The sequence below is a fragment of the Streptomyces sp. RK62 genome (genome assembly GCF_018070255.1).
Classification (GTDB): domain Bacteria; phylum Actinomycetota; class Actinomycetes; order Streptomycetales; family Streptomycetaceae; genus Streptomyces; species Streptomyces nigra.
Map to the genome: position 1 here is coordinate 56,870 of NZ_JAGPYD010000011.1, position 56,557 is coordinate 113,426.

Annotated in this window: 54 protein-coding genes and 1 tRNA gene (2 of these 55 cut by a window edge); 33 read left to right on the forward strand and 22 right to left on the reverse strand. The window is 72.1% G+C overall.

Annotation, left to right across the window (positions count from 1 at the left end; translation table 11 throughout):
• The 14 genes from KBY32_RS21825 to KBY32_RS21890 form a co-directional block, all read left to right on the forward strand.
• A protein-coding gene (locus KBY32_RS21825; RefSeq protein WP_210981279.1) for an MFS transporter crosses the window boundary here: on the forward strand, positions 1-784 show its 3' portion. The gene continues 482 nt to the left of window position 1, outside the view; 784 of the gene's 1,266 nt are visible here — the last part of the coding sequence; its start codon lies off the left edge, out of view; its stop codon occupies positions 782-784.
• Between the two features lie 170 nt (positions 785-954).
• Entirely contained in the window at positions 955-2,166 is a 1,212-nt protein-coding gene (locus tag KBY32_RS21830; RefSeq protein ID WP_210981280.1) for an ROK family transcriptional regulator, read from the forward strand.
• Positions 2,167-2,260: 94 nt separating this feature from the next.
• Entirely contained in the window at positions 2,261-3,589 is a 1,329-nt protein-coding gene (locus KBY32_RS21835) for an ABC transporter substrate-binding protein (protein WP_210981281.1), read from the forward strand.
• Between the two features lie 6 nt (positions 3,590-3,595).
• Positions 3,596-4,537, forward strand: a complete 942-nt coding sequence (locus KBY32_RS21840; RefSeq protein ID WP_210981282.1) for a carbohydrate ABC transporter permease — start codon at positions 3,596-3,598, stop codon at positions 4,535-4,537.
• Between the two features lie 2 nt (positions 4,538-4,539).
• Entirely contained in the window at positions 4,540-5,430 is an 891-nt protein-coding gene (locus KBY32_RS21845; RefSeq protein ID WP_210981283.1) for a carbohydrate ABC transporter permease, read from the forward strand.
• A gap of 7 nt (positions 5,431-5,437) precedes the next feature.
• Positions 5,438-6,703, forward strand: coding sequence for a 6-phospho-beta-glucosidase (locus KBY32_RS21850; RefSeq protein ID WP_210981284.1), 1,266 nt, complete (start codon positions 5,438-5,440; stop codon positions 6,701-6,703).
• Positions 6,694-7,665 (forward strand): N-acetylglucosamine kinase, encoded by a 972-nt coding sequence (locus tag KBY32_RS21855; RefSeq protein WP_115508612.1) that lies wholly within the window; start codon positions 6,694-6,696, stop codon positions 7,663-7,665. Before KBY32_RS21850 ends, KBY32_RS21855 begins: the two co-directional genes overlap by 10 nt.
• Positions 7,666-7,880: 215 nt before the next feature.
• Complete coding sequence (locus KBY32_RS21860; protein WP_210981285.1) at positions 7,881-9,353, forward strand: hypothetical protein; 1,473 nt, start codon at positions 7,881-7,883, stop codon at positions 9,351-9,353.
• A 14-nt stretch (positions 9,354-9,367) separates the two neighbouring features.
• A complete protein-coding gene (locus KBY32_RS21865) occupies positions 9,368-10,441 on the forward strand; it encodes a glutamate ABC transporter substrate-binding protein (protein ID WP_210981286.1) in 1,074 nt (357 codons plus the stop codon).
• A gap of 76 nt (positions 10,442-10,517) precedes the next feature.
• Complete coding sequence (locus KBY32_RS21870; RefSeq protein WP_055623911.1) at positions 10,518-11,828, forward strand: hypothetical protein; 1,311 nt, start codon at positions 10,518-10,520, stop codon at positions 11,826-11,828.
• A gap of 16 nt (positions 11,829-11,844) precedes the next feature.
• Positions 11,845-14,349 (forward strand): serine/threonine-protein kinase, encoded by a 2,505-nt coding sequence (locus KBY32_RS21875; protein ID WP_210981287.1) that lies wholly within the window; start codon positions 11,845-11,847, stop codon positions 14,347-14,349.
• Positions 14,350-15,708 carry a PP2C family serine/threonine-protein phosphatase gene (locus KBY32_RS21880; RefSeq protein ID WP_181890484.1) on the forward strand — a complete coding sequence of 453 codons (1,359 nt, stop codon included), beginning with the start codon at positions 14,350-14,352 and terminating at the stop codon, positions 15,706-15,708.
• Between the two features lie 96 nt (positions 15,709-15,804).
• On the forward strand, positions 15,805-17,145 hold the full coding sequence (locus KBY32_RS21885; protein ID WP_210981288.1) for a VWA domain-containing protein: 1,341 nt from the start codon (positions 15,805-15,807) through the stop codon (positions 17,143-17,145).
• Positions 17,146-17,239: 94 nt separating this feature from the next.
• Positions 17,240-18,697: an FHA domain-containing protein gene (locus tag KBY32_RS21890; RefSeq protein ID WP_210981289.1), complete on the forward strand. Its 1,458-nt coding sequence runs from the start codon at positions 17,240-17,242 to the stop codon at positions 18,695-18,697.
• Positions 18,698-18,792: 95 nt separating this feature from the next.
• On the opposite strand, the gene KBY32_RS21895 is transcribed toward KBY32_RS21890, so the two are convergent.
• Positions 18,793-19,782: a methyltransferase domain-containing protein gene (locus KBY32_RS21895; protein ID WP_210981290.1), complete on the reverse strand. Its 990-nt coding sequence runs from the start codon at positions 19,780-19,782 to the stop codon at positions 18,793-18,795.
• A 99-nt stretch (positions 19,783-19,881) separates the two neighbouring features.
• Between KBY32_RS21895 and KBY32_RS21900 the strand changes: the two genes are divergently transcribed.
• The gene (locus KBY32_RS21900) at positions 19,882-20,295 is read left to right on the forward strand and encodes a globin (protein ID WP_115508605.1); all 414 of its coding nucleotides are present in this window, start codon (positions 19,882-19,884) and stop codon (positions 20,293-20,295) included.
• A gap of 20 nt (positions 20,296-20,315) precedes the next feature.
• Here the strand turns inward: KBY32_RS21900 and KBY32_RS21905 are convergent, their stop codons facing one another.
• From KBY32_RS21905 to ettA, 3 genes are read right to left on the reverse strand one after another with little or no spacing between them, the layout of a single operon-like run.
• A complete protein-coding gene (locus tag KBY32_RS21905; RefSeq protein ID WP_210981291.1) occupies positions 20,316-21,008 on the reverse strand; it encodes a hypothetical protein in 693 nt (230 codons plus the stop codon).
• Positions 21,005-21,433 (reverse strand): thioesterase family protein, encoded by a 429-nt coding sequence (locus KBY32_RS21910; protein WP_055623919.1) that lies wholly within the window; start codon positions 21,431-21,433, stop codon positions 21,005-21,007. Before KBY32_RS21910 ends, KBY32_RS21905 begins: the two co-directional genes overlap by 4 nt.
• A 6-nt stretch (positions 21,434-21,439) precedes the next feature.
• Positions 21,440-23,104 carry an energy-dependent translational throttle protein EttA gene (gene ettA, locus KBY32_RS21915; RefSeq protein ID WP_079033791.1) on the reverse strand — a complete coding sequence of 555 codons (1,665 nt, stop codon included), beginning with the start codon at positions 23,102-23,104 and terminating at the stop codon, positions 21,440-21,442.
• 285 nt (positions 23,105-23,389) lie between these two features.
• Between ettA and KBY32_RS21920 the strand changes: the two genes are divergently transcribed.
• Entirely contained in the window at positions 23,390-24,148 is a 759-nt protein-coding gene (locus KBY32_RS21920) for a hypothetical protein (protein ID WP_210981292.1), read from the forward strand.
• An 817-nt stretch (positions 24,149-24,965) separates the two neighbouring features.
• Here KBY32_RS21920 and KBY32_RS21925 read toward each other — a convergent pair.
• Positions 24,966-25,352: a hypothetical protein gene (locus tag KBY32_RS21925; protein ID WP_210981293.1), complete on the reverse strand. Its 387-nt coding sequence runs from the start codon at positions 25,350-25,352 to the stop codon at positions 24,966-24,968.
• A 139-nt stretch (positions 25,353-25,491) separates the two neighbouring features.
• Here KBY32_RS21925 and KBY32_RS21930 point away from each other — a divergent pair, with 139 nt between their 5' ends.
• On the forward strand, positions 25,492-25,902 hold the full coding sequence (locus tag KBY32_RS21930; protein WP_210981294.1) for a DUF5959 family protein: 411 nt from the start codon (positions 25,492-25,494) through the stop codon (positions 25,900-25,902).
• Between the two features lie 61 nt (positions 25,903-25,963).
• Here the strand turns inward: KBY32_RS21930 and KBY32_RS21935 are convergent, their stop codons facing one another.
• From KBY32_RS21935 to KBY32_RS21950, 4 genes are all read right to left on the reverse strand, one after another.
• A complete protein-coding gene (locus KBY32_RS21935; RefSeq protein ID WP_210981295.1) occupies positions 25,964-27,382 on the reverse strand; it encodes a Cys-Gln thioester bond-forming surface protein in 1,419 nt (472 codons plus the stop codon).
• 274 nt (positions 27,383-27,656) lie between these two features.
• Positions 27,657-28,124: a single-stranded DNA-binding protein gene (locus tag KBY32_RS21940; protein WP_210981296.1), complete on the reverse strand. Its 468-nt coding sequence runs from the start codon at positions 28,122-28,124 to the stop codon at positions 27,657-27,659.
• 310 nt (positions 28,125-28,434) lie between these two features.
• A complete protein-coding gene (locus KBY32_RS21945) occupies positions 28,435-30,597 on the reverse strand; it encodes a YfjP family GTPase (RefSeq protein ID WP_210981297.1) in 2,163 nt (720 codons plus the stop codon).
• Positions 30,598-30,600: 3 nt separating this feature from the next.
• The gene (locus KBY32_RS21950) at positions 30,601-32,208 is read right to left on the reverse strand and encodes a dynamin family protein (RefSeq protein WP_210981298.1); all 1,608 of its coding nucleotides are present in this window, start codon (positions 32,206-32,208) and stop codon (positions 30,601-30,603) included.
• Positions 32,209-32,529: 321 nt separating this feature from the next.
• Here KBY32_RS21950 and KBY32_RS21955 point away from each other — a divergent pair.
• Positions 32,530-32,602: transfer RNA gene (locus KBY32_RS21955), tRNA-Arg, on the forward strand.
• A gap of 182 nt (positions 32,603-32,784) precedes the next feature.
• Here the strand turns inward: KBY32_RS21955 and KBY32_RS21960 are convergent.
• From KBY32_RS21960 to KBY32_RS21975, 4 genes are all read right to left on the reverse strand, one after another.
• Positions 32,785-33,249 carry a hypothetical protein gene (locus KBY32_RS21960; protein WP_247689822.1) on the reverse strand — a complete coding sequence of 155 codons (465 nt, stop codon included), beginning with the start codon at positions 33,247-33,249 and terminating at the stop codon, positions 32,785-32,787.
• Positions 33,250-33,686: 437 nt separating this feature from the next.
• Positions 33,687-34,676 (reverse strand): HNH endonuclease, encoded by a 990-nt coding sequence (locus tag KBY32_RS35485; RefSeq protein ID WP_247689823.1) that lies wholly within the window; start codon positions 34,674-34,676, stop codon positions 33,687-33,689.
• A gap of 278 nt (positions 34,677-34,954) precedes the next feature.
• Positions 34,955-35,533: a hypothetical protein gene (locus KBY32_RS21970; protein WP_210981299.1), complete on the reverse strand. Its 579-nt coding sequence runs from the start codon at positions 35,531-35,533 to the stop codon at positions 34,955-34,957.
• A gap of 386 nt (positions 35,534-35,919) precedes the next feature.
• A complete protein-coding gene (locus KBY32_RS21975; protein ID WP_210981300.1) occupies positions 35,920-36,615 on the reverse strand; it encodes a hypothetical protein in 696 nt (231 codons plus the stop codon).
• A gap of 322 nt (positions 36,616-36,937) precedes the next feature.
• Here KBY32_RS21975 and KBY32_RS21980 point away from each other — a divergent pair, with 322 nt between their 5' ends.
• Both KBY32_RS21980 and KBY32_RS21985 read left to right on the forward strand, forming a co-directional pair.
• Positions 36,938-37,303, forward strand: a complete 366-nt coding sequence (locus KBY32_RS21980; protein ID WP_210981301.1) for a hypothetical protein — start codon at positions 36,938-36,940, stop codon at positions 37,301-37,303.
• A gap of 13 nt (positions 37,304-37,316) precedes the next feature.
• Positions 37,317-37,529 (forward strand): hypothetical protein, encoded by a 213-nt coding sequence (locus tag KBY32_RS21985; RefSeq protein WP_210981302.1) that lies wholly within the window; start codon positions 37,317-37,319, stop codon positions 37,527-37,529.
• 149 nt (positions 37,530-37,678) lie between these two features.
• On the opposite strand, the gene KBY32_RS21990 is transcribed toward KBY32_RS21985, so the two are convergent.
• Positions 37,679-38,461, reverse strand: a complete 783-nt coding sequence (locus KBY32_RS21990; RefSeq protein WP_210981303.1) for an SDR family NAD(P)-dependent oxidoreductase — start codon at positions 38,459-38,461, stop codon at positions 37,679-37,681.
• Positions 38,458-39,336 carry an NAD(P)-dependent oxidoreductase gene (locus KBY32_RS21995; protein ID WP_210981304.1) on the reverse strand — a complete coding sequence of 293 codons (879 nt, stop codon included), beginning with the start codon at positions 39,334-39,336 and terminating at the stop codon, positions 38,458-38,460. Before KBY32_RS21995 ends, KBY32_RS21990 begins: the two co-directional genes overlap by 4 nt.
• A gap of 93 nt (positions 39,337-39,429) precedes the next feature.
• Here KBY32_RS21995 and KBY32_RS22000 point away from each other — a divergent pair, with 93 nt between their 5' ends.
• Positions 39,430-40,389 carry a D-2-hydroxyacid dehydrogenase family protein gene (locus KBY32_RS22000; protein ID WP_210981305.1) on the forward strand — a complete coding sequence of 320 codons (960 nt, stop codon included), beginning with the start codon at positions 39,430-39,432 and terminating at the stop codon, positions 40,387-40,389.
• Here the strand turns inward: KBY32_RS22000 and KBY32_RS22005 are convergent.
• From KBY32_RS22005 to KBY32_RS22025, 5 genes are all read right to left on the reverse strand, one after another.
• Positions 40,353-40,943 carry a DUF2087 domain-containing protein gene (locus tag KBY32_RS22005; RefSeq protein WP_210981306.1) on the reverse strand — a complete coding sequence of 197 codons (591 nt, stop codon included), beginning with the start codon at positions 40,941-40,943 and terminating at the stop codon, positions 40,353-40,355. The genes KBY32_RS22000 and KBY32_RS22005 overlap by 37 nt on opposite strands.
• Positions 40,944-41,004: 61 nt before the next feature.
• On the reverse strand, positions 41,005-41,865 hold the full coding sequence (locus tag KBY32_RS22010) for a tyrosinase family protein (protein ID WP_210981307.1): 861 nt from the start codon (positions 41,863-41,865) through the stop codon (positions 41,005-41,007).
• The gene (locus KBY32_RS22015; RefSeq protein WP_210981308.1) at positions 41,849-42,337 is read right to left on the reverse strand and encodes a tyrosinase family oxidase copper chaperone; all 489 of its coding nucleotides are present in this window, start codon (positions 42,335-42,337) and stop codon (positions 41,849-41,851) included. Before KBY32_RS22015 ends, KBY32_RS22010 begins: the two co-directional genes overlap by 17 nt.
• 108 nt (positions 42,338-42,445) lie before the next feature.
• Entirely contained in the window at positions 42,446-43,036 is a 591-nt protein-coding gene (locus tag KBY32_RS22020; protein WP_055623932.1) for a vitamin K epoxide reductase family protein, read from the reverse strand.
• 101 nt (positions 43,037-43,137) lie between these two features.
• Positions 43,138-43,896, reverse strand: coding sequence for a beta-glucanase (locus KBY32_RS22025; RefSeq protein WP_247689824.1), 759 nt, complete (start codon positions 43,894-43,896; stop codon positions 43,138-43,140).
• A 203-nt stretch (positions 43,897-44,099) separates the two neighbouring features.
• Here KBY32_RS22025 and KBY32_RS22030 point away from each other — a divergent pair, with 203 nt between their 5' ends.
• The 4 genes from KBY32_RS22030 (at position 44,100) to KBY32_RS22045 (ending at position 46,048) form a co-directional block, all read left to right on the forward strand.
• Positions 44,100-44,489: a hypothetical protein gene (locus KBY32_RS22030; protein WP_234350919.1), complete on the forward strand. Its 390-nt coding sequence runs from the start codon at positions 44,100-44,102 to the stop codon at positions 44,487-44,489.
• Between the two features lie 442 nt (positions 44,490-44,931).
• On the forward strand, positions 44,932-45,285 hold the full coding sequence (locus KBY32_RS22035) for a hypothetical protein (protein WP_055623934.1): 354 nt from the start codon (positions 44,932-44,934) through the stop codon (positions 45,283-45,285).
• Positions 45,286-45,346: 61 nt separating this feature from the next.
• Entirely contained in the window at positions 45,347-45,667 is a 321-nt protein-coding gene (locus KBY32_RS22040) for a hypothetical protein (RefSeq protein WP_055623935.1), read from the forward strand.
• 60 nt (positions 45,668-45,727) lie between these two features.
• Complete coding sequence (locus KBY32_RS22045; RefSeq protein ID WP_055623936.1) at positions 45,728-46,048, forward strand: hypothetical protein; 321 nt, start codon at positions 45,728-45,730, stop codon at positions 46,046-46,048.
• A gap of 156 nt (positions 46,049-46,204) precedes the next feature.
• On the opposite strand, the gene KBY32_RS22050 is transcribed toward KBY32_RS22045, so the two are convergent.
• Both KBY32_RS22050 and KBY32_RS22055 read right to left on the reverse strand, forming a co-directional pair.
• Positions 46,205-46,486, reverse strand: coding sequence for a hypothetical protein (locus KBY32_RS22050; RefSeq protein WP_055623955.1), 282 nt, complete (start codon positions 46,484-46,486; stop codon positions 46,205-46,207).
• A gap of 163 nt (positions 46,487-46,649) precedes the next feature.
• Positions 46,650-47,300 (reverse strand): hypothetical protein, encoded by a 651-nt coding sequence (locus KBY32_RS22055; RefSeq protein WP_210981309.1) that lies wholly within the window; start codon positions 47,298-47,300, stop codon positions 46,650-46,652.
• A gap of 370 nt (positions 47,301-47,670) precedes the next feature.
• Between KBY32_RS22055 and KBY32_RS22060 the strand changes: the two genes are divergently transcribed.
• The 8 genes in view from KBY32_RS22060 to KBY32_RS22095 are tightly spaced (at most 20 nt apart) and all read left to right on the forward strand, a layout consistent with a single transcriptional unit that may run on beyond the window.
• Positions 47,671-48,810: a glycosyltransferase gene (locus tag KBY32_RS22060; protein ID WP_210981310.1), complete on the forward strand. Its 1,140-nt coding sequence runs from the start codon at positions 47,671-47,673 to the stop codon at positions 48,808-48,810.
• Complete coding sequence (locus KBY32_RS22065) at positions 48,807-50,264, forward strand: exopolysaccharide biosynthesis polyprenyl glycosylphosphotransferase (RefSeq protein ID WP_210981311.1); 1,458 nt, start codon at positions 48,807-48,809, stop codon at positions 50,262-50,264. The genes KBY32_RS22060 and KBY32_RS22065 overlap by 4 nt, the downstream gene beginning before the upstream one ends.
• A gap of 7 nt (positions 50,265-50,271) precedes the next feature.
• Complete coding sequence (locus KBY32_RS22070) at positions 50,272-51,606, forward strand: O-antigen ligase (RefSeq protein ID WP_210981312.1); 1,335 nt, start codon at positions 50,272-50,274, stop codon at positions 51,604-51,606.
• Positions 51,607-51,626: 20 nt separating this feature from the next.
• Entirely contained in the window at positions 51,627-53,585 is a 1,959-nt protein-coding gene (murJ, locus tag KBY32_RS22075) for a murein biosynthesis integral membrane protein MurJ (protein ID WP_374224982.1), read from the forward strand.
• On the forward strand, positions 53,575-54,366 hold the full coding sequence (locus KBY32_RS22080) for a polysaccharide deacetylase family protein (RefSeq protein WP_210981313.1): 792 nt from the start codon (positions 53,575-53,577) through the stop codon (positions 54,364-54,366). Before murJ ends, KBY32_RS22080 begins: the two co-directional genes overlap by 11 nt.
• Complete coding sequence (locus KBY32_RS22085; RefSeq protein WP_210981314.1) at positions 54,363-55,505, forward strand: glycosyltransferase; 1,143 nt, start codon at positions 54,363-54,365, stop codon at positions 55,503-55,505. The genes KBY32_RS22080 and KBY32_RS22085 overlap by 4 nt, the downstream gene beginning before the upstream one ends.
• Positions 55,502-56,185, forward strand: coding sequence for a lipopolysaccharide biosynthesis protein (locus KBY32_RS22090; RefSeq protein ID WP_115508576.1), 684 nt, complete (start codon positions 55,502-55,504; stop codon positions 56,183-56,185). Before KBY32_RS22085 ends, KBY32_RS22090 begins: the two co-directional genes overlap by 4 nt.
• Positions 56,182-56,557, forward strand: partial view of a GNAT family N-acetyltransferase gene (locus KBY32_RS22095; RefSeq protein WP_210981315.1) — the 5' end (the start) only. Its footprint extends 734 nt past the window's final position; only the first 376 of its 1,110 coding nucleotides appear in the window; it begins with the start codon at positions 56,182-56,184; its stop codon lies beyond the right edge, outside the window. The genes KBY32_RS22090 and KBY32_RS22095 overlap by 4 nt, the downstream gene beginning before the upstream one ends.

A 56,557-nucleotide genomic window follows, 5' to 3' on the forward strand; every position in this document is an offset into this window, starting at 1 on the left:
GATCGGCGTGTTCGGGCCGGTGGCGACGGTCCTGGCGGACGCGGCGAGCTATCTGCTGTCGGCGCTGGGGCTGCGGGCCGTGGGCGGCACGGAGAAGCCCCCGGAGCGCCCCGAAGCCGGGCGAGGGCCACGGCGGGGCGGCCTGCGGGCCGGCTGGCGGTTCATCCTCGGTGACGCGGTGCTGCGGCCGCTGTTCTTCAACACGGTCCTGGTGAACGCCCTGATCATGGTGTCGTCGCCGCTGCTGGCGGTGCTGATGCTGGGCCGGCTGGGCTTCACGCCCTGGCAGTACGGGCTCGCGTTCGCCCTGCCGTGCCTGGGCGGCCTGCTGGGCTCCCGGCTCGCGCGGCGGCTGGTCGCCCGGCACGGGCACCGCCGGGTCCTGCTGGCCGCCGGCACACTGCGCGCCTGCTGGTCGATCGGCCTGGCCTTCGTGGGGCCGGGCACGGCCGGACTGGTCCTCGTCATGGCCGTGGAGTTCGGCCTGATCACCTGTTCCGCGGTGTTCACCCCGGTTCTCGCCACCCAGCGCCTGGAGCGGACCCCGCAGGACCGGGTGACCCGCACCCTGACGGCGTGGTCGATCACGAGCAAGACGGTGACGGCCGCCATGACCGCGCTGTGGGGCGTGCTGGCGATGGCGACGGGCCCGCGGGCCGCCATCGCGGTCGCCGGTGTGCTGCTGCTGGCGACACCGCTGCTGCTGCCCTGGCGCGAGCGCGCGCGGGAGCCGCACCCCGACGCTCCGGCCCTCGACGCGCCGCAGCCGGACCTGCCCAGGTGACGAGCGGGTTTCGCCGGGCGGAATCCCTTGACGCCGTCTTCCTCCCGGGCTTAGCTTCCTCCGCAGAAGACAGGAAACCTTCCTAACAGTCCTCGCGAGGGCGTCCCGGGATGGACTTCGCCCGGAGATCACTGGGAAGCTGGGCAGCCGAGAGGCAGGTGTCGAACCCCATGGCAGGAACCGCCGGTACGCCGGGCACCCCGCGCGTCCTGCGCGCCATGAACGACCGCGCCGCCCTGGACCTCCTCCTGGAGCACGGGCCGCTGTCGCGCACCCGGATCGGCAAGCTGACCGGCCTGTCCAAGCCGACCGCCTCCCAGCTGCTGGCCCGCCTGGAGGCCGCCGGCCTCGTCCTGGCCACCGGCACCACGGAGGGCAGGCCCGGCCCCAACGCCCAGCTCTACGAGGTCGACCCGAGGGCCGGGTACGCCGCGGGCCTCGACGTCACCCCGGAGCGCATCGTCGCCGCCGTGGCCGACATCACCGGCCGCACCGTCGGGTCGTACGCCCTGCCCACCCCCGGCAGGCGTCCGGCCCAGCCGGTCGTACGGCAGGTCACCGACGCCCTCGACGGGGCGGTGAAGGCCGCGGGCCTGACCCGGTCCGACGTCCACCGGCTCGTCATCGGCACGCCCGGCGCCTTCGACCCCAACACGGGCCGGCTGCGCTACGCCTCCCACCTGCCCGGCTGGCACTCCCCCGAGCTGCTCGGCGAGCTCGCGGCGGCGCTGCCGATGCCGGTCGAGTACGAGAACGACGTCAACCTCGCGGCGGTGGCCGAGCAGCGGCTCGGCGCGGCACGCGGCCACGAGGACTTCGTCCTGCTGTGGAGCGAGGGCGGTCTCGGCGCCGCCCTGGTCCTCGGCGGCCGGCTGCACCGCGGCTGGACCGGCGGCGCGGGCGAGGTCGGCTTCCTGCCGGTGCCGGGCACCCCCCTCGTCCGCCAGGTGACCAAGGCCAACAGCGGCGGCTACCAGGAGCTGGCCGGATCCCAGGCCGTCCCCCGCCTCGCCCGTGAACTCGGCGTCCCGGACATCCCGTCGGGGCCGTACGCGGAGGTGGCCGCCACCCTCGTCGAGCGGGCCACCGCCCACGACGACGGCCCCCACCGGCAGCTGCTGGAGACCTACGCGACCCGGCTGGCCACCGGTCTGGCCTCCCTGGTCTCCGTCCTCGACCCGGAGCTGGTCGTCCTCAGCGGCGCCTCGCTGACCGCCGGCGGGGACACCCTGCGCACCCTCGTCCAGGACGAGCTGGAGGAACTGGCCGCCGCCCGACCCCGGCTCGTGGTCGGCGAGGTCCGTGAACACCCCGTGCTGCGGGGCGCGCTGGAGAGCGCCCTCGCGGCCACCCGCGACGAGGTCTTCGACACCTCGCGCTGACCCGCGTCCCACCCACCCGCACACCCACACCCACCCCTTCCCGCCCTTGGGAGACCCCGTCATGCCCGGAAAGTCCAGGAACGTCATACCCTCGATGCCCCGCCGGACCGCCGCCGCCCTCGCCGCGTCCGCCTCCCTGGCGCTGCTCGCCACGGCCTGTACGGGCTCGTCGGAGGCCGGCGCGAACGACGACCCGAACGCGCGGACCACGATCACCTTCTGGCACGGCTGGAGCGCGCCCGCCGAGGTGAAGGCGATCCAGGCGAACGTCGACGCGTTCGAGAAGGCCCACCCGAACATCACGGTGAAGGTCGTCGGCAACATCAACGACGACAAGCTCAACCAGGCGCTGCGCGCGGGCGGTTCGAACGGTCCGGACGTGGTGTCGTCGTTCACGACGTCCAACATCGGCAAGTTCTGCTCCTCGGGCGCCTTCCTCGACCTCAAGCCCTTCGTCGAGAAGTCCAAGCTCGACCTTGACAAGCTGATCCCGAAGCCGATGCTGGACTACACCCAGTTCGAGGGCACCCGCTGTGCCCTGCCCCTGCTCGGCGACGCCTACGGCCTCTACTACAACAAGGACGCCTTCGAGAAGGCCGGCATCACCGCGCCGCCCAAGACGTGGTCGGAGTTCGCGAAGGTCGCCGAGAAGCTGACCGTGAGCAAGGGCGACAGCTACCAGCAGCTCGGCTTCATGCCGACGTACCACGGCTACGAGACGGTCGTGGACCACTACATGTCCCAGTGGGACCACGCCTACTTCGACGCCGACGGCAAGTCGAACATCGCGAAGGACCCGGCCTTCGCGGACATGTTCACGTACCAGAAGAAGCTGATCGACGACCTCGGCGGCTTCGCGAAGCTCGAGAAGTACCGCAACACCTTCGGCGACGAGTGGGGCGCCAAGCACCCGTTCCACACCGGCCAGGTCGCCATGCAGCTCGACGGCGAGTGGCGGCTGGGGATGGCGAAGGACGCCGGGGCAGACTTCGAGATCGGCACCGCGCCGATGCCCGTCGCCGACGACGAGGTGGACGAGTACGGCAAGGGCTTCCTCTCCGGCACGGTCATCGGGATCGCCCCGCGCAGCGAGAAGCAGAACGCGGCCTGGGAGCTGGTGAAGTACCTGACGACGGACACCGGGGCCGTCGTGTCCTTCGCGAACGCCATCCACAACGTGCCGTCCACCTTCGAGGCCCTGAAGTCGCCCGACCTGAAGGTGGACGCCGGGTTCAAGACGTTCCTGGACATCGCGCAGCACCCGGACTCGAACACCCCGCCCGCGTCCGTCAACGGCTCCACCTACCAGACCACGCTGCAGGACTTCGGCTACCAGTACGAGTCCGGCAAGGTGAAGGACCTCAGGGCCGGTCTGGAGAAGACCGCGCAGCAGATCGACACCGACATCGAGCAGGCGAAGTAGCCCCCGATGGCGACGCACACACTCCGCGCGAAGCGCCGCAGGTCGGCGCTTCGGACGGTGGCCTTCCTGTCACCGTGGCTCATCGGGTTCGGCGTCTTCTTCGCCTACCCGCTGGTGTCCACCGTGTACTTCTCCCTCATGAAGTACGACGGCTTCGGCACTCCCGTGTTCCGCGGCCTGGACAACTGGCTCTACGTCTTCCAGGACTACCCGCTGTTCTGGCCGGCGCTGCGCAACACGCTCTGGCTCGTGCTGGTGATGGTGACCTGCCGGGTGGTGTTCGGGCTGGGCGTCGGACTGCTCATCACGAGGATCAGGACGGGGACGGGGGTCTTCCGCACCCTGTTCTATCTGCCCTATCTCGCCCCGCCGGTCGCCGCGACGCTCGCCTTCGTCTTCCTGCTCAACCCCGGCACCGGACCCGTCAACTCCGTGCTCGACGGGCTCGGTCTGCCCACGCCCGGCTGGTTCACCGACCCCGCCTGGTCCAAGCCGGCCCTCACCGCGCTCGCGCTCTGGGGGGTCGGCGACCTCATGGTCATCTTCATGGCCGCCCTGCTGGACGTACCGAAGGAGCAGTACGAGGCCGCCGAACTCGACGGCGCCTCGGCCTGGCACCGGTTCCGCTATGTGACCCTGCCGAACATCTCGCCGATCGTGATGTTCGCCGTCGTCACGGGTGTCATCCAGACCATGCAGTACTACACACAGCCGCTGGTCGCCGGGAAGGTCGCCTCCGGCATCATCGGCGGCTCCGGCCAGCAGTTCGAGCCGGGCTACCCCGACAAGTCGACGCTGACCCTCCCCCAGCTCGTCTACAACCTCGGCTTCCAGCGCTTCGACTACGGCTCCGCCTGTGTGGTCGCGCTCGTCCTGTTCGCCCTCGCCATGGCGTTCACCGCGCTGCTGATGCGGCGCCGGGGCGGACTCATCCAGGCAGGTGACTGACCATGACCCAGGTGCTGGAGCGGCCCGTGGACACGGGCGCCCCGAACGTGGCCGAACGCACCGCGCGCCGCCGGGCGGTGCTGGAGTGGATCGCCGTGCACTCCCTGGGCGTCGCGGCCGCCCTGTTCTTCACGCTGCCCTTCGTGTTCGTCGTGCTGACCTCGCTGATGAGCGACCAGCAGGCCCTGACCCGGGACCTGATCCCCCGGACCTGGGAGTGGGACAACTACGCCCAGGTGTTCGACACCCCCGGCTTTCTGACCTGGTGGCGCAACACGCTGCTCTACGCCGGCCTGGGCACGGTCCTCACCGTGGTGTCGTCCGTGCCGGTCGCGTACGCACTCGCCAAGTTCCGTTTCCGGGGCCGGAATCTGACGCTCATGCTGGTCATCTCGATGATGATGCTGCCGCCGCAGGTCGTCATCATCCCGATGTATCTGTTCTGGGCGAAGCAGCTGGACCTGTCGGGCACCCTGTGGCCGCTGATCATCCCGATGGCGTTCGGCGACGCCTTCTCGATCTTCCTGCTGCGGCAGTTCCTCACCACCATCCCGGACGAGTACCTGGACGCGGCCAGGGTCGACGGCTGCGGCGAACTGCGCACCCTGCTGCGGGTGGTGCTGCCCATGGCGAAACCGGGTATCGCCGCTGTGGCCCTGTTCCAGTTCTTCTACGCCTGGAACGACTACTTCGGGCCGCAGATCTACGCGTCCGAGAACCCGGGCGCGTGGACCCTGTCGTACGGACTGGAGTCGTTCAAGGGGGCGCACCACACCGACTGGAATCTGACGATGGCCGCGACCGTGCTGGTCATGGCCCCCGTGATCCTCGTGTTCTTCTTCGCCCAGAAAGCGTTCGTAGAGGGCGTCACGCTCACCGGAGTAAAGGGCTGAATCTCAAGTGAAACTCACCGTGGTCGGCGGAGGCTCGACCTACACGCCGGAACTCATCGACGGCTTCGCGCGCCTCCGCGACACCCTGCCCATCGAGGAACTGGTCCTCACCGACCCGGCGACGGACCGTCTGGAGCTGGTCGGCGGCCTCGCCCGCCGGATCTTCGCCCGCCAGGCCCACGACGGGCGGATCACCACGACGACCGACCTGGACGCGGCCGTCGACGGCGCCGACGCGGTCCTGCTCCAGCTGCGCGTCGGCGGCCAGGCGGCCCGCCGGCAGGACGAGACGTGGCCCCTGGAGTGCGGCTGCGTCGGCCAGGAGACCACGGGCGCCGGAGGTCTCGCGAAGGCCCTGCGGACCGTGCCGGTCGTCCTGGACATCGCCGAGCGGGTCCGGCGCGCCAACCCGGGCGCCTGGATCATCGACTTCACCAACCCCGTCGGCATCGTCACCCGCGCCCTGCTCCAGGAGGGGCACCGGGCGGTCGGCCTGTGCAACGTGGCGATCGGCCTCCAGCGCAAGTTCGCCGCCCTGCTCGGCGTCCGCCCCGCCGAGGTCCACCTCGACCACGTGGGCCTCAACCACCTCACCTGGGAGACCGGGGTGCGCCTCGGCGGCCCCGAGGGCGCGGACGTCCTGCCGAAGCTGCTCGCCGAGCACGGCGACGCCCTCGCCGGCGACCTGCGTCTGCCCCGCGTCCTGCTGGACCGGCTCGGCGTGGTCCCGTCGTACTACCTGCGCTATTTCTACGCCCACGACGCGGTCGTCCGGGAGATGCGCACCAAGCCGTCCCGTGCCGCCGAGGTCGCCGAGATGGAACGGCAACTGCTCGCCCTGTACGCCGACCCGGCGCTCGACGAGAAGCCGGAGCTGCTGTCCAAGCGGGGCGGGGCGTACTACTCGGAGGCGGCCGTCGATCTCGCGGCGGCCCTGCTGACCGGCGCCGGCAGCCCCTTCCAGGTGGTGAACACCCTGAACCGGGGCACGCTGCCCTTCCTGCCCGACGACGCGGTGATCGAGGTGCAGGCGGCCGTCGGGCGGGACGGCGCGGCGCCGCTGCCGGTCCCCCACGTCGACCCGCTGTACGCGGGCCTGATGGCCCAGGTGACGGCGTACGAGGACCTGGCGCTCGGCGCGGCCCTGCACGGCGGCCGGGACCGGGTGTTCCGGGCGCTCCTCGCCCACCCCCTCGTCGGCCAGTTCGAGTACGCCGAGAAGCTCACCGACGAGCTGATCGCACACAACCGGGAGCATCTCGCGTGGGCATGACCGCACGTGTCCTCGCCGTAGACGCGGGCAACAGCAAGACCGACGTCGCGGTCGTGGCCGCCGACGGCACCGTCCTGGCCACGGCCCGCGCGGGAGGCTTCCGGCCGCCCGCCGTGGGCGTCGAGGAGGCCATGGACACGCTCGCCGGGGCGGTGGAGGAGGCGTTCACGGCAGCCGGCGTGACCTCCGCCGACCACGTTTCGGCGTGCCTGGCCAACGCCGATCTGCCGGTGGAGGAGGAGACCCTGGCGGCCGCGCTGCACGCGCGCGCGTGGGGCACCCGTGTCGAGGTCCGCAACGACACCTTCGCGATCCTGCGCGCCGGGGTCGCCGAGCCCCGCGGGGTGGCCGTCGTCTGCGGCGCCGGCATCAACTGCGTGGGCATGCGCCCCGACGGGCGCACCGCCCGCTTCCCCGCGCTCGGCAGGGTCTCCGGGGACTGGGGCGGCGGCGGGGGCCTCGCCGAGGAGGCCCTGTGGCACGCGGCGCGGGCGGAGGACGGGCGGGGCGCGCCGACCGCCCTCGCCGAGTCGCTGCCCGCGCACTTCGGGCTGCCCTCCATGTACGCGCTGATCGAGGCCCTGCACCTGGGGCACATCCTGGAGGGCCGCCGGCACGAACTGGTCCCGGTGCTGTTCGCGACGGCGGCGGCCGGCGACCCGGTGGCGCGCTCCCTGGTCGACCGGCAGGCCGACGAGGTGGCCACCATGGCGACGGTCGCCCTGACCCGGCTGGGCCTGCTGGAGGAGGAGACGCCGGTGCTGCTCGGCGGCAGCGTCCTGGCGGCCCGCCATCCCCAACTGGACGACGGCGTACGGGACCTGCTCGCGGCGCGCGCCCCCAAGGCCGTACCGCGGGTGGTGGCCGCGCGCCCGGTGCTGGGGGCGGCGCTGCTGGGGCTGGACGCGGTGGGCGCCCCGGAGGAGGCGCACGCCCGGCTGCGGCGGCATTTCGAGCCGTAGGTCCGCCGCGCTTCACCCGTGTTCAGGTGTGACGAGGTGGAACCGAACCGATTCCCACGGCGTTCTCATGGGCAGGGGGTGGTGCGGGGGCGTGTCCGGCGGTGCCGGGTGCCGGACGGCCGCCGTCACCGGACCAAGATCGGGTGAAGGCCGGTGCGGACGCCGGTGCGGGCGGCGATACTGGCCCGCGACGGATGGCCATGGGGGAGGTCGGCATGACAGGGACACCGGGCGGCGGCGCGCCGCCACCACCGAACCGGGACCCGGTCCAGGGCGTGCCGACGCTGCCGTCCGTGCCGCCCCAACCCGGGCCGCCCGCACCGGAGTCGGCGCCCGTCTCCGCCGCCCCGCCGCCGGTGCCGAGGCCCCGCCGCACCGCGTTCGCGGAGGGCTTCGACCAGCTCAGGGCCGCCGCCACGACCGAGCCGGGCCGGCTGCGGATCCTCGGTGCCCTCCTCGCGCTGCTCGTCGTCGCCTTCGGCTCGGTCGCCGCCTGGCAGATGACGGAGCGCACGGCCGCCGCCGACGACGTCCTGCACCGCAGCCAGCCGCTCAGCTCCGACGCGGCCGACATCTACCGCTCCCTCGCCGACGCCAACACCGCGGCGGCCAGCGGCTATCTCGCGGGCCTCCAGGAGAAGCCTGCGATGCGCGCGGGCTACGAGAAGGACATCCGTACGGCCGCCGCCAAGCTCGTCACCGCCGCCGCCAACTCCGAGCCGGGCTCCCCCTCCGCCCGGACGATCACCTCACTGAGCCGGCTGCTGCCCGAGTACAAGGGCCTGGTGGAGACCGCGCGGGCCAACAACCGCCAGGGGTATCCGGTCGGCGGCGCCTATCTGCGGGCCGCCAACGAGATGATGCAGCAGCGGATGCTGCCGGCCGCCGAGAAGCTGTACCGCACGGAGAACCGCCGTCTGGGCGCCGACTACGCCGACGCCCGGTCCTTCCCGTGGGCCTCGCTCGGCCTCGGCGTCCTCGCGCTCGCCGCCCTGCTGTGGGCCCAGCACCGCACCTACAAGCGCACCAACCGCGTCCTCAACCACGGCCTCGTCACCGCCACGGCCGCCGCCACGATCGCCCTGCTGTGGCTCACGGTCAGCCACACCGTGGCCCGCGCCGGCCTGGACGACTCCCATGAGCACGGCGTGCGCTCCCTGACGGTGCTCCACGAGGCCCGGATCGCCTCCCTGACCGCCCGCAGCGACGAGAACCTCACCCTGGTCCGTCGCGGCGCCGACACCCACGCCCTGGACGACGGCACCGTCGTCGACACCTACGAGTGGGGCTACGACCGGCAGATCGACGCCCTGCGCACGGCGCTCGCGCGGGCCGCCGACCTCGCCGACGACAAGGCGGGCGCCAAGCCCGTACAGGACGCGAACGGCTTCATGAAGGTCTGGAAGCAGCGCCACGACCTCGCGCGCGCCGACAACGACTCCGGGAACTACCAGGCGGCCCGCGACCGGGTCATCGGCACCGCGAAGGACCCGACGAGCGTGTGCTTCGACAACGTCGACAAGGCGCTGGCGGCCGCGCTCACCCATGAGCAGGGCGAGTTCCGGCGGGCCGCGGGCGGCGGCCTCGACGCGCTGACGGGTGTCCCCTCGGGCGCCGCCGTCCTCGCGGTGCTGGGCGCGGCGGGCGCGGTCCTCGGCATCGGCCGCAGGCTGTCGGAGTACCGGTGAGAGGGGGCAGGACGATGAACGCACACGCCGGGGCGCCCCGCGCCCGGGACGGCGGCTCCGCCCACTGGTGGCGGCGTCTGCGGGCGGGCCTGCGCGGCTGGGGCGGCGTCGGCGCGATGGCGTTCCTCTGCGCCCTGGCGGTCACGGCCGCGCTGCTGCTCCCTCTGTCCCAGCCGGCGGGCGACGGCGCCCCGGCCGGACACGGCGTGACCCGTGCCGTGCAGGCCAGGGCCGACGACTGCGAGGACCCGCAGGACCGCAGCCTGTCGCCGTCCGGCGGCGACGGGAAGACCCCGACGATCGACGCCGTCAAGGCCCGCGAGGACCGGCGTCTGGTCGTCGGCGTCGACACCAACAGCTACCGCTGGGGCTACCTCGACCCGAACAACCCCTCGGGCGACCTGGAGGGGTTCGACATCGACCTGGTCCACCGGATAGCCGAGGACCTGCTGGGCGACCGCGACGCCGTGCGGTTCAAGGCCATCCCGACCAGCCGCCGTATCGAGGCGATCCAGAAGGGCGAGGTCGACATGGTGGTGCGCACCATGACGATCACCTGTGACCGGCTGGAGCAAGTCGCGTTCTCCGCGCCCTACTTCGTCACCGGTCAGCAGGTCCTCGCACCCAAGACGTCGCAGGTCACCGGGTTCGACACGTCCCTCGCGGACCGCAAGGTGTGCTCGGCGCGGGGATCCACCGCGTACGACAACCTCGAAGCGGGCAGGAAGGAAGGCGTCCTGCCCGACTCCACCGACATCCGCACCACCGTCCCCAACCAGCTGGACTGCCTGGTCAAGCTGCAACTGGGGGAGGTCGACGCGGTCGTCACGGACGGCGCGCTCGCGGCGAGCCAGGCGGCGCAGGACCCGGCGATCGAGCTCAAGGGCGGGCTGTTCACGGACGAGTACTACGGAGTGGCGATGAAAAGGGGATCCGACGATCTGGTCCGCCGGGTCAACCGGATCCTGGAGGACTACGTCGAGGACGGTGGCTGGGCGGAGTCGTACGAGAAGTGGCTGCACCCCACCATGGACACGGACGGCAGGAAGTCGGCGTCGGCGACCCCGCCCGAGGCCGACTACGCGTGAGCGGACCGCGACCGCGGGACGGCACGCACGGCACGCACGACCTACTGACGGAACTCAACGCAGCGAGAGGTGATCGATGGGCGTCACGGACCCCGCCGGGCCGGTGATGGACCGGGACGAGGTGGACCGTGCGCTGGCGCGGCTCGGCCAGGAGCACGAGGCGATCGAGACCTCGCTGCTCGCCCTCCAGGACCACGCGGGCCGCAGACTCCTCGAAGGGGCCGAGCTGACCGGCGTGACCAAGGAGCGCTGGACGTCCGTGGAGGCGTCGATCACGCTGCTGTGGGCGTACTTCGACGCCTACACCGGCGCGCTGCGCTCGGCCCGGGAGATCCGGTCCCGGCGCCGCTGGTCCAGCCGCGAGGACCTGGTGGAGCTGACCGAGCTGCTGCGCGGTGAGTGTGTGACGGTGCCCGACTCGCCGTCCCTGCCGGGCGGTCCGGGCCGGCTGAGCGAGCGGTACTCGCTGGCCGCGCTGGTGGACCGGATGAACGAGCTGTACGCGACCTCGCTGGACATGGTCGTGGCCGCCGACGCGGTCTGGTCCGCGCTGCCCGCCCGGATCGATTTACTCGCCGCCGAGCTCCAGCGCACCCGCCGGCTCGCGCACTCCGTCGGGGTGCGCCCCGGCGAGCATCCGGCCGGGGACGACCTGGAGCGGATCACCCGCACCCTGACCAGGCTGCGCGCCGAGGTGGTGTCGGACCCGCTGGCGCACTGGGTGCCGGCGAAGGGCAGTTCGGCGCCGGGCGGCGGCCGCCCGGACACCACGGTGTACGACCGTGAGGCGCGTGCCCTGGAGGATGTGCGCCGGGAGATCGACGCGGTCCTGACGGTCCGCCAGGACGCCGAGAAGCGCCTGGTGCGACTGCGGGACGTGCTGTCCCGCGCGGACCGCACACTCGCCGAGGCCCGTACCGCGCGCGGCGAGGTGCTGGCGAAGATCGCCGCCACCGAGGTCCCGGTGGTCAGCGGTCCCCCGACGGTGCTCCAGGAGCAGCTGGCGACGGCCGCCGAGTACCGTCGGCAGGCCCAGTGGCACCGCTTGTCGCCGCTGCTGGAGACCCTGGAGCAGAAGGCCGAGGACGAACTCCTGCGCGCCCGCGAGTCGTTGACGGCGGTCACGGCGCCCCTGGCGGTCCGCGCCGAGCTGCGCGGCCGGCTCGACGCGTACAAGGCGAAGGTGGCCCGGCACGGCCTCGCGGAGGACCCGCTGCTGATCGAGCGCTACGACGCGGCGCGCCGCATGCTGTGGAGCGCGCCCTGCGATCTGCGCGTCGCGGAGCAGGCGGTCCTGCGCTACCAGCAGGCGGCGGCCGAGCTGCTCGGCGGGGGCCGTATCCCGGGTCCGCGCACCCCGGAGGACGGTGCGGGGGGCGGGACATGAGGGGCAGGGGGGAGACATGAGCCAGGCGGGGCAGACCTGTCAGCGCCCGGACTGCACCGGGTCGTACGAGGACATGGGCGGCGGTGAGCTGTACTGCGACACCTGCGGTCTGGCCCCGGTCGTCTCGGCGACCGGCACGGTCGGCTCGCCGTCCACCGGGGTCGCGGCGGGTGCCAAGGGCACGTCGGGCAGCGGCGGTTCGCGTCCCACGGGCCGGGGCAGCTCGCGTACGTCGTCGCAGTCCTCGAGGTCCCGGCGGTCGGTGTCGGGGCGGCTGTCGCGCTCGGTGGCGGGGCGGTCCACGGGCCGTTCGGTGTCGGTGCGCAGCTCCGGGTCGACGTCCGGTTCCAGCGGCCGGGGCCGGCTGGGCGCCGGGCTGGTGCAGGTGCCGGACGTGCCGCGTCCGGACCCGCGCGCGATGGTGCTGGAGAAGGCGGAGGTGCCGGAGCGCAAGCGGTTCTGCTCGCGCTCCGACTGCGGGGCGCCCGTCGGCCGGGCCCGCGGCGACCGGCCGGGCCGCACCGAGGGGTTCTGCACGAAGTGCGGGCACCCGTACTCGTTCGTGCCCAAGCTGCGCGCCGGGGACGTCGTGCACGGCCAGTACGAGGTCGCGGGCTGTCTGGCGCACGGCGGGCTGGGCTGGATCTATCTGGCCGTGGACCGGGCGGTCTCCGACCGCTGGGTGGTGCTGAAGGGCCTGCTCGACACCGGTGACCAGGACGCGATGGCGGCGGCGATATCCGAGCGGCGCTTCCTCGCGGAGATCGAGCACGCCAACATCGTGCGGATCTACAACTTCGTCGAGCACCTCGACCAGCGCACCGGCTCCCTCGACGGCTACATCGTGATGGAGTACGTCGGCGGCAAGTCGCTGAAGGAGATAGCCAACGCCCGCCGTACGGAGGCGGGCCGCCGCGACCCGCTGCCGGTGGAGCAGGCGTGCGCGTACGGCATCGAGGCGCTGGAGGCCCTCGGCCATCTGCACAGCCGCAATCTGCTGTACTGCGACTTCAAGGTCGACAACGCCATCCAGACCGAGGACCAGCTCAAGCTGATCGACATGGGCGCGGTCCGCCGGATGGACGACGACGAGTCGGCCGTCTACGGCACGGTCGGCTACCAGGCCCCGGAGGTCGCCGAAGCCGGCCCGTCGGTCGCCTCCGACCTGTACACGGTCGCCCGCACGCTCGCCGTGCTGACCTTCGACTTCCAGGGCTACACGAACGTCTACGCCGACTCGCTGCCCGACCCCGACCACATCGAGGTCTTCCGCCGGTACGAGTCCTTCTACCGGCTCCTGGTCCGCGCCACCGACCCCGACCCGGCCCGCCGGTTCGCCTCCGCGCAGGAGATGACCGAGCAGCTGACGGGGGTGCTGCGCGAGGTCGTCTCGCTCCAGACGGGCCGGGCGAGGCCCGCGCTGTCCACGCTGTTCGGGCCGGAGGTGCGGGTCACCGACACCGTCCTGTTCCCGGAGCCGGCCGGGGACGTCTCCCGGCTGGGGGCGCGCCCGGTGCCCGTCCGCCGGGGCGCCGCCCGCCGGACGCCGGCCGGGGCCGCGCCGGCCGGCGGACGGATCGTCAAGGAGGCCGACGCCCCCGCCGCCGCGCTGGCGCTGCCGGTCCCCCGGGTCGACCCCGCGGACCCGAACGCCGGTTTCCTCGCGGGCCTGTCGACCACCGGCCCGGCCGAGCTGCTCGGCGCGCTCGCCGCGGTGCCGGCGCCGTCCACGGAGTCCCGGCTGCGGCAGGTCCGCGCCCGGCTGGAGAGCGGGGACACGGGCACCGCGCACGAGGCCCTGCTGAAGCTGGAGGACGAACGCCCCGACGACTGGCGGGTCGTCTGGTACCGGGGGGTGGCCGCGCTCGTCACCGGGGACCACGAGGGCGCCGCGCTCGCCTTCGACGCGGTCTACGACGCCTTCCCCGGGGAGCTCGCCCCGAAGCTGGCCCTGGGTCTGTGCGCGGAGGTACTGGGCCAGTTGGACAACGCCGCCGAGTACTACCGCCTCGTGTGGACCACCGACCCCAGCCATGTCAGCGCCGCGTTCGGCCTGGCCCGCGTCCAACTCGCCACGGGCGACCGCCATGAGGCCGTGACGACCCTGGAGTCCGTCCCGGAGAGCTCGATCCACTACACGGCGGCCCGTGTCGCGGCCGTCCGGGCCCGGCTGCGTCAACGCACGGCGGCGGCCGGGGACGTACCGTTCCTGGACGACCTGACCGCCGCGGCGGGCCAGGTGGAGGCGCTGGACGCGTACGGCCTGGACCCGGCGCGCCGGGAGCAGTTGTCGGCGGAAGTGCTCGGTGCGGCGCTGGACTGGATACTCTCCGGTGGCCAGGGTTCCGCCCCGTCCGCCCCCGGAGGACGGACGCTGCTCGGCAGTGGCCTGGACGAGCGGGGACTGCGGTTCGGCCTGGAGCGCTCGTACCGCATGCTGGCCCGGCTGGCCCGGGGCGGCGAGGAGAGGATCGACCTGGTGGAACGTGCCAACCGTTACCGCCCCCGGACGTGGGTGTAGTTGATGTCGCAGATGCCCCAGTTGTCCGCCTGCCCGAGCTGCGCCTGGCCGCTCGACTCGGGTGACCGTTTCTGCGGTGCGTGCGGATACGACCTGTCCGCCGTGCCCGCACGGCCGGACGACCACCCCACCATCGCCCTGAACGGCTCGGCCGCCGGCGGTCACGATCTGCCCCCGGGCACCCCTCCCCCGCCGCCGGTGCCGCCGCCCGGCATCCCGGCCCCCGCCGCGCCCGCCCCGCCGCCGTTCCCGGCGCAGGCCGGCGAGAGCGATCCCGCGACCCCGCGCACGCCCACCGTGCCGGACGGCGTCCCCGTCCCCGCCGAGTCACCCGAGGCGGGCTCCTCCGGGGTGCGCCTGGACCGTCCGGACCGGCCCGACGAGTACGCCCTGCAGGCCCCCGACCCCCGGGTGAGCGCCGGGCCGCCGACCCCGCCGGAGGGCACCAAGGTGTGCGTCGCCTGCCGCGCGGGCCGCGTCGACCGGGACGGCTACTGCGAGAACTGCGGGCACGCCCAGCCCCGCGAGCGGGACCACATGGAGCAGGAGGCCGGCCCGATCGCCGCCGTCAGCGACCGCGGACTGCGCCACCACCGCAACGAGGACGCGTTCGCCGTCGCCTGCACGACCCTGCCGGACGGACGTCCGGCGACCCTGGCGATGGTCTGCGACGGGGTGTCCTCGGCGACCCGCCCCGACGACGCCTCGCTCGCCGCGGCCCGCGCCTCCGCCGAGTCGCTGCTGGCCGCGCTGCCCCGCGGCACCCATCCGCAGCAGGCCCTGCACGAGGCGATCGTCGCCGCCTCCAACGCGGTCAACGCGCTCGCAGCCGAACCGGCCACCGCCCGCGAGCAGGCCCCGCACCAGAACGCGCCGGCCTGCACCATCGTCGGCTCCGTCGTCACCCCCGACCTGCTGGTCGTCGGCTGGGTCGGGGACAGCCGCGTCTACTGGGTCCCGGCCGACCGCTCCACCGCCCCGGCCCGGCTCACCGAGGACGACTCCTGGGCCGCGCAGATGGTCGCGGCGGGCCTGATGAACGAGGCCGAGGCGTACGCCGACGAGCGCGCCCACGCCATCACGGGCTGGCTCGGCGCGGACGCCTACGAACTGGAGCCGCACACCGCGTCCTTCAAGCCGGACCGCCCGGGCGTCGTCGTGGTCTGCACGGACGGCCTGTGGAACTACGCCGAGGCCGCCGAGCACATGGCGGAGATCGTCCCGGCCGACGCGGCCACGCGCCCCCTGCACGCCGCCCGGGTGCTCGTGGGGCACGCCCTCGACGGCGGCGGCCACGACAACGTAACAGTGGCCGTCCTGCCGTTCCCGGCACCGCCGACGGGGGCAGGATCGGGCTGAGGCGTGCCGCGGGGACGGCCTCAACGGACCGGAGGGGACCGGTCCGTCGACTGCCATGACCCCAGCTCGGGGTTTCTCAGGGGGATTTGATCAGAAATGGCCAACTTTTCAAAACCAAGCGTGCCGCGGTTCTCGGTGGACGTGTACCAGAACGAGTACCTGCCGGAGGGCGGCCGCGAGGTCAACGCGATCGTCACCGTCACCTCCACAGGTGGCGGCACCCTCGCCGGGGCGACCGCCGCACCCCGCCCGGCGGGCCCGGACGCGGGCGCGGCCGTCGCGCTGATGGTCGACTGCTCCGGCTCGATGGACTATCCGCCGACCAAGATGCGCAACGCCCGCGACGCCACGGCCGCCGCCGTCGACAGCCTGCGCGACGGCGTCCACTTCGCCGTGATCGGCGGCACCCATGTGGCCAAGGAGGTCTACCCGGGTGGCGGCCGCCTCGCGGTCGCCGACGCCGTCACCCGTGAGCAGGCCAAACAGGCGCTGCGCAGGCTGAGCGCGGGCGGCGGCACCGCCATCGGGACCTGGCTGCGCCTCGCCGACCGGCTGCTCTCCTCCGCCGACGTCGCCATCCGGCACGGCATCCTGCTCACCGACGGCCGCAACGAGCACGAGTCGCCCGAGGACCTGAAGGCGGCGCTGGACGCCTGTGCCGGGCGGTTCACCTGTGACGCCCGCGGCGTGGGCACCGACTGGGAAGTGAAAGAAGTCACATCCATCGCCTCCGCCCTCCTCGGCAGCGCCGACATCGTCGCCGACCCGGCCGGTCTGGCCGCCGACTTCACGCGGATGATGGAGACCGCGATGGGCAAGGAGGTCGCGGACGTCGCCCTGCGGGTGTGGACGCCGGTCGGCACCACGATCAGGTTCGTGAAGCAGGTCGCGCCCACGGTCGAGGAGCTGACCGGCCGCCGCACCGAGGCCGGACCGCGCGCCGGCGACTACCCCACGGGCTCCTGGGGCGACGAGTCCCGTGACTACCACGTATGCGTGGAGGTCCCGGCCGCCGGAGTGGGCCAGGAGATGCTCGCCGCCCGGGTCTCCCTGATCGTGCCCCAACCGGACGGAAGTGCTCAGAACCTGGGCGCACAAGGTCTCGTACGGGCCGTATGGACCGACGACATGACCGCTTCGACGTCGATCAACCCCCAAGTCGCCCACTACACCGGCCAGGCCGAACTGGCGCAGGCCATCCAAGAAGGGCTCGATCTCCGCAAAGCGGGCGATATCGATGGGGCAACGGCCAAACTGGGCCGTGCCGTTCAGCTCGCCGGCGCCTCCGGAAACGCGGATACCGCGAAACTCCTTGCGAAGGTGGTGGACGTGGTCGATGCCGCGACGGGTACTGTGCGACTGAAGGCGAAGGTCGCGGAGGCCGACGAGATGACACTCGAGACACGGTCGACAAAGACTGTTCGTGTAAAGAAGTGACCAGCAGGACCCTGTAGAAGCATCGAGCCTGGCCCCTCGGGGTGGGAAGAAATCCGGTCGAGAACGACCGGAAAGGAGAGGGGGAAGCGCCGACATGCCGACCTGCCCGAACGGACACCAGTCGGGTTCCGACGACTGGTGCGAGGTCTGCGGTCACCGCATGGCCGGTGCCGTACCTCCCCCTCCGCCGCCGCCCCCGCCCCCGCCCCCCGGCGGCTACGGCTTCCCGCCGCCCGGCGGCCCCGGTGGTCCGGGGGGCCATGGCGGCCCCGGTGGTCATGGGGGCCCCGGTGGTCATGGCGGTCCCGGTGGCCCGAACCCCGGTCAGCAGGGTGGCCTTCCGCCCATGCCCGGCGGCCGTGAGCCCGAGCTCTGCCCGCAGTGCCGCACGCCCCGTGAGGGCGGTGCGCCCTTCTGCGAGGAGTGCCGGTGGAACTTCCTGACGAACACGGCGACCTCGTACACGCCCGCCGCCCCGCGCCCCCCGGCGCCCGGCGGCCCCGGCCTGCCCTCCCACTTCCAGCAGCAGTCGGGTCCCCCGCCGTCGTTCGGCGGCGGTGACTCGTACGACTACCAGGGCTCGCGCCCGTCCCAGGTGAACCGCCCGGCCGAGCCGATCCCGCCGTTCGGCGCGGACCCGCAGGGCCAGGGCGGCCCCGGCCGCGGCGGCCAGGGCGGTCATGGCGGACCGGGTGGGCACGGTGGCCCCGGTGGACCTGGCGGTCACGGCGGCCCCGGCGGCCCTGGTGGCTTCGGCGGCGGCCCCGGTGGTCCCGGTGGTCCCGGTGGCGGTCCTGGCGGTCCTGGCGGACCCGGCGGCTTCGGCGACCCCTCGCGGCAGGCTCCCCCGCCACCCGCCCCCACACAGCCCGGCCCCGGCGCGGGCGGTGGCGCACCGCAGGCCTTCCACCCGGCAGGCCCCGGCCCGTCGGCCCCGCAGGCTCCGTCCGGCTACCCGCAGGAGGGCAACCGTCCGCAGCAGGGCGGCCCGTCCTTCGGCGGCGGCCAGGACGACTGGGTGATCCCGCCCCCGTCCTCGGGCCCCGGCCAGGGCGCGCCGGGCGGTCCCGGACAGGGCGGTTACGGCTATCCGCAGCAGGGTCCCGGCCAGGCACCGCCGCCCGGCCCCGGCTACGGGCAGCAGCCGGCGACCTGGACCGCGACCATCGGCCCGGACCGTGAGTACTTCATGGCGATGATGCAGCGCTCCGGCCCGGAGGCCGCGGGTCTGAACCTGCCCGCGTACTCGCCCGAGCAGCAGCGCACGCTCACCGGCAACCAGGTCACCATCGGCCGCCGCCGGCACTCCACCGGCGAGTCCCCCGACATCGACCTGTCGGTGCCGCCGGAGGACCCGGGTGTCTCGCACCAGCACGCGGTGCTGGTCCAGCAGCCGGACGGCACCTGGGCCGTCGTCGACCAGAACTCGACGAACGGCACCACGGTGAACAACTCCGAGGACCCGATCCAGCCCTTCGTCCCCGTCCCGCTCCAGGACGGCGACCGGGTGCACGTCGGGGCGTGGACGACGATCACGATCCGGCGCGGATAACTCCCGCACTCCGGCTCACGGAGGGGCGGTCGTACGGCGTGCAGGCGCCGGTACGGCCGCCCCTTCGCCGTACGCACCAGTTGCCCGGCGCCCGCTCAGCCGCCGGGGAGCTGCCAGACGTACGGCCCCTCGGGGTCGTCCAGCCAGGCCCACGCCCGCTCGCCGCTCACGGTGATCCCGTACCGCTCCCGCCGGGGCCGGTCCTCCCGCTCCCAGAGGGTGTACGCCTCCTGCGGGTCGAGGCCGCCCCGGGTGAGCGCCAGCAGGAAGCGGAACAGCTCGTCGTCCCTGGCCCCGCGCGGCAGCCCGCCCACCGGGACGGACTCCGGCTGCGACCGGGACGCCCCGCGCAGCGGCACGAAGTAGGCGGGCGTCGCCAGGAACCGCCCCTCGGCGTGCTCGGCGTCCGTCACGGTCAGCGCGACCAGTCCGGTGGCGAACGGCGTCAGAATGCGCGCGCCGGGGCGGCACTGGGCCAGCCAGGCCCGCGGGATCGACGGCAGGGTGCAGGTCGCGATGATCCGGTCGAAGGGGGCGCGCTCGGGCACCCCGCGCGCCCCGTCGCCCGTCGCCACGGCGGGCCGGTGTCCGGCGGCCTCCAGATGACGTCGCGCCGACTCGGTGATCTCGGGTTCCAGGTCGATGGTGGTGACGAGGTCGTCGTCGCCGAGCCGGTGTGCGAGCAGGGCCGCGTTGTAGCCGGTGCCGCTGCCGATCTCCAGCACCCGGTGGCCGTCCGCGACCTCCAGCGCGACCAGCATCATCGCCATCAGCGACGGCTGGCTGCTGGAGGAGAGGAGTTCGCCGTCGCGCAGCCGGGTGGCCAGCGGGACGTCGGCGTACGCCCCGCGCATCCAGCGCGCCCGCGCCGCCGGGTCCGGGCTCTCGCCCCAGCGCCGCTCGTAGCCGCCGCTGACGCCGACGTAGTAGTACGGCACGAAGAGATGTCTCGGCACCTGCTCGAAGGCGTCCCGCCACACCGGGTCGTCGGCCCACGCGCCGGTGCGATCGATCTCGCGCACCAGCGCGGCCCGCGCCGAGGCGGCGAGCTCCTCGAGGTCCTCGTCGGAAACCTGCGCGCTCATACGTCCACTGTCCTGCGGAAGCCGCCGCGGGGCGACCCTCCCCCGCCTGACGAGGGGGTGGTCCTAAGCCTGGAGTCCTCCGTCCCCGCGTCTGAGACCATGGACGATGTGAATGAGATTCGGCGCGGCACGCTTCAGGAGCAGACCTTCTACGAGCAGGTCGGCGGGGAGGAGACCTTCCGCCGCCTCGTCCACCGTTTCTACGAGGGAGTGGCGGAGGACCCGATCCTGCGGCCCATGTACCCCGAGGAGGACCTGGGTCCCGCCGAGGAGCGCCTGACCCTCTTCCTGATCCAGTACTGGGGCGGACCCTCCACGTACAGCGAGAACCGCGGCCACCCCCGGCTGCGGATGCGCCACGCCCCGTTCACCGTCGACCGCGCGGCCCACGACGCGTGGCTGAAGCACATGCGGGATGCCGTGGACGAGCTCGGCCTCTCCGAGGAGCACGAGCGGACGCTGTGGAGCTATCTGACGTACGCGGCGGCGTCCATGGTCAACACGGCGGGCTGAGCCCGCCCGGGGCGCCGCGGTCAGCGGACGCTGACGTCCAGCGCCCCGAGCCCGGCCCGGCGTACGGCTATCGACCCGAAGGGCGTGCGCAGCCGGAGCCAGGCGCCCGACGAGAAGAGCACCACCGGCGGCTGGTCCTGCGCCGGTGCGCCCGCGCGGCCGCGCAGAAAGCCCAGCGACTGGGCGGCGTGCACGGCCCGCACCGGCAGCCCGGTGTCGCCGACCGTGCGGGACCAGATCTCCCGCCCCATCCGGTCGAGTTCGGGGCGAGTGCGCCGCTCGGGCGGCAACTCCCCGGTGCGGGTGCGGAACTCGGCGACCACCGCGTCCACCAGGGCGCGCAGCGCGTCCGGCGCCGGCAGGCCCGGCTCGCGCCGCCAGCCGCCGCGCGGGGGCAGCACCCCGGCCCACGGCGGGCCGGTGACCGCCGCCGGGACGACGGCCGTGGCCGCCGCCTCGTCGACGGACTCCAGCAGTTCACCGGCGGAGACGGTCACGTCCAGCGTGACGTCGAGGCCGTTCTCGTACGGCTTGGCCAGCCGCACCGCGCGGATCGCCAGCACCTCGAAGGAGGGCGGCCGCCCGAACACGGCGAGGGCCGTGCCGGCGGCCTGCAGGCGGACGGCGGCGCCGCGGTCGTAGTGCAGCAGCCGGGAGAGGAAGGCCGCGAGATCCGCCGCCTCCCCCTCGTCGGCGAGCTGGAGCACCGTCATGCGGCGACGGCCTCCTCCTCGCCGGCCTGCTCGCGGCCGTCGTCCGTGTACTCCTGGAGGAACTCCCGCTCCTCCGCGGTGATCCGGCGCGGCCGCTGGGCCTCGAAGTCGAACGGCACGATCACCGTCGACGCCCTGACGTACACCACGTCACCGTCCTTTACCTCGTAGGTGATGGTGAAGGACGCGGCCCTGATCTGCGTGACCCACAGCTCGATGTCCACCGGGGTGTGCCGGTGGACGAGCTGCCGCTTGTAGTCGATCTCGTGGCGCGCCACCACGGACCCCTGCTGGAAGTCCTTCTCCGGGCGGAACAGGAAGTCGATACGGGCCTCCTCCAGATAGCGGAGGAACACCACGTTGTTGACGTGGCCGTACGCGTCCATGTCCGCCCAGCGCAGTGGGCAGCGGTAGAGGTGCCGCAAGATCGATCAGCCCCGGGTCAGCTTCTTGTAGGTGGCACGGTGCGGACGGGCGGCGTCCGCACCCAGCCGCTCGATCTTGTTCTTCTCGTACGACTCGAAGTTGCCCTCGAACCAGAACCACTTGGAGTCACCCTCGTAGGCGAGGATGTGCGTGGCCACCCGGTCCAGGAACCACCGGTCGTGGGAGACGACCACGGCGCACCCGGGGAACTCCAGCAGCGCGTTCTCGAGGCTGCTCAGGGTCTCGACATCGAGGTCGTTGGTCGGCTCGTCGAGGAGCAGCAGGTTGCCGCCCTGCTTGAGGGTGAGCGCGAGGTTCAGCCGGTTGCGCTCACCGCCGGAGAGCACACCGGCCGGCTTCTGCTGGTCCGGACCCTTGAACCCGAACGCGGACACGTACGCCCGGCTCGGCATCTCGACCTGACCGACGTTGATGTAGTCCAGCTCGTCGGAGACGACGGCCCACAGCGTCTTCTTCGGGTCGATGTTCTCGCGGCTCTGGTCCACGTACGAGATCTTGACGGTGTCGCCGACCTTGATGGAACCGGAGTCCGGCGTCTCCAGACCCTGGATCATCTTGAACAGCGTGGTCTTGCCGGCGCCGTTCGGGCCGATGACACCGACGATGCCGTTGCGCGGCAGCGTGAAGCTCAGGTCGTCGATGAGCAGCTTCTCGCCGAAGCCCTTGGTGAGGTTGTTGACCTCGACGACGATGTTGCCCAGGCGGGGGCCCGGCGGGATCTGGATCTCCTCGAAGTCCAGCTTCCGCATCTTGTCGGCCTCGGCCGCCATCTCCTCGTAGCGGGCCAGACGCGCCTTGGACTTGGCCTGCCGCCCCTTGGCGTTGGACCGCACCCACTCCAGCTCTTCCTTGAGCCGCTTGGCGCGCTTCGCGTCCTTCTGCCCCTCTACCTTGAGACGGGTCTGCTTGGTCTCGAGGTACGTGGAGTAGTTGCCCTCGTAGGGGTAGGCGCGCCCGCGGTCGAGCTCGAGGATCCACTCGGCGACGTTGTCGAGGAAGTACCGGTCGTGGGTGATGGCCACGACGGTGCCCGCGTACTTGGCGAGGTGCTGCTCCAGCCAGTTCACCGACTCGGCGTCGAGGTGGTTGGTGGGCTCGTCGAGGAGCAGCAGGTCGGGCGCCTCCAGCAGCAGCTTGCACAGCGCGACACGGCGGCGCTCACCACCGGAGAGCGTCGTGACGGGCCAGTCGCCGGGCGGGCAGCCCAGGGCGTCCATGGCCTGCTCGAGCTGCGCGTCGAGGTCCCAGGCGTTGGCGTGGTCGAGCTCCTCCTGGAGCTTGCCCATCTCGTCCAGCAGCGCGTCCGAGTAGTCGGTCGCCATCTGCTCGGCGATCTCGTTGAACCGGTCGAGCTTGCCCTTGATCTCGGCGACACCCTCCTGGACGTTCTCCAGGACGTTCTTCTCCTCGTTCAGCGGGGGCTCCTGCAGCAGGATGCCGACGCTGTAGCCGGGAGACAGGAACGCGTCACCGTTCGACGGCTGCTCGAGGCCCGCCATGATCTTCAGAACCGTCGACTTGCCGGCGCCGTTCGGGCCGACGACGCCGATCTTCGCACCAGGGAGGAAGTTCAGGGTGACGTCGTCGAGGATCACCTTGTCGCCGTGCGCTTTGCGCGCCTTGCGCATGGTGTAAATGAACTCAGCCAAGAGAAACCGTCCGGCAGCTTGAAATCAGGCAGTGGGCAGATACACCCCATCTTGCCGCACCGCCACCCCTGGGCGGAAACGCGTTAGGTCAGGAGGCTCTGACCTGGCACTTCGTGGATGGCGGCTCCAGCTCGACTGTCACTGTCGGTGGCCCTTGGTCGGCCTCGGGCGCCCTCACACGGCCCAGAGACGGCCCAGCCGGGCAGGCGAAATGAGTCACCTCCGTTGTCAGTGCGTGCCGCTATGGTGCGTCCGCCATCAAGGGCAACGCTTTGGGGAGGGGCTTTGGGAGCCAAGACGGGGCTGCTGGTGTACGCCGACAGCGACGTGCCGGGGTTGCTGCGACGAGTGGGGGCGGCGGACCTTGATCGGACGGTCGCACTGATGCGGCGGCTCTACTCAGGCTGGGAGATCGAGGAGTGCGAGGGCTCGACCCTCTGGGATGGCGTGTACCCCCCGAAGGGGACGGCGTACGCGGCCAGCTGGCCTGGCGTGGACGTTATCGGTGATCAGAGGGTGATGATCGACGCCCCCTCTCAGCTCCCCGAACACCTCGTGGCGGCAAGCGCTGGCCGACGGCTCGTCCTGCACGCCATGCACAGCGTCGTCGACTGGCTGGCATTCGCCGTGTGGGAGGACGGACGTCTCGTCCGTTCCCTGAGCCTGTCTCCGGACAGCGGCATCATCGAGAACATCGGCGAACCGCTCCCCTTCGAACTGCCCTACTGGGCCGGAGACCGCCCGGCCGACATCGTCCCGTGGCCCGGCGAGGAGGAAGAGCCGTACGCCCTGCCCTTTCACCCTTTGGATCTGGGCGAAGATGCGCTGCGGGCGCTCTGCGGCTTCATCCAGGAGGGCCGTCCCGAACCGGATGACGTCGACGCAGACAACATCCGACTGCACGGCTTCCAGGTGCGGGACCCGCACCGCCCTGATCCCGCAGAGGAGGAAGCGCAGCTGCGAAGGGCCACGGAAACCATGGGACCGCCACGCGTGTACACGTTCGGCTCCGGCGGCTCGCTGATCGAGCACGACGGCCTTTAGCTTAGGTGCACGCAGCCTTGGGCTGCTGGGCTCGTCATCTACGCTGATGGTCCGTACCAGTCCGCGTCCGTTCACCGGTGTACGTCGGTGTTGTCGCGCAGTTGGACACTCACCCTGTCGCTCCCGAGGGTCCGGTTCCTGCCTCAGAGATCTGGCGCGCCAACTCCTCGATGACCTGGGGCACGACGCGTTCGGCCCCCTCGTCTTGTAGTGCTTCGACAAGCGCCTGATGGACTGCTGCGAAAGGCTGTCCCACGTGGGAAGCGCGGGTCCGGGTAACCGCTCGTTCGATCTTGGCAAGGTGGGCTGCCACGATCGGCATTGCCTTCTCGTAGTCACTTGCATCCGTCGCCACGGGTTGACCCTGGCAGGCGGAAGCATCATGCATGAGGCCAGTAGCCGAAGAAGTGCGAGCGACGGGCCCCTTCTGGCGGGACCTGCTCTGAACTCTTCAGGGACCCTGGGCATGTGGCGGGAGCCCTCAGCTGGGGAAGCTTGGAGCTTTGCGAGCGATTGTTGAGTCGACCTGCGGCGAGGCAGTGACCAAGTCCGGCTCCCGCCTGTGGCTGATCCCCGCTGTTCCCCTTGACTCCCCGCAGGATCTGGCACGCGAGCAGCACGCACCTTCGCCTCGTACATCCCTCGGCGCACCTGCGCCAGGAGTGCCTGATCCTCAGCCGACGGCAGTCAGCCCCGATGGCGGGTCCGTAGACCAATCACGCACGCGTGTGCCTCGCCGCATCCCCACCGGCCTCAGCCACGCTGGACGTTCTCCTGCATTCGCCACCGTTGCTGTACTTCTCTGCTGTACCGCAGATCAACTGCCGATGATCCGTACGATCGGCTCCTGAGATGCGACCTCGATGGCTCCCCAGTTTCCTTCGAGCTGGTAGACGGCCCCGAGCTGTCGCAGTACATCGATCCCACCCCAGTCCTGCTCGCCGCTGTCATCCATTGCCGGCCTGACACTGCTCTGGCGGGTCCAGGCGAGTTCCCGAACTGCGGGGAACTCGATCACCGCCTTACGGAAGCAGGCCACCTCACCCTCGAGTGGGTCCCGGAACGACGGATGGGCCCACCCGATCATGAGGTCCAGCGTGATGTTCAGTCGGCCCGGTGCTGCCTGGATTTCCAGGACGAAGCTGTCCTCCAGGCTGGTGCCGTCGAAGCCCGGGAAGCTGGTGTAGGGGATCGGTTCTGCCATGAGTTCCTCCCGGACAGGACCCGCACGGTCGGTGGAGGGCTTTGGGCTGGAGCTGACTCGGGGCGAGTGATCATGCCCCACTACGCTGGCCTGCGGGTCGAGCAGGTGTGTGAACCTGCCCGTCAGAGGGGACAGCGAGATGGACGAGCGGGTTCCCGTCGACTTGATACATCTGTCCGACGGGGAGGACGTCTCGCTCGTACTGCGCGCCGTCGAGCCCCCCGGCATCCTGCTGGGCCCCATCCGGGCCGAGTGTCTGATCAGCGTGGACTTCGTGCAGGCTCGCCTGGACACGCATATCTGGCCTGACCTTCTCGACGAGTGGGAGGAGGCGCTGGCGCGTCTCGGTGTCGGTGAGGGCGCGGGCTGGGCGCAGGGCGGCAGGGGGCTGCGGCTCTACTTCCACCCGAGCGACAGCGGCCGGCTCTCCCTCTCCGTCCACGATCCCGACCGGCTGACGGTGGCCCTCGGGCTCGAACCTCCGCCGCAGTGGATCGAGGAGCATGAGATCCGTCTGCGGCGGATGCGCGAGGTGTACGGAGAGTCCTGAGGCTGTGCGGCCGTCACCGCGCCGTCCTGCACGGCACGACGCGAGCAGCGGTCAGGCGGCCTCAGCCCTGCGTCCGGGCTTCCCGCTTGCGGAGGACCACCAGGACCGTGCCGCCGATCACGACCAGGCCGATCGCGAGGCCGGCGATGAGCGGGGTCATGTCGGAGCCGCCGGTCGCGGCGAGATTGGTGTCGTCGGGCGGGGAGCCGACCGTGACCGGGGTCGGCTCGCTCAGGGTCTGCGTCGTGCTGCCCGACACGTCGGCCTCACCGGCCCGCGTCATGCAGTCCAGGACACCCGCGAACCGCTTCTGGAAGCCGCCCGGCCCCTGGATCGTGAAGTCGTACGCCTGGTCCTCCTGCAGCGGGACGGTCACCGTGCGCGACTCGCCGGCCGCGATGGTGTGCTCGATCCCGAGCAGTTCGAAGGTGAACGCCTCGGTGCCCTTGTTCGACGCGGTGATGTCCACACCGCCCTTGTCGCAGTTCTCCACCGCCGACAGTGCCGGTATGGCCCCGGACTTCGCCCAGGTGGCGCTCGCCGTCGCCGAGACCGTCGACTCGCTCGAACCGGCGAGGATCTGCGTCTGGCTGCGGCTGTCCGCCGCCAGGGCGCGTCCCACCGGCACGGTCGTCGAGGCCTGCACGGTCAGCTCGGCCTGGCCGTCCGCCGCTTTCTCGGGAATGTCGAAGAACAGCCGGCTGCCGTCCACGGCCGAGGTGACGGCCCGGCCGTCCCGGTCCACGATCCGCACCCCGCTGGTCGCGGCGTCCGCCGGCGGGGTCACGGTCACGCTGTCCGCGTCCGTGCGCACCGTCACCGGCCCGAGCCGCTCTCCGGGGTGACCGGAGACCGCGGGCGGGTCGAGCGTCAGGGACGCCCGGGGTTCGGCCGTGTTCCGCGCGTTCTCCTCCAGGTAGTCCGCGAGCCGCTCGGCCTGCGGGTCGACGGCCTCGACGTCCACGCCGTCGGAGTAGCGCCAGATGGCCACCTGCGTACCGGCCGCCGCGTCCTGCTGGGTGAGGACGCCGTCGACCCCGGCCCGGCCGGCGAGCGCGGCCAGGTCGTTCACCTGCGGGTAGGAGTTCTGGAGGATCCAGCGGATCTTGCCCGCGTCCTGGTTGGCGCCGAGCGAGGTGGCGCTCCACGGGGTCTCGCGGTATCTCGCGTCGCGCTGCGTGGGGTTGTGGATGTCGACGCAGTACGTCTGGAGGGCGCCACCGCCATCGACCGACATCTCGAACAGACCGGCCGAGAGCTGCTGGTCGCCGGTGTCGGTGTGCACGACCGCGGCACCGTACGTCTTGAGGCCGCCTATCGTGGCGGTCGCCCCGCCCTGGCTCGGCGTCGCTCCGTCGGCCGCGGCCGTGCCGGCTCCGACCGCCACGGAGGCGGCGACCAGTCCGGACACCAGGGTCGCGGCGGCGAAACGGGCCGCCCCTCGCCCGCGCAACGACAGCGCGGAGAACGCAGCAAACACTAAATTCCCCTTCGAGCAGGACCCGTTGACGTGGGGGGTACGGTCCCACCAGCAGAATCAGAAGCCCCGTGAGCTATGCCCGGCATCCTAGGTACGCGGCGCACCACGCTTCCCCGGGATCCCGCCGGACGGCCGATCCGACTCGTAATCGTTATCGCCAAGATCCTTTGCGGGCCCTTCGCGGGCAGGGCTTATCGACAAATCCACCGGGTCGTTCGGAACGCATTCGCCGATAAGCCGCAGTCCGGTCAGCAGTCCGCGTCTGTGACTGACGTCACGTCAATACCGCTGCCTTGTCTGGCTGTTGACTCTCAGAATCCGTGGGCGGGGGTGTCTCCCACTCCGGTTCGGGCTGCGCGCTCGCGGCGGCGGCGCCCGGCTCCGGCCGGGACGCGCGCCGGAACGCCGAGGTGCCGCGCGCGAGATCGTGGCCGATCGACGTCGCCTCGAGGTCCGCCGACATCCAGCTCTGCCCGTCGCGCACGTCCGACCGCACCTTCAGCCGGCCCTGCACCACGACCGGGTCGCCCACGTTCAGCGAGGCCGCCGCGTTCGTGGCGAGTTGCCGATTCGCCCACACCGTGAAGAAGTTGGTGTGTCCGTCGGTCCACTCGTTCTTCGCGCGGTCCAGGTACCGCGAGGTCACCGCCAGCCTGAACCGCGCGGACGGCCCCGTCGGCAGCTCCCGGTACACCGGCTGCGTCGCCACGTTGCCCACCGCGCAGATGATCGTCTCGTTCATCTCGAACCCCTCCCCGGCCCGGCCGCCCTGCCGCCGGGCCGACACGCGTACGGGCCCGTCCCGTACGGCTGCGTCCGGCCTGCCGGCCACGCCCCCGGTACGTCCGGGGTGCGGCGCCGGCGCCGCGGCCGATCACGTCCGTCGCGATCGCCGCGAAGCCAGACTGCCTCCGTCGGGCCGAGCCCGCTGAGCCCTGTGGACCAGGGCCGGGTCTGTGGATATCTCCGCCGCTCGTGTGGGTGACCGGTCCGCCCGTCGGGGCAACCGGCCGCCCCCGACGGGACCGATCCCGGCTTGCGGACCAGCTCACTCACCGCGCCGACGACCCCACCCCCATCACCCTCCCGTACTGCTCCCGAACCTCCCGGTACCGCAGCAGCTCCGCCGCCACCGGATCCAGCACCCGGGCCCGGCCGCACCCGGCCGCCGCCTCCCGCAGCCGCCGTTCCGCCTCCTGGCCGTAACGGCGTGCCGGTCCGCGGGCCGCCATCCGGCAGCCCCACTCGACGAGCGGCCCGCCGATGATGCCGGCCACCATCAGCAGCACCGGCACGCCCAGGTTGGGCGTCATGACGCCGATGATCTGCGCCGCCAGCCAGAGCCCGCCGACGACCTGGAGGATCGTCATGGACGCCTGCACCAGCACGGCCGCCGGCCACCAGCCCGGCCGCGGCGGACGCCCGGGCGGCAGTCCGGCCCGCGCCCCGAGATCGTCCAGCGCCTCGGGCAGCCCCTGGGCGCCCTTCACGGCCGCCTCGCGCACCGCCTGCGCCCACGGCGTCGGAAGCCCGGCCGAGGCCTGCTCCGCGACCGTCCGCACCGCCTGCTCGACACGCTGGCGCGCGGTGGCCTCCTCGTCCGCCTGGACGCGCGGGGACAGCCGTCCGGTCGTCGACTCGCCGCGGTCCTGGTACCACCGCCACAGCCGCAGCCAGGGCGTCCCGCAGGCGCGGTTGGCGTTGCGCAGCCAGGCCCGTTCGGCGGCCTCCCCCGCCGCGGTGGCGCCGATGGCGTCCGCGAGCCGGGCGGAGAACTCGTCCCGCGCCTCCTCGGTCAGCCCCGTCCGCCTGCTCGCCGCGTACACCGGCCGCAGCCGCCACCCGGCGGCGTCCACGTCGGCGGCGATACGGCGCGCCGCGGCACCCCGCTCCGCCACGAACTGCCCGAGCGCCTCCCGCAGGTCCCCGACGCCTTCCCCGGTCAGCGCGGACAGAGCGAGCACGACGGCACCGGGCTCACCGTGCTCGCCCAGCGCGATGCCGTCCTCGTCCAGCAGCCGCCGCAGATCGTCGAGGACCTGGTCGGTGGCCTCCCCGGGCAACCGGTCGACCTGGTTCAGGACGACGAACATGATCTCGGCGTGCCCGGCCATGGGCCGCAGATAGCGCTCGTGCAGGATCGCGTCGGCGTACTTCTCCGGGTCGACCACCCAGATGACCGCGTCGACGAGCCCCAGTACCCGGTCGACCTGCTCGCGGTGCTGGACGGCCGCCGAGTCGTGGTCCGGCAGGTCGACCAGGACGAGCCCGCGCAGCTGCCCGTCCGACGCCGCGTTCTGCGCGGGGCGGCGGCGCAGCCGGGGCGGGATGCCGAGGCGGTCGATGAGCCCGGCCGCGCCGTCGCTCCAACTGCACGCGAGCGGCGAGGAGGTCGTCGGCCGCCGTACGCCGGTCTCGGAGATGGTGACGCCGGCGAGCGCGTTGAACAGCTGCGACTTGCCGCTTCCGGTGGCGCCCGCGATGGCGACGACCGTGTGCTGCCCGGACAGCCTGCGCCGGGCGGCCGCCTCGTCGAGCACCCGTCCGGCCTCGGACAGCGTCCGGTTGTCGAGCCGCGTACGCGACAACCCGACGAGTTCGCGCAGCGCGTCGAGCCGGGACCGCAACGGCCCGTCGTAGGCGAGCGGCGTCACGGCGTGCGGCGACACGGACACACGGGGCTCCACGATCGCGGACTGCTCGGAGGCGGTGGTCGTCTCGTTGACGCGCCGCGCGATCAGCCCGTCGTCCCAGGGGCTCGAGGACTCCGCCGTACCGGAGGACGACGACTCGGACGGGGCATGCGCGCCGGAGCCGTCGGACGACGACGCGGAACCAGCCGATGAAGCGGCCGAGGCACGAGGGGACGACGCGCCCCCACCTCCATCCGCCCCTTCCCCGTCCTCCTGACGGCCTCCGGGCTCGGACACATCGGCACGCGCGTGTGCGGGGCCGTCGAGGTCGCCGGGAGCGCCGTCGCGGACCGGCGTGTCACCGGCCGCCGCCATACGCTCCTCGCGCGCGTGGGCGTCGTCAGAGGGCGCGCCGCCCACCACCGCCTCCCTCTTCACGGGCTTCCTCCAGAGCTTGCGCCGCTCCGGCTCCTGGGCGTCGGCCCCGACCGGGCCGGGCAGGGCCTCCTCGGGGGCGCCGTGGCCGCCGTCCTCCTGCTGATCGGCGTGTTCCGTGTGGTCCTGGTCAGTGACGGCAGTCACCGGTCACCTCTCCTTCTGCAGTACGGACAACGCGGCGATGAGTTCGGCCTGGGGGTCCGGGTGGACCTCCAGCGCGTCGAGCGGGGCAAGCCGGCGCTCGCGTTCGCTGTACATGACGCGGTCCAGGTGCTCGTTGAGGAGCCGTCCGGCCCGGTCGCGCAGCCGCAGCGCGCCATGGGCGCCGATCCGCTCGGCGAGTCCCTCCCCGGCGGAACGGGCCCGGCGCCCGCCGAGCAGCGCCGTGGCGACGAGCGCGGTGACGACCTCGGGGTCCGGGGGCGCTGTCCGCTCGAGGTCGGTGACCTCGTCCTCGGCGTACTCCTCCAGCTCCCGGCGCCACCGCCGTACGGCGACGCCGATGCGGTGTTCCACGCTCTCCGGCAGCGGGTCCCGGACCGTCAGTTCGGGCGCGGAGGAGGCCGGTTCGCGCCGCCAGGCATCGTCGACACGCTCGTCGGCGGCCGTGACGGCGCACAGGAGGAGGGTGCTCAGGCTCTCGACCAGCGAGTCGAGGAGTTCCCCGGCGGTGCAGTCGAGGGGGAAGGCCCGCCACCGTTTGAGGGCGTCACCGGCGAGCACGGCACCGGCCTGGAGCCGGCCACGCACGCGTGCGTACTCGCTGTCGTACGCGGCGTCGACCGCGCCGGTCAGCCGGAGCGCGGCGGCGTACTGGGCGGCGGCGGCCCCGGCAAGTTCGGGCATACGGGCCTTGAGGGAGTCGAGCAGGCCGTTGGCGGTACGGGCCACGGCGTGGGCCCGGGCCGCGGGGTCCTGGACCTGATGGGCGAGCCAGGTGCGCAGCGGCGCCACGGCGGTGGCCGGGAGCAGTCCGCCGCCCCAGGCCGACTCGGGCAGTTCCGGGACGGTGAAGCGGGGCACCTCGCCGAGGCCCGCCTTGGTGAGCAGGGCGCCGTACTGCCGGGACACCTCGGAGACGACCTGGTGGGGGACCCGGTCCAGGACGGTCACGAGGCTGGCGTCGTACTCCTTGGCGGTGCGCAGCAGATGCCAGGGCACCGCGTCGGCGTACCGGGCGGCCGTCGTCACCATGATCCAGATGTCGGCGGCGCAGATGAGCTCCGCGGCCAGGGCGCGGTTGTCCGCGATCAGGGAGTCGATGTCGGGCGCGTCGAGGAGGGCGAGTCCGGTGGGGAGCGTGTCCGCGGTCTCGATCCGCAGGACGCGCTCGGTCTCCTCACCGGGCAGCATCAGCTCCTCGGCTGGGTCCTGTTCGGGCGCCCACACGCGCGTGAGGTCGGGTAGGACACGCATCCCGCTGAACCAGTGATGGTCGTCCGGATGGCAGACCAGCACCGGGGTGCGTGTCGTGGGTCGCAACACCCCCGCTTCGGTCACGCGCCGGCCCACGAGCGAGTTGACGAGCGTCGACTTGCCGGCGCCGGTGGACCCGCCCACGACGGCCAGGAGCGGCGCTTCGGGCTCTTTGAGGCGGGGCACCAGATAGTCGTCGAGCTGTGCGAGCAGTTCGTCACGGTTGGCACGCGCGCGTGGCGCCCCTGCCAGGGGCAGCGGGAAGCGTGCGGCCGCGACACGGTCGCGCAGGGCGGAAAGTGCGTCGAGCAGCTGAGGCCGTACGTCCAAGGTCACCACATGCGAAGAATGCCCAATTTTAGGGGATTTCTGAAGCATATGGCCATGTCTGCGTGCCGATAGGACACAAGGGACGGAAGGGACGACCGGGACAGAGGCATAGTCCAGGCATAACGAGTGCACAACACCCGGTGCGCGAGAGGCCAAAAGCAGTGCACGATTCGTACCTGCCTGCGATTATCAGGACCGCTTCACCGAACCTCCACATCGAGCCACGGAGGCGAAGCGACAGGGACACGGATGCGGGAGCCCTATCCTTGTCCCCGGCAACGTCACGGAACGGCCCACACCCGGGCACCACGAACGAGGCCACCACACCCGGCCCCCGTAGCTCAGTGGATAGAGCAGGCGCCTTCTAAGCGCTTGGCCGCAGGTTCGAGTCCTGCCGGGGGCGCCCAGTCTCCGCCCTCCCTCGGGAGGGCGTTTTTGCTGTTCAGAGCAGGTACCGCCCGACATGACGCAGCACGGGGCACTCCCCTGCCGATCATGGGGAGACTCCGGGGCTGTCCGGCTGTCACCGGGTTTTTACGGGTCGCTGTGTCGAATACGTGTCGAAGCCTTGCGCCAGCAGGCGGCTCAGTCGGCGTCGGCCAGGTCGGGCAGATCCCCCGCGGCTTCGAGCCGCCTCTTTAGGTCCGGCAGCTGCCCTTCGACGCATCGTGCGTAGGTGGCGAGCAGTACAGGCACACTGTTCCCGGCCCAATCGGCCACCTGAGCGGGCGGCACCCCGTCGTTGAGCCACTTGGTCAGGCGAGTGTGCCGGTTGTCGTACACCCGCTTACCAGTCGGCGACTCGAAGAGGTAGGGAGGCAGTACTGCCCTGCGAGCGCTCCGCCAGGCCCGGCGGATGACCGAACCCGCGAGGATGTCGCCGTTCTCTCCCTGGAACTGAAGATCACCCGGCTTGAGTCCTTCGTCCTCGATGCGCTGTCGCAGGATGCGAGTGAGGGCGGGATGGCCCGGCACGGTACGCGTGTCTCCGTCTGGAGCCAACCGGTTCAAGGACCGTTCACCGAGTGACCACGGCAGCGGCTCGGGCACAACAGCTCCGCCGGGTGGGCCGCAAAAATCGAGCGCGAGGCCGAAGACGCCGGCATCCTGGCGGTCGAGCCGTTCTTAGCCTGCGGGACGAGTACCGAGCCGAGTGGTCGCAGCCCGAGGGATAAGACTTTCCCTACTTCACCAAGGCCCGCGCGCGGCGCGGGCGCGCGCCGCCTCTGCGGCGCGGCCTGCCTCCTGTCTGCGCCCCGGCTGGCCGCGCCCGGCGGCGCGCTCGCGGCTGCGGGCATGAAGCAGGAAGACACACTCTCTGCGGCTGGGGCGGTCGACTCCACGGCTTTAGGCAGCCACTTTGGGGAGAGCCTCTAAGATCATGGCCCCAACGTCGTGCTTTACCAGGCAGGTCCACAGACTGCCCGACGCGCCGGAAGCTTACGGGGCCATGATCACTCGCCCCAAAGCCGCTCCGCCGACCTACGTCATGGACTGTCACGTACGACACGGCGGGCATCTCCCTTGACCCTCCTCAGGGCGATGTCATAGGCCCAGGCGTAAGTGGAGACTTTTTTATCGATAGAGAAGTGTCGCCCTGTTGCCGTGTCCAGGACGCGATGGAACTCATCCATCAGGTCCGGCCAGGCTACTGCCGCGAGATCATCATCCGTCCAGCCGTAGAGGGATTTCAATTCCTCCTTCACCGCCGAAAAGAAGGACAAAGGTTCGCGGGGTTCCTTTCCGGTCGGGACATTGTGCCTACGTAGAAGTTCCTTCACCTCTTCGGGTGCGACCACCCACTTGTCCGGACTGTCCCTGAGCTCTGCGTAGTCAATCCACGCCCAGAAGCTCTCCGCATCAGCCACATCCGGAGCCTCGGCGTGATGGTCTGAACACAGCAGTGCAAAATTTCTGACATCCATCGAGCCTCCGAGCGCAGTCGGGACAACGTGTGCCCGCTCGACAGGCTTACGCCAGCACACCAGGCAGGCAGCTTCCTCCAGGCCTAGATATTCGGCAATCGCCCGTACGGTGGGCGCCGTCTTCCTGTCGACTGGCTCCTTCTCTCGGGGCTGAATTCCTAGCGATCCGGCGTCGTACCCGTACTTGCTGCCATCGTCTGGATGATTGATCCGCAAGACGTCTGGAATGTCATTACACTGCTTACGCGGGTTCCGTGCACCGTAAAGGGGAGTATGAATCTCCGTTAGGTAGCCCCCCAGAAATCCGAGCGCGAAGTCTTTGATCAATTCAAGGGCGTCGTGGTCGTATCCGCCAGCTTCATTCCTGTGCCCCTGGATGTCGATGTAGAGAAACCGCGGGGCGCCTGGCGATCTTTTCTCGGCCGCCTTGATGCATTCGAAAATGCGAATAGCACTCCGCTCGAAGTTCTCGTACACCTTCATGTCATGGTAAATCGCGACGCCCTTTTGGGTCTTCTTCTTCTGCGTCTGCTGTCGCATCTTCTTGGCCACGAGCCCCCTAGGCCACGGTCTGTCTGGCACTCGGAGCATGGCAGACCGCACTGACATCCAGCAGTCGAAGTAGCTGATGCTGCACCTGAAGTGCTAGGCCACGAGTGATGCCGAGCTCTAGCAGTCGGGGCCCACGACGCTTATCCCCTGGGCCGTCCGAGGCTGACCAACGCTGACAGAGGACACCCACGGGTGACCGCGCCCATCCCGCTCTGGCCTGGGCTCCCCGATTCGATCTGCGACACTGGTAGCACCATGCCCAGGCCCGGAGAACTGTTCTAGTCATCCAGGGCGGCACCTGCTTGCAGGAGGAACGTCCGAACGTTCTGCTCCAGTGACTTGAGCTGGTCCGGAAGCTGCGAAGGGTTGTAAGCCATCGCCGATCTCCCCTCGGCGTCCGCCACTTGGTGCAGGGTCTGCATGATCCTGAACAGGGAAACGAGGGTGCCGGCGGTGTCGCTCACTTTGGTCACAGAGGGCTCGAGACCAGCTGGCCCGTCAAGAATCACGTGGCGCCCGTAGCGGCTTACCTCATCTGCCAGTTCAACAGCACGTTGCACGTATCCATCCTTGAAACTTTGCTGGCTCACGTAGACCACACCGTCCCAAGGTTCAGCGTCTGCCGGCGCCTTGCGCTCGAGATGACGTCCGAACGTGATCCACGGTTCAAGGTGAGTGTGAAGAGCTACAGCAGCCGAGGCGAAGGACTCATACGAAGATCTTCGAGGATCTCTGCGTTCGCGCATGGAGTCGACCCGCATCTGCATCTTGGCTACAGAGCGCGAGGTCCAACCTGTTGCAACTGTTCCGAGAGTTCCCACGGCCGCGCCAAGCACGGCAGCTATCCCAGCATCCATGTGCAGGATGATGCCGTTCGAGTTCCGCAGTGGGGCTCGGACCGCAAAGTCTCCAGAGTCGAATGTGTGTCGAAGTCGGCTGCGCGAGCGTCGTCCGAGCCACGAACGGGCTGCTCGGGCGGGCCGGACCTCGTCATCGGATGAGCGCCTTCTAAGCGCTTGGCCGCAGGTTCGAGTCCTGCCGGGGGCGCCACCCGCCACCAGTAAAAACGCCCCAGAGGGGATCTTCCCTCCAGGGCGTTTCGTGTCTCTGACGGCAGCGCTGACGGCAACGTCCCCGTCACTCGACGGCCAGCAGGCTCCCCAGCCGATCCAGAGCGGCCCGTTTCTCCGTCATGTCGGCGTGCGCGTGGATGTTCATGATGGTTGGAAGGCGTGCGCCTGGATCAGGAGGTGTGGGTGTCGGAAAGCCACGTTCTCCAGACATGTCGGGTGTTCGGCACCTCGGGATGATCCAGGAGCCAGAGAACGTAGCCCGCGTGGAGCTGTGCCCACGGGTTCTCCGAGCGATAAGCCCTGTGGAGCCTGCCGCGCAGTTCGCCTCCGTCTACCGCCCGGGCCACACGCACGTACTCACGGTCCTTGCACCGATAGGGCCGCTGGACAGCGAGGTCGACCAGATCGACCAGCTTCGTTCTCACCTGGCCGTCGTGGTTGGCGATGGCCAGCTGCCGTATCAAGGATTGCTTCGTACCCCACGCCTTCGCGTGCTGGGTCCACTCCTGTGGGTACCGGGCCTCCCATTCCAGGAACAACATGGCGAAGGGCAGCCCCGCCCACGTGTTGATCTCCCCAGAGGCCGGCGCACTCCACAGGGCTTCGGGCATACAGCGACTTGCCGCCTCGCTGTATGCCTTCTGGGCAGCTGCCCGGTCCCGCGCCGTGACCCGCAACCTAGGGCTCGGGAGCCAAGTCTCGTTGACCCGGAGACGAGCACACTCAGCCTCTTCTCTTGCACGGACCAGTCGGGCAAGGGCAGAGGCACGTTCGGCGGAGTCCGGTGCTATCAAGCCGTAAGCCCACGCCAAACGCTCTGTCCACCCCTTATCGTCGTCGACGCCCGAGCCTGCTGTGTCCGTCACGCGACAGATCATCGCCCGCTCGGCGCGCCGGCGCGATCCCTATACGTATGGCAGCGGATTCGAGGTCATCGGTACAGCAACGAAGTACAGCCACCGCCGGCGCCCGGCACAGGCTCCCGTGGCCCGCGTCCGGCCGTCGGAAAGAAGGGCTCTCCCCTCCAGGGCGTTTCGTGTCTCCGACGGCGGTGTTCTCGGCGGCAGGAGGATTCCTCGGCAAATCCAGAGCGGTCCACTGCAGGTGATGGGGTCTGAGGCCGTCGCCGGCCGAGCGGTAGGCTCACCGCCCGTATGGGCAGGGCTGAGACAGCAAGGGGGCGGAACCGTGCAGCTCACGGTGCATTGGTCGGATCTGTGGGTGCCCGCTTCGATGATCGTCCTGAGCGTCGTCCTCAGTTCGGTGACTCGTCGGAGGCGGCACAAGCGGCAGACAGCAGTCGTGCGGGGCTCACGGACTCACTGGGAATGGCTGCCGTTCATGTTCGGCGTGGCCACGGCGCTCGGGGAGCTGTCGGTCCTTCTCGAGCTGTCCGATTCCTGGACGACGATCATCGACATGCTTGCCCGTGCGTTCGCCCTCACCACTGTGTTCATGGTCTTCCGTGCGGTCTTCATCCTGTTCAGGCGGGGCACCCGACGGGTGTTCCGGCGGCGAGGAGCGGACGCCGGCACGCCTGCGGGGCTGGAGTAGGAGGGGCGGTCCCGTGGGGTTCGACGCGGAACGGGCAGCGCGTATCGCTGTCATGCAGGAGACCGCCCGGCCCTTCTGGGAGGCGACCGGCGACACCGACGCACTCCAGCAGTTCCTCAAGGACCACGGGTGCGACGGAGTGGAAGCCGTGGTCGTGACCATGCGCCTGCTGAACACCGACCTCGCCGAAGCTCAGCGGGCCTTCTTTCGCCGCCCCATGCCGTGACGCCGAACGCCGCTTCCATGACCACGCCTTGGGCCTGCTCGAAGAGGCCGCCGGCACCGACGACTGACAACGCCAACAAGCTTCCTCCGCCGTGCTCAGGCCTCTTCGTCCTCGATTCAGGACCTGTGACAGCCGGCCGGCGGCTCGTCTCACATGTCCGTCCCGCCGCTCACCTCCACGTACTGCCCCGTCATCCAGCGCGAGTCCTCCGACGCCAGGAAAGCCACCACGTCGGCCACGTCGGCTGGCGCGCCGATGCGAGCGAATGCCGAGCGCGCCGCCAGAGCGGCTCGGGCCTCCGGGGTCGTACGACGACGGGCGTTCATGTCCGTTTCGATGAAGCCGGGGCCGATCGCGTTGACCGTGATGCCGCGCGGGGCGAGTTCCTTCGCCAGGCCCAGGGTCATCGTGTCCAGCGCGCCCTTGGACATCGCGTACGCCAGCGATTCCGGGAAGGCACGGCGGGAGGCCAGCGATGAGATGTTGATGACGCGGCCTCCCTCCCGCAGCCGCGGCAGCGCCTGCTGCACCAGGAAGAACGGCGCCTTCGCGTTCACCGCCATCATGCGGTCGAAGATGTCGGACGTCGCCTTCTCCAGCGGGCCCGAACCGCTCGTTCCCGCGTTGTTCACCAGGATGTCCAGTACGGCCGGCCCAGGGCTTGCGAGTTCCTCTTGCAGGCCGGCGTCGAATGCCGAGAACACCGCCTCCGCGTCTCCCGGTACCCCGAGCAGCGCCCCCACCGTGAATGCGCTGCCGCCCGCCTCCCGGATCTCCGCCACAACCTTCCCCGCCGCGTCCTCGCTGTGTCCGTAGTGCACCGCGACCAGCGCCCCGTCGCGGGCCAGGCGTCGGGCGATCGCCGCGCCGATGCCCCGGCCCGCGCCCGTCACCAGCGCCACCTTTCCCGTCAGGGGGCGTTCGGCTGTCACCGAGACTCCACCCCCTGCCGGGTCCAGAAGTCCTCGTCCACCACCTCGTCCACGAACCAGTGGTCCACCGCCAGCATCTCCAGGTGGTGCAGGAGACGCGGCTGGTCCCGGAGTCTCGCCCTCGCCTCCTCCACCGTGAGTGGAGCGCCCGGCAGGGGGTGGGGCACCAGCCTCGACGCTCTCTGCAGCAGCTCCGAAGTCCGGGCGGGGCGCGCCCCGTTCACATGGTGGGCGCCTGTCCAGGTCTCGTCCGAGAGACCCACCGTCACCACCGCCCTCGCCAGTGCCGTCACCTCCACGTACGAGTGGCGGGCTTCGCAGTCCTTCAGGCCCGCCGACAGTGCTGTGAGCAGGGCCGCCAGGCCCGGTTCCACCCAGCGGTCGCCTGGGCCGAGCACTAGGTGGGGGCGCAGAACGATGCCGCCCGCGTCCAGGACATGCCGTTCGGCGGCTGCTCGGGCGCGGCTGGTCGGGGATGCCGGGGCGAGCGGCAGGTCGGACGGGAGGGCCCTGGTGAAAGGGCCCCGGCCGTACACGGCGGCCGTGCTCACGTACACGATCCGGCCGACCCCGGCACGCAGCGCCTCCTCGACCAGGGCGTGCGTGCCGTGGTCGTTGACGGCCGTCGTGAGGCGTTCGTCGGAGCCCACATGGGACGCGCAGTGCAGGACCACGTCCACGCCGTCGCAGACACCGCGCAGGGTCGACGGGTCGGTCAGGTCCGCCCGGACGGTCTCGACCTCCTGGCCTACGTGCCCCGTCTCGCGGAGGAGGAGGCGTAGCTGGACAGGCTCGTCCCTCAACTCCCGTAGCTCCGCCGTGACATGGCCGCCCACGAAACCGCTGCCTCCGGTGACGAGTACGCGTCGTGACAAGGTGACCCTCCCTGGCGATCACCGTACAACCACCGGCGCCGTCACCCCCGTTCCGTAGAGTCCCCTCATCGGAACCGACGGAGGAGTGATCCCGTGCGTCTGCGCTGTGCCCTGCTCGACGACTTCCAGGACGTGGCCACCGGCATCGTCGACTGGTCGCCGCTCGCCGACGACGTCGAACTCGTGCCGTTCACGACGCACTTCCCGGACGAGGACACACTCGCGGCGGCGCTGGCCGACTTCGACATCGTGGTCACCCTGCGCGAACGTGTCCCATTCCCCGCCTCCCTCCTCGCGCGCCTCCCCCGGCTGAAGCTGCTGGTCGCGTCCGGCATGCGCAACTCGGTCATCGACTACGCCGCCGCCGAGGCGCACGGCGTCACGGTGTGCGGTACGGCCAGTTCCTCGACCCCGCCGGTCGAGCTGACGTGGGCTCTGCTGCTGGGGCTGGCGCGCGGGATCGTCGAGGAGAGCCAGGCGCTGCGGACCGGCGGTCCGTGGCAGAGCACGGTCGGCGCCGATCTGCACGGGCGCCGCCTCGGCCTGCTGGGGCTCGGCAGGATCGGCAGCCGGGTGGCCCAGGTCGGGCTGGCCTTCGGGATGCGGGTCACCGCGTGGAGCCAGAACCTCACCAAGGAGTACGCCGACGAGGTGGGCGTCCATCTGGCCGCTTCCAAGGAGGAGTTGCTGGCCGACAGCGACTTCGTCTCCGTGCATCTCGCGCTCAGCAACCGCACCCGGGGGCTGCTCGGCGCGCCCGAGCTCGCCCTGCTGAAGCCGACGGCGTATCTGATCAACACCTCGCGTGCGGCGATCGTCGACCGGGACGCCCTGCTCGCCGCGCTGCACGAGGGCCGTATCGCGGGCGCCGGTGTGGACGTCTTCGACGTCGAGCCGCTGCCCGCCGACCACCCGATGCGCACGGCTCCCCGGCTGCTCGCCACACCCCACCTGGGGTATGTCTCGCAGGCCAACTACAGGACGTACTACGGACAGGCCGCCGAGAACATCCAGGCCTATCTGGCCGGTTCGCCGGTGCGGCGGCTGCCCTGAGGGGCAGGGCGCCGGTAGACGCCCTCGCTCCGGTGCAGATGGTGCAGGTCCACCAGATAGCGGCGCAGGCTCACATGGTCGATCCGGTCGCTGTCCTCGCACCAGGCGCGCAGCTTCGCGTCGACCGTGCGCTCGGGGTACTCCACCCCCGGCTCGAACGTCTGCTCGGCGATGTACTGGAGGACGAGCTTCTTGCGGGCCCATCGAGCGGGCAGGCGTACGAGCCGGCCGTCCCGTACGAAGGTGCGCAGCACCATGTCCGTCCGGCCAGTTCCGCCTGGGTCCGGGTCCCTCCGCTCCGAGCCCCGCGCGCGTGCGCGGAACGTCTCGTAGGCCACCCGGAGGTTCCCGTCCTCGCCGCTGGTCAGCGCGCCCTGCTCCCGTAGGCGGCGCAGGGCCTGGGCCGTCTCCCTCGGGGACAGGCCGGCGGTGTGGCCGACCTCCTCGGGGTTTCCGGCGCCCAGCACCACGGCGGCGAAGGCGCGGGCCCGGCTCTCCTCGGCGAACAGCCGGATCAGTTCGTCTGGGGTACCGGGTGCGGGTTCCGTAGGCATGCGGGGAGGCTAGTGCGGACCGGCTCGCCCCGCCGAGCGATTTTCGGAGCCGCTAGGGCCGCTACGCGTAGCGGTAGATCTTCGAGACGTCCTCCAGGTCGTCCGGCGTCACGTCCCACGGCGGCAGCTTCTGGTGCCGGGCGACGATCCGCCGGTACTGGTCGCTGTCCTTGCCGGGCGGTCGCGCGGGCAGGTAGCGATGCTTGCGGTGGCGCTGCTGCCAGCGCTGCCACTGCAGGTCGATGAAGGCGTGGACCAGCCAGAAGACGGGGTCGTTGACGGACGCGCCGCCGACCATGTGGCCGCCGACCCAGCGGTGCACGCGGTTGTGGTTGCGCCATGAGTCCCGGCCGCGGCCCCAGCCCTCCAGCTTGTTGCGGAAGCCGCGCGGGGAGGTGGAGTTCCAGGGGGCGACGTCGTACACCGGGTCGTCCAGTGCCTGCTGGAGGTCGCTCTTGGTGGGCAGGTCGATGGGGCCGCGGGAGCGGCCCAGGTCGCGGGTGAGGAACACGCCGTCCGAGACGCCCGCCCGGATCGTCCAGTCGCCGCCGCGGTAGGCGAACGGGCCGGTCATCACCTGCCGGTCGCCGGGCCGGCCGTTGCCGCCCAGCAGGTCGTCGGTCCAGGGCACGCCGGTGGCCCGGCGGTCGCGCGTCCAGTCCCAGTACGGCACGGTCACCGAGGAGTCGACGCGGCGCAGCGCCTTCTCCAGGTCGAGCAGGAAGCGGCGGTGCCAGGGGAGGAAGGACGGCGCCATGTGCGCGGCGCGCAGGCCACGGTCGCCGTCGCCCACGAAGTGCGCGATGTGCAGCCGTACGAACTCGTCGTACACACCGCGCCGCTTAACCTCCAGGAGCGCCTCGACGAAGCGCCGGCGCTCGGTGCGGGTCAGCCGGCTGACGTCCTTACGCACGTACGCCATGCTGCGCCTCCCTGTGCGGGTGCCCGCCGTGGAGGGGGCCGGGGGCGAGGTCGCGGAGCTGTCCGCGCGGGCCCAGTTCGTCGACGGCCGCGCGGGTCGCCTCCAGCGGGGTCCGGTACCAGCCGTAGTGGTCGACCATGCTCAGCCAGGAGCCGTCGGCGCGGCGCATCAGATGCAGGGGGCGGCCGTCGACGGTGACCCGCCATTCGACGGCGGAGGCGGCGGGGCCGCCGAGGGTGACCGGGGCGCCGCGGATACGGCGGCCCAGATAGGTCTCGTCGAAGGGGGTGCCGGTGCCCTCTTCCGGGGTGGGGTGCGGGCGGGAGGCGGTGATGAGGGGGGCCAGCGTCACGACGGCGGAGGTGAGCAGCCAGCGGGCGGCCTCTCTGCGGGTGCGTGGCACCGGTTCACCGGTCGCGGAGGTGTCCGTCCGCCGCGCCTTCGTCGGCTCCTGGCCCGCGCTGAACTCCATGGCTCACCCCTCGTACTGTTCGGCTGTTCGTACGAGTAACAGTCCGGGTCGTCGCGTGGTCACCTCCGGCGCCCGAGGCGGGCCGTGTCGCCCCGGGTGCAGCAATGGTCAGCTTGTCCAGAAATCCCACCAGCGGGTGAGGACGAGCATGCCGACGACCCCGATGTGCAGGACCGGCAGGACCCAGGTGAAGTCGTCCAGGAACGACCGCACGGCCGCGGGCGCGGGCAGCAGGCCGGCGCGGACGACGAAGGACGTGACGTACCAGAACAGGGTGATGGTGGCGATCCACGCCAGGCAGCACCACAGGCACAGCGCGTTGATCCGGTACAGGGACTCGAACTGCAGCCAGGAGACGAACCCGATCCCGAAGAGGCAACCCGCCTCGAACGCCAGCCAGTACCAGCGCGGGAAGGCTGCGCCCGCGAGCAGGCTGACACCGACGCAGACGACGATGCCGTAGGTCACCAGGCCGAGCATCGGGTTGGGGAAGCCGAAGACCTCGGCCTGGTCGCTCTCCATCACGCTGCCGCAGGACAGCACCGGGTTGAGGCTGCAGCCGGGCACGAAGTCCGGGTCCTCGAGCAGCTTGAACTTGTCGAGGGTGATGACCCAGGAGGCGAGCAGCCCGGCCGCTCCGCACAGGACGAGCAGCAGGGCGAACGGGCGGCTGCCGCGCGCCCTCGAGTCGGTGGCCATCGCGCGACCCTATCGACGGCCCGGCGCCGGTCCGGCCCGTGCTCACCCGACCGGCCGACCCGGTGCGGGCCGGCCGCCCGATCGAGCGATGCCCGGCGGGGTCAGCGGTGGACGCGCACGTAGTCGACGCCGAAGGTGATGGGTGCCGGGCCGCGGGGCGCCGGGTGGTGCTCCCCCGCGCACAGCGACAGGTTGAGGATCAGATACGCCGACCAGTCGCGGCCGACGCCCGTGTCGTCGGCGTAGACGCGTTCGCCGTTGACGAACCACTCGACGCACCGCTCGCCGTAGGTCGTGCCGACGGTGACCCAGGTGTCCGGGGCGATGGCGCCGCCGTCGGTGTGGTAACTCGTGGCGCCGAGCACGTGGTTGGACAGCTCCAGCAGATGCGGGTTGTCGGGGTGGTACTCGAAGGAGTCCACCTCGTTGGCGCCGTCCTTCCAGGTCCACAGGGCCGGCCAGGCCCCCGTGGCGGAGGGCAGCAGGACGCGGGTCTCGATGTGGTCGCCGGTGCGGACCTGGAAGCCCTCGGCGGAGTACTCGGTGGTGAGCAGGCCGGTGCGCCAGGCGGGCAGGCCGTTCTCCAGGGTGCGGCCGCAAGGTGCGGCGGCGAAGGTCGCCACCGAGTCGCAGACGGTGACGCAGTGCGGGTCGAGCCAGTCGAGCTTGTTGTCGTCGGGGTTGTGGTCGCAGTAGCGGTAGGCGCTCGTTCGGTCGCCGACCCATCGACGGCCCCAGTCGATCGGGGCGTCGAACTCCTCCGCCCAGACGAGGGTCCGGGCGGGGTTCCGGGGTGCCGTGAACTTGACACCCTCGGTGATCATGGTGGCGAGCGCGCTGAAATTCAGCTTTCCGATCATGCAGGTGGTGTACCAGAACTAGGGGCACCATACGATGAATTGATTCGCGGACCAGATGCCAATCCCTCCGAATGCCTCTGCGTATTGCATTCTTCACCCCGACCGATTTCACGCGTATGGAGCAACGGGCCGCATTTTTGCCGCATGAGGGCTGCTATGTTCTCCAACCGTTGGATCAGAGGTACTTTCATGCGAGGTGAATCATGAAGAAGGCAGTTTTCACCACTGCGGCGTTGGCTATCGGTGCGGGTCTTGTGGGCGGTTCGGCCGTCGCGGCTTCGGCCGCCGGCGGGGGTCCCGGCTCGACCGCCGGGCCGCTCGGGCTGATGTCCCCCACCAAGGTCTCCCCGGCGGTCCTGCCGGCCACCGATGTCGTGACGCGGCTGGCCAAGGAGGGCAAGGTCGCCAACGGCACCGCGTTCGACCAGAAGTCCGGCTCGGTGTCCGGCATCTACCTGGACGGCATGGACCCGAACGCCGCCAAGCGGCCCACGATCCCGGTGAAGAACCCGGCGGGCAGCGGCTCCGTCGAGGTCCACCCGCTGAAGGCGCCCACCTCCGCCGGACTCGGCAGCCTGCTGCCCAAGAAGTGACGGCCCGGCCTTCTCACCCGTCGGCAGACCCGGCGAAAGCCGGCTCCGGAATTCTGCGACTCTGATCCGGTTCCCGGCGGCCGAAGTACGGCGGGCAGGCCCGGACACCGGATCCGGAAGCAGAATTCCGGCTCCGTGGACGTCGGGCCCGCCGGCCGACCGGCACCCCGTGAACCAACTCTCCGGCCCACCGGCCCTCCCCTTGCCGGTGGGCCGGACGCATGTGCCCCGGCGGCCGTCGACGAAGGGCTTTTCGGGCTCCGGCGGTAATAGCGCAGACGGCCCCGGAATGAGCCTAAAGGGGACTGCGCGCACCGGCGCGCTCATTGCGCCATCCGAAGGAATCTCTGCGCGTTTGATTGTTCTCGCCGTGACTTATGCGTGCATATACGGGTTTCCTTTTCGTAAGCGTGCGCAACCGTGAATTCAGGAAGGAACCGAGTTGCCCAGGAAGTTCGCGGTCATCACGGCCCTCGCCCTCAGCACCGTCGTCGGCAGCGCCGGCATCGCCTCCGCCGGCGGCTCCTACGGCGGCGACGGGTCCAAGAGCAGCTCCAGCACCACCGTCAAGGGCGGGAGCGGCTTCTCCTCGTCGCCGGTCGTCGTGAACGCGCCGCAGCAGGGCGTTCTGATCGCCAACGGCACCCTCGTCGACCTTCGCTGCGCAGTGCCGTGGTCCAACGGTGCTGCCGTCATCGCGGCCGCCGTGGCGCCCAACTCGCACTACGTCGGCTGCAACACCGGCAAGGTCGAGCAGGGCCGTAAGGCCGTCCACGGCGGCGGCCTGCTCTTCTGACTCCTGCTCCGACCGCGTCGCAGCAGGTAAAAACCACAACGCAGCCAGGAAGGCTCAGCACATGCGCAACAAGGTTACGGCCATCTCCGCGGTCGCCGCGGGCATCGTCCTCGCGACCGCCGGCTCGGCCGCGGCCGACAACGACACCACCACCGTCAAGGGTGGCAGCGGCTTCTCCTCCGCCCCGGTCGTCGTGAACGAGCCGCAGCAGGGCGTCATCGTCCTCAACGGCACCGCCGTCGACGGCCGTTGCCTCCTGCCGTGGTCGAACGGTGCCGTCCTCGGCGCCGCCATCGCCCCGAACTCGAAGTACGTCGGCTGCAACACCGGCAAGGTCGAGCAGGGCCGCGGCTCGTACCACAAGGGCGGACTCCTTTTCTGACTCCTGCTCCGAGCATTTCGCAGCAGGTAAACCCACACGCAGCCCGGAAAGGCTCAGTACATGCGTAACAAGGTTACGGCCATTTCGGCCATCGCCGCGGGCATCGTTCTCGCGACCGGCGGCTCCGCCGCGGCGGACAACGACTCCACCACCGTCAAGGGCGGTAGCGGTTTCTCCTCCGCCCCGGTCGTCGTGAACGACGCGCAGCAGGGTCTCGCCGTCGTCAACGGCACCCTGATCGACGCGCGTTGCCTCGCTCCGTGGTCCAACGGTGCCGTTCTCGGCGCCACCATCGCCCCGAACTCGAAGTACGTCGGCTGCAACACCGGCAAGGTCGAGCAGGGCCGCGAATCGGTGCACGTCGGCGGCCTGCTGTTCTGAGCGGTCCGTTCTGAGCACAGCTTCTTCCGAGGGCGGTCCCCGGTTCTCCGGTGGGCCGCCCTCGGCATGTCCGGGGGACGTCGTGCCACATGCCGAAGGGCCGGCTCCGTGGGTACGGAGCCGGCCCTTCGCGACGCGCCGGACGACGCGCCGAGGTCACCTGTTGAGCGGGAGCCCGCCGAGCAGCTTGCCGTCGACCGGGTTCGGCAGCGTGCCGCCGAAGACCGGCGTCTTCACGACGCCGGAGTCCTTGACGTTGGACTTCACCTTCTCCGCCGTGCGCTGCACGTTCTGCGTGGCGGAGGGAAGGCTCCGGGTGACCGCCGAGCCGTTGTCGACCAGGCCGCTCCCGGGCATGTTCACGGCGGAGGCGGGAACAGCGGCGCCGGCGATCGCGAGCGATCCGGCGACCACTGCAGCAGCCTTCAGGTTCTTCATCATGTGCCTTTCCAGGTGAATCCGTTCGTGGTTCTCCTGGCCTAACGACACGGGAACTCGGCGGAAACCCCGAGGTCGTCAAGTTCCCGGAACTCATACGAAAAGACCCGTCGGGCCGGCGGGGGCCGGGCCGACGGGCCGTGAGATCGGCGGCTGCTTCGCCTCAGGCACCGGTCCCGGTCTCGGCGGGCGGCAGGCCGGGCAGTCGCGCGGCGGGCAGGCCGCGGTCGAGCAGGGTGGCGACGGAGACGTCCACGAGCTTCTTCACCACGTTGTCGGCCGCCGGGTCCACCTGCTCGCCCTTGTCCGCCAGCAGGGCGGCCAGGAGGCCGTCCACGGCCTTGCCGAGCGCGTCGAGGGCGCCCGGCGTGAGGCCGGTGGTGTCGGTCGTGTCAGCGGCGTCGGCGGCGTCGGTGAGCGCCTCCTCGCGGTCCGCCGCGGCCTCCCTGCGGGCCTCTTCGGCCTCCGCGCGGGCGGCCGCCACCTCCTGCGCGGCCTCGGCGAGGGCCTCCTCGCGGGCCTGGGCGACGGCCTCCCGGGCCGCGGCGGCGAGCTTCTTCGCCTCCGCCGCGGTGAGCGGGTCGTCGTCCGCGGCGAGGACCGAGTCCAGCAGCCGGGTCACGGGGGTCAGGACGGTGCCGAGGCCGGCCAGCGCGTCGGTCTGGTCGCGCAGCGCCGCCCGACTGTCGGCGGCCGTACGGGAGGCGGGGCGGGTGTCGTCGGGGCCGGCGGCGAGGGCCGGCGCCACCGTACCCAGGAGGAGTGCCGCGCACAGGGCCGAGGTGGCGATGTGGCGGGTGGTCGGAGCAGGCAAGGGATTTCCCTCCGGCGAGTTTTCGGGGTCGTTCGCCCACCGTCTCCGCCGGGGACCCGGCTGTCGAATTCGGCGGCCCCGAACAGGGCACGGGACCTGCTGATCGGGTGGACACCGGAAACCACTCCGTACTACGGCTCCAAACGGGTGGTCCGCGCGGGAAACAACTCGGGAAACGGGTCTGCTCCACCATCGCCGACCCTATCGGCGATAAATATGGATAAGTGGCTGGCGCTGTTCATCTCATGTGCCCGGAAAGCCGTTTGGACCACGGAGTCCGGTGAACAGCTGCGGAATCTTACAGCGGGACGCGCCACACATCGTCGTGTTACTGGTTCGGACTCTTTTCTGCGGAAGGGCAGCCTCGGTCATGCGCGTGGTGCCGCACATCCTGCATGTCGCCCAGCCCGTCGAGGGCGGGGTCGCGCGGGTCGTGACGGACCTGGTGGCGGCTCAGCTCGGCTCCGGACTGCGGGTGACGGTGGCCGCGCCGCCCGGCGGCACCCTGACGGACTCTCTGACCTCGCTGGGCTGTGCCGTACGGCGGTGGGACGCGACGCGGGCCCCGGGGCGCCGGCTGCCCGGTGAGGTGCGGCGGCTGGCGCGGCTGGTGCGCGAGGTGCGGCCCGATCTGGTGCACGCGCACAGCGCGAAGGCGGGGCTCGCGGTCCGGCTGGCGGTGCGGGGCGCCCTGCCGACCGTGTTCCAGCCGCACGCCTGGTCGTTCGAGGCCACCGGTCCCGTGGTGAACCGGGCGGCGCTGGGCTGGGAGCGGTTCGGGGCGCGGTGGGCGGCGCGGGTGGTGTGCGTGAGCGAGGGCGAACGGCGCACCGGTGAGCGCCGTGGTGTCCGGGCCGTGTGGCGGGTGGTCCCCAACGGGGTGGACACCGCCAGGCTCCGGCCGGAGGGCGGGCGTGCGGACGTGGAGGGCGCGCCGCTGGTGGTGTGCGTGGGCCGGCTGTGCCGTCAGAAGGGGCAGGACGTGCTCCTCGGAGCGTGGCCGGAAGTGGCGCGAAAGGTGCCCGGTGCCCGGCTGGTGCTGGTCGGTGACGGGCCGGACGGGGAGCGGCTGCGGCGCGGCGCGCCCGCGTCGGTGCGGTTCGCGGGGGCCGTGGCGGATGCCGCGCCCTGGTACCGGGCCGCCGATGTCGTGGTGCTGCCGTCGCGCTGGGAGGGCATGGCGCTGGCGCCGCTGGAGGCCATGGCGTGCGGCCGGCCGGTCGTGGTGACGGACGTGGACGGGGCCCGCGAGAGCCTGCCGCCCGAGGCCCGCGCGGCCTGTCTGGTGCCGCCGGACGACCCGGGTGCGCTGGCCCGGGCACTCACTGCGCTGCTGCTCGATGCGCCGCTGCGCTCGGAGCTCGGCGCGCGGGCCCGGGCGCACACGCTCGCCGCCCACGATCTGCGGCGCGCCACGGACGCCGTGACCGACGTGTACCGCGAACTGCTCGGTGGTCCCACCGCGCCGGTCGTCGGACCTTACGAGGGCAGGAAGTGCATCACCACATGACCGCGGAAAGCTTCGTCGCCTCGCCCGCGGGGCAGCACCGGGCGCCCGAGGGCGCCCTCTCCGTTCCGGCCCCCGGCGGGCTCCCCGGCGGGCACGGTCCGGCCGCCGGGCGCGGGCCGCGCCGCCGGCGGCCGGACGCGCGGCTGCCGCTGTGGCTCGCCGACGGCGGCGCGGTGCTCGTGGGGGCGCTGGCGCTGCCCGTCGCGCACCGGCATCCGCTGGTCCTCGCCGTACTGGCGCTCGGGGTGTTCGCGCTGAACCGGCGGGCCTCGCTGTACGACGTCTCCCTCACGCCGGGGGCGCTGGACGACGTGCCGGCGGTCTGCGGCCGGATCGCCGTCGGCTGGGCGGTGGCGGCGGCGCTGTCGCCGCTGCGGTCGCTGCCGCCGTCGGTGCTGCTCACCGTGGTCGCCGCGCACTGTGCGGCGGCGTGCGCGGGCCGGGCGGTGGTGCTGGGGCTGCGGCGCCGGGCACTGCGGCGGCGGCCCTGTCCGGCGCTGGTCGTCGGCCCGGTGGTGACGGCCCGGCAGGTGGCCGCCGCGCTGCTGCGCCGCCCGGAGTGCGGGGTGCGGCCGGTCGGGCTGGTCGCCGACGGCCCGGACGCGCTCGAGGACCTGGCCGACGAGACGGGGCTGCCGGTGTTCACGACGGCGCTGGAGGCACGCCGGGCCGTGGGCCACGACGGGGTCGGGGCGGTGCTGGTCGTGGGGGCCGCCACCCGGGTGGAGCGGGCCTCGGTGCTGCGGGGGCTGGCCGCGTCCGGCTGCGCGCTGTGGGAACTGGACGCAGAGCGGGGGCCGTACACCGTGGGTGGCCGGGCCGGGCATCTGGCCGGGTTCCCGCGCCGGCCGCTGCGGCGGGAGGACGGGCGGAAGCCCGGCGCGGGCCTGAAGCGGCTGCTGGACGTGGTGCTGTCCGGTGCGCTGCTGGTGCTGACCGGCCCTGTGCTGCTGGGGTGCGCGCTGGCGCTGCGGGTCATGGACGGCCCCGGCGTCGTCTTCCGGCAGGAGCGGATCGGGCGGGACGGGCGGCCGTTCACCATGCTGAAGCTGCGCACGCACCGGCCCGCCAGCGAGCACGAGTCGGCGACCCGCTGGAGCGTGGCCAACCAGCAGGACATGAGCCGGTTCTGCCACTTCCTGCGCCGTACCTCGCTGGACGAGCTGCTCCAGCTGTGGAACGTCTTCCGCGGCGACATGAGCCTGGTCGGGCCGCGGCCCGAACGGCCGTACTTCGTGGCGCAGTTCAGCCAGGCGCACCCCGGCTATCCGGAGCGGCACCGGATGCGCACCGGGATCACCGGGCTGGCGCAGATCAACGGGCTGCGCGGCGACACCTCGATCGAGGACCGGGCCCGCTACGACAACGCCTACATCGACGACTGGTCGCTGTGGCAGGACGTCTGCGTCCTGCTGCGCACGGTGGCCCAGTTCGTCCGGCCGACGGGGAGCTGAGGCACCGATGACCACGTCCCCCGCGGTCCTGACCCGGACCACGCCCACCCGGCCGGTGCCGCCCCGGCTGCGCCCGGTTCTGCCCCTGCTGCCCGTGCTGCCGGTGGTGGCGATCGTCGTGCTGCTCGGTCTGCCGGTCCGGGCGGGCGGCTCCGTCACGCCCGCGGACGCGGCGTCGGCGCTGGCCGTGCTGTGCGCGCTCGGGCAGGCGGTGCTGCGCGGGCGGCGGCTGCCCCGGACGGCCGTGCTGGTGCTCGGGCTGCCCGTGGTGGGGATCGCGCTGGCCGCGGCCGGCGCGGCGACCCCGGGGGACGCGCTGACCGGACTGGCCCGGCACCTCCAGGTGTTCGTGCTGATCCCGGTCGCGGTGACGCTGCTGGTGCGGGACCGCCGCGGGGCGCGGCTGGTGCTGTGGTCGCTGGTCGGCCTGGCGCTGTGGCAGGGCGGGATCGGCGTCAAGCAGTACCTGACCGGGACGGGGGCGTCGTACCAGGGGGCGTTCGTCCGGGCGGTGGGGACGTTCGGGCCGTCGGACGTGATGGGGATGGCGAACGTCGTGGCGCTCGGCATCGTGGCGGCGACCGGTCTCGCGCTCGGCACCCGGTCGGCGCGGCAGCGGCTGGTGGCGGTCGGGTGCGCGGCGGTGCTGCTGGTGCCGCTCGCGGTGTCGTTCAGCCGGGGCGCCTGGATCGCGACGGCGGTGACGTGCGGGGCGGTGCTGCTGCTGGCGGGGGTGCGGCGGGCGGCCGGGGTGTTCGCCGCCGTGGTCGCGGCCGGCGTGGTGCTGGTGGGCGGGTTCGGGGTGGGCGCGGCGCAGCTGGAGGAGCGGCTGACCAGCATCACGCAGGTCGCGGATGCCCCGGACCAGTCGGTCGTCGACCGGTACACGATGTGGGCGGCCGCGGCGGACATGTGGAGCGCGGACCCGCTGACCGGTGTGGGTCTGAAGGGCTTCCCCGCGCACCGCGACGGGCACGCCTCGCTGGCGCTGTCGTCGGGCAGCGACACCGAGGGCGCGGGGCAGGCGTTCGTACGGCAGCCGCTGCTGTCGCCGCACAACATGTATCTGCTGCTGCTGAGCGAGCAGGGGCTGCTGGGCGTGGTCACGGTGGCGGGCGGCTGGCTGGCGCTGCTGGTGTGCGCGCTGCGCCGGCTGCGGCGCGGCGCCGGGCCCGTCCGGGACTGCGCGCTCGCGGCCTGCGGGCTGCTGATGTGGCAGCTCGTCAACTTCCTGTACGCCGACATCGGCGGGCCCTCGACCGTGCTGACGGCGGTCTGCCTGGGGCTGGCCGCGTGGTGGGCGCTGTCCGGGGACGCGGCCAGGGAAGCGGGGGCCCGGTGAGGTCGGGCGCGACGGAGCACATGGACGCGGCGGCCGGGAGCGGCCCGCGTCCCGCTGTTCCCGCCCCGGCTTCGGCGCCCCGCTCCCCCGGCGCCGTCTCGGGCCGTTTCCTCGCGCGGGCGACGCTGCTGTCGGCCGCGCTGTCGATGGCCGCCGCGGTGCTCGGCCTGGGCCGGGACCAGGCTCTCGCCCACTTGTTCGGCGCGGGCGCGGAGACCGACGCGTTCCTGGTGGCCTGGACGGTGCCGGAGATGGCGTCGACGCTGCTGATCGAGGACGGCATGGCGTTCGTGCTGGTGCCGGCGTTCAGCCTGGCGCTGGCGCAGCGGGGGCGCGGGACGCCGGGGCCCGACCCGGTGCGCGCGCTGGTGGCCGCCTCGCTGCCGCGGCTGTGTCTGGCGCTGGCCGTGGCGGCCGCGCTACTCGTGCTCGGGGCGCCGCTGCTGGTCGCGTTCCTCGCGCCGGGGCTGTCCGACCCGTCCCTGGCGGTGGCCTGCACCCGGCTGACCGCGACCTGTGTGCTGAGCTTCGGGCTGGCCGGGTACTGCAGCGCGGCGCTGCGCGCGCACCGCAGCTATCTGGCGCCGGGCGCCATCTACATCGCGTACAACGCGGTCATCATCGCGACGATGGTCGTGCTCGCCGCGCGCTGGGGGGTGCGGGCTGCGGCGCTCGGGGTCGCGCTCGGCGGCTGCGCCATGGCGCTCGCGCAGGCGCCCTCGCTGTGGCGGCGCCTGGCGCGCCGGCCCGGGGGCGGGAGCGGTGTCCCGCGGGCGGCGGGTGCCGACCGGCACGGCGGACACGGCGTCACGCGGGCGGCGGGTGCGGACCGGGACGGCGGGCACGGCGTCGCGCGGGCGGCGGGTGCCGACCGGGACGGCGGGCACGGCGTCGCGCGGGCGGCGGGTGCCGACCGGGACGGCGGGCACGGCGTCGCGCGGGCGGCGGGTGCCGACCGGGACGGCGGGCACGGCGTCCCGCGGGCGGCGGGTGCCGACCGGGACGGCGGGCACGGCGTCCCGCGGGCGGCGGGTGCCGACCGGGACGGCGGGCACGGCGTCCCGCGGGCGGCGGGTGCCGACCGGGACGGCGGGCGGGCGTTCACAGTGGGGCTGGTCTGCGCGGTGCTGCTGTTCGCGGTGGGCCGGCAGTCGCAGGTCCTCATCGAGCGGTACTTCGCGTCCGGACTGCCGGCCGGGGCCATCTCGCACCTCAACTACGCGCAGAAGGTCGCCCAGTTGCCGATGTCGCTGGCGATGATGGTGTGCGTCGTGACCTTCCCGGTGGTGGCGCGGGCGATCGCCGAGGGCGACGTCCGGCGGGCCCGGGACCGCGTCGAGCGCGACCTGACGCTGATGGCCTGCCTGGTGCTGCTCGGCACGAGCGTGGTGGTGGCCTGCGCGCCGGGGATCGTGCACCTGCTGTTCCAGCGGGGCGCGTTCACCGCCGGGGACACCGCCGCCACCGCCGCCGTGATGCGGGTGTACGCGCTCGGGCTGCTCGGGCACACCCTGGTGGGCGCGCTCGTGCGGTCGTACTTCTCGACGGGCCGTGCCAGCTGGTACCCGCCGGCCGTCATGGGCATCGGCGTGGTCGCCACCATCGGGCTGAGCGCCTGGGCCGTGGGGCCCTGGGGGGCGCGCGGCATCGCCGGCGCCAACGCGGCCGGCATCTCCCTGACCGCGCTGCTCCTGCTGCTCGGCCTCGGCCCGCAGTCCGTGCCCGTGCGGATCCCCCGGGTCGCCGGCGCGCTGGCCCGCCCGGTGGCCGCCGCCGTGGGTGCCACCACGGCCGGGCTGGCCGGCGCCGGGCTGGCCGACGGGCCCGCGGCGTCCACCGCCGCCGGCTGTGCCTGCGCGAGCGTCGTGTTCCTGGCGCTGGCGTGGCTCCTGAACGCGACGGGCGTCCGGTCCCTGCCGTTTCCCGTTCCGCATTCCGTCCGCAGCCCCCTCACACGAAAGCTCCGCCATGGTCGCTGACATCTCCGCCGCGCCCCGCGTGGCCGAACCCGTGCCCCAGCCCGCCGTGGAGGGCCGCCGCAGGCGGGACTCCGCCGCCTGGGTGGCCATGTACCACTCGGTCTCCACCTGCCCCGACGACCCGTACGACGTGACCGTGACCCCGGCCCGGCTGGAGCGGCAGCTCGGCTGGCTGGCCGGGCGCGGACTGCGCGGGGTGAGCGTGCGCGAGCTGCTCGAGGCCCGGGACCGGGGCACGGAACGCGGCCTGGTCGGGCTGACGTTCGACGACGGCTACACCGACTTCGTCACCGAGGCACTGCCCGTGCTGCGCCGGCACGGCTTCACGGCGACGGTGTTCGTGCTGCCCGGGCTGCTCGGCGGCGCGAACGTGTGGGAGCGGACCGGCCCCCGCAAGCCGCTGCTGGACGAGGACGGGGTGCGGCGGGCCGCGGCGGCCGGGATGGAGGTCGCCTCGCACGGGATGACGCACCTCGATCTGACCCAGGCCCCGGACGACGTGCTCCGGAAGGAGGTGGCCGGGAGCCGGCACGTCCTCGCCGACCTGCTCGGCGAGGACGTCGCCGGGTTCTGCTACCCGTACGGCCACCACGACGAGCGGGCCGTCGACGCCGTACGCATGGCCGGGTACCGCTACGCCTGCGCGATCGCGCCCTCCCCGCTCGGCCGCGGCGATCTGGTGCTCCCCCGTATCCACATGGGGCAGGCGGACGGCTCGCTCCGGCTGGAGCTGAAACGGCGGCTGGCCCGCGTCTACGGCCGGGCGCTGGAGGCGGCGTGAGGGTCCTGCACGTCATCACCGGCCTCGGCGTCGGTGGCGCGGAACAGCAGCTGCGGCTGCTGCTGCGGCACCTCCCGGCGCGCTGCGACGTGGTGACCCTGACCAACCCGGGCCCGGTGGCCGCCGGTCTGGCCGCCGACGGGGTGCGGGTCGCCCATCTGGGGATGGGCGGCAACCGGGACCTGGAGGCCCTGCCGCGGCTGACCCGGCTGATCCGGGGCGGCGGCTACGACCTGGTGCACACGCATCTGTACCGGGCCTGCCTGTACGGGCGGCTCGCCGCGCGGCTCGCCGGGGTGCGGGCCGTCGTGGCCACCGAGCACTCGATCGGCGCGACCCGTCTCGAGGGGCGCCCGCACAGCGCAGGGGTGCGGGCGCTGTATCTGGCGGGCGAGCGGCTCGGGCAGGTCACGGTCGCCGTCTCCCCGACGGTGGCCCACCGGCTGCGGCGCTGGGGGGTGCCGGGGCAGCGCATCCGGGTCATCCCGAACGGCATCGACGCGCCCCGGTTCCGCTACGACGAGGTGCGCCGCAAGGAGGCGCGGGCCTACTACGGGCTGCCCGAGGACGCCTACGTCGTCGGCGGTGTGGGGCGTCTGGCGCCCGGCAAGCGGTTCGGTCTGCTCGTGGCCGCGCTGGCCCAGCTCCCGGACGACGTACGGCTGTTGCTGGTCGGCGGCGGGCCCGAGGAGGCGGCGCTGCGCCGGGCCGCCCGCGAACTGGGCGTGGAGGACCGGCTGGTGCTCACCGGTGAGCGGCCCTGTCTGCCCGATCCGCACGACGGTGCTCCCGATCTGCCCGGTCTGCTCTGCGCGATGGACGTGCTCGCCTCGCCGTCGCCGGAGGAGTCCTTCGGGCTGGCGGTGCTGGAGGCCCTGGCGGCGGGGCTGCCCGTGCTGTACGCGAGCTGCCCGGCCGTCGAGGACCTGCCGGCGCGGGCGGTGCCCGGTGCTCGGCGGGTCACCGGCGGGGCCGGGGCGTACGCGCGGGAACTGCTGCGGCTGCGGGCGGCCGGGCCGGGCGAGCGGTGCGCCCCGGACGTCGTGCGGCACTACGACATCGCGCGCACCGCGCGGCAGCTGATGGACCTGTACACGGCCGCTTCGGCCGGTTCGAACCTGGAAGCGAGTTCCTCATGACAGACAACCCCGCCGAGCGCGCTCCGCTGTGGGACCGGGCCCGGACCCGGCTCGGACGGCTGCCCGTGTGGGCGCTGGTGCCCGCCGCCGCGCTGACCGGTGCCCTGGCCGGCGGCGCGTACGGGCTGGTGAAGCCCCCGCAGTACACGGCGACCAGTTCCGTCGTCGCCGTGCCGAACGGCACGACCGAGGCCGACTGCACCGACGCGCTCGGGTTCGCCCAGGCGTACGGCCGGGTCGCCACGCAGCTCGCGGTGCTCGGGGACGCCCAGATGTGGGCGGGCGTCCCGGTGTCGACGCTGCGCGACAGCGTGGAGGTGGCCACCTCGCCGGACGCGCCGATGGTCGCGGTCTCGGCGACGGCGGCCAGCCCCGGGCAGGCCGTCGACATCGCGAACGCGGTGACCCGCGCGCTCGTCAACGAGGCCGGCTACGCCAAGGAGCGCACCGGTATCCGCCTGGAGAACCTCTCCCGGGCGCTGCGGCCGAGCGAGCCGTCGTCGGCGTCGCCGGGGCTGACCGCGCTGGTGGGCGCGAGCGCCGGCGGGCTGCTCGGCGGTCTCGCGCTGCTGGCCCGCCCGCGCCGGCGGCCCGGTGGGCCGGGCGAGGACGACGACCTGGGACGGGCCTCCGTGCCCGGGCCCGCCGGTGCCGCCGACGCCCAGGAGACCCGCGGATGACCGCGTCCGCCCGAAAGCTCACGGTGGAGGTGTGCACCGACGAGCACACCTTCGCGGGGCTGGCCGAGCCATGGGGGCGCCTGCACCGGGCGTGCCCGTCGGCGACGGCGTTCCAGAGCCACGCCTGGCTGCACTCCTGGTGGCTGTCGTACGGCACACCGGGCCGGCTCCGCCTGGTCCTTGTACGCCAAGGGGATGACCTGGTGGCGGCGGCGCCGCTGATGCGGGTGCACGGCCCGCTGCCCGCGCTGGTGCCGCTCGGCGGTGCCATCACCGACTTCTGCGATGTGCTGGTGGACGAGTCGGCGGGGGTGCCGGCCGCGGCGGCGCTCGCGGACGCCCTGGCCGACCTCGCCCGTACCGCGCTGGTCG

Coding starts and splice junctions, on each gene's coding strand:
- KBY32_RS22090 (WP_115508576.1), top strand. CDS start 55,502: ATGACAGACAACCCCGCCGAGCGCGCTCCGCTGTGGGACCGGGCCCGG.
- KBY32_RS21845 (WP_210981283.1), top strand. CDS start 4,540: ATGACCCAGGTGCTGGAGCGGCCCGTGGACACGGGCGCCCCGAACGTG.
- KBY32_RS21860 (WP_210981285.1), top strand. CDS start 7,881: ATGACAGGGACACCGGGCGGCGGCGCGCCGCCACCACCGAACCGGGAC.
- KBY32_RS22040 (WP_055623935.1), top strand. CDS start 45,347: ATGCGCAACAAGGTTACGGCCATCTCCGCGGTCGCCGCGGGCATCGTC.
- KBY32_RS22010 (WP_210981307.1), bottom strand. CDS start 41,865: ATGGCGTACGTGCGTAAGGACGTCAGCCGGCTGACCCGCACCGAGCGC.
- KBY32_RS21930 (WP_210981294.1), top strand. CDS start 25,492: ATGGACGAGCGGGTTCCCGTCGACTTGATACATCTGTCCGACGGGGAG.
- KBY32_RS22070 (WP_210981312.1), top strand. CDS start 50,272: ATGACCACGTCCCCCGCGGTCCTGACCCGGACCACGCCCACCCGGCCG.
- KBY32_RS22005 (WP_210981306.1), bottom strand. CDS start 40,943: ATGCCTACGGAACCCGCACCCGGTACCCCAGACGAACTGATCCGGCTG.
- murJ (WP_374224982.1), top strand. CDS start 51,627: ATGGACGCGGCGGCCGGGAGCGGCCCGCGTCCCGCTGTTCCCGCCCCG.
- KBY32_RS21970 (WP_210981299.1), bottom strand. CDS start 35,533: ATGGATGCTGGGATAGCTGCCGTGCTTGGCGCGGCCGTGGGAACTCTC.
- KBY32_RS22015 (WP_210981308.1), bottom strand. CDS start 42,337: ATGGAGTTCAGCGCGGGCCAGGAGCCGACGAAGGCGCGGCGGACGGAC.
- KBY32_RS21830 (WP_210981280.1), top strand. CDS start 955: ATGGCAGGAACCGCCGGTACGCCGGGCACCCCGCGCGTCCTGCGCGCC.
- KBY32_RS22060 (WP_210981310.1), top strand. CDS start 47,671: ATGCGCGTGGTGCCGCACATCCTGCATGTCGCCCAGCCCGTCGAGGGC.
- KBY32_RS21885 (WP_210981288.1), top strand. CDS start 15,805: ATGGCCAACTTTTCAAAACCAAGCGTGCCGCGGTTCTCGGTGGACGTG.
- KBY32_RS22030 (WP_234350919.1), top strand. CDS start 44,100: ATGAAGAAGGCAGTTTTCACCACTGCGGCGTTGGCTATCGGTGCGGGT.
- KBY32_RS22025 (WP_247689824.1), bottom strand. CDS start 43,896: ATGATCGGAAAGCTGAATTTCAGCGCGCTCGCCACCATGATCACCGAG.
- KBY32_RS21865 (WP_210981286.1), top strand. CDS start 9,368: ATGAACGCACACGCCGGGGCGCCCCGCGCCCGGGACGGCGGCTCCGCC.
- KBY32_RS21840 (WP_210981282.1), top strand. CDS start 3,596: ATGGCGACGCACACACTCCGCGCGAAGCGCCGCAGGTCGGCGCTTCGG.
- KBY32_RS22045 (WP_055623936.1), top strand. CDS start 45,728: ATGCGTAACAAGGTTACGGCCATTTCGGCCATCGCCGCGGGCATCGTT.
- KBY32_RS22065 (WP_210981311.1), top strand. CDS start 48,807: ATGACCGCGGAAAGCTTCGTCGCCTCGCCCGCGGGGCAGCACCGGGCG.
- KBY32_RS22020 (WP_055623932.1), bottom strand. CDS start 43,036: ATGGCCACCGACTCGAGGGCGCGCGGCAGCCGCCCGTTCGCCCTGCTG.
- KBY32_RS22080 (WP_210981313.1), top strand. CDS start 53,575: ATGGTCGCTGACATCTCCGCCGCGCCCCGCGTGGCCGAACCCGTGCCC.
- KBY32_RS21895 (WP_210981290.1), bottom strand. CDS start 19,782: ATGAGCGCGCAGGTTTCCGACGAGGACCTCGAGGAGCTCGCCGCCTCG.
- KBY32_RS21900 (WP_115508605.1), top strand. CDS start 19,882: ATGGACGATGTGAATGAGATTCGGCGCGGCACGCTTCAGGAGCAGACC.
- KBY32_RS21890 (WP_210981289.1), top strand. CDS start 17,240: ATGCCGACCTGCCCGAACGGACACCAGTCGGGTTCCGACGACTGGTGC.
- KBY32_RS21870 (WP_055623911.1), top strand. CDS start 10,518: ATGGGCGTCACGGACCCCGCCGGGCCGGTGATGGACCGGGACGAGGTG.
- KBY32_RS21905 (WP_210981291.1), bottom strand. CDS start 21,008: ATGACGGTGCTCCAGCTCGCCGACGAGGGGGAGGCGGCGGATCTCGCG.
- KBY32_RS21940 (WP_210981296.1), bottom strand. CDS start 28,124: ATGAACGAGACGATCATCTGCGCGGTGGGCAACGTGGCGACGCAGCCG.
- KBY32_RS21875 (WP_210981287.1), top strand. CDS start 11,845: ATGAGCCAGGCGGGGCAGACCTGTCAGCGCCCGGACTGCACCGGGTCG.
- KBY32_RS22050 (WP_055623955.1), bottom strand. CDS start 46,486: ATGAAGAACCTGAAGGCTGCTGCAGTGGTCGCCGGATCGCTCGCGATC.
- KBY32_RS21835 (WP_210981281.1), top strand. CDS start 2,261: ATGCCCCGCCGGACCGCCGCCGCCCTCGCCGCGTCCGCCTCCCTGGCG.
- KBY32_RS21925 (WP_210981293.1), bottom strand. CDS start 25,352: ATGGCAGAACCGATCCCCTACACCAGCTTCCCGGGCTTCGACGGCACC.